Genomic DNA, 57671 nt, shown 5'->3' on the forward strand with positions numbered 1-57671 from the left:
TGTTGACAAGATTCTATTTTTCTTAACTTGACACCAATGGCATCTTGCCCGCCCTAATTATGCAAATTAAAGGTGGAACAGCTTACTACTGACCAAGCACAAAAATTCATAATATAGCGCTTCTCAATTGCATGGAATACAGACCTAACCCCCAGCCCCTTCCCTACTAGCGTTGGGGAGTAAGTTTCAAAGCCTCTCTCCTAAAAGGAGAGAGGTCAGAGTGTATTGCATACAAACGAGAAGTACTATATTAAAAAGAAAGTAGCTGTAAATTGACTACTTCCTAGACTGAATTGCCTTGATTAACTCATAAAAAGGCTGCCAATTATCTTCTTGGGCAATTGCTTCCCAAACAGATTCAATCACAGGTCTTAATAATGCCGTTTTGGGATTATGAACAGCTAGAGTTTGGGCAATTACATTAATGCGATCGCTATCAAAATCATTCAAGATTTTGTGGTATGCTATGCACCAATCATCAAAAATTGCTGATGCACCCGGTACTGGTACAATATCTGAATTATTCATTACAAAACCTGGTTCATCTCGCCATTTAGATGAAAAAGTGCGAGCCATCTCATAAAAGAATTGGTGATAACCAACTTGGCTGGCTTTCAAGAATTCAATCGTGAGATTTAAGAGTTCTTCAGCTTGTGGATGTTGCAACTCCACAAAACCCAATTTTTTCAACATCAAAGAACTGTATTCAGCTTGATAATATTCATCAAACCTAGCTAAACTAGTCTCCATATCGCCTTTATCAATAATCGCCTTTAAAGGTTGCTGGAGCATTTCTAAATTCAGCTTGCAAATAATTGGTTGATTACTGTAACAGTAGCGTCCAGAATAGTCAAAGTATGCAGCTATAAAGTATGGGTCATAAGTAGGGATAAATGCATAAGGCCCATAATCAAAGCTTTCTCCCGTAATCGACATATTGTCAGTATTCAACACTGCATGACAAAAGCCAGCCGCCATCCACTGCGCTACTAGTTGTGCAACCCGTTTAACTAATTCGGCGTAAAACAAGCCATATTTATCTTGTTCAGCATTTAAGTGTTGATAATACTGCTCAATTACATGGTCTAATAACTTCTGAGTTAAATCTGGACGCTGGAAATAGTGCAGTCGCTCAAAAGTGCCAAACCGAATATGAGAACTGCTCATCCTAATCATCACAGATGAACGGGTAGGCGAAGGTTCATCGCCCCGCCAGAGTGGTAAACCTGTTTCAATCATGCTCAGACAGCGCGAAGTACGTACACCCAAGTAGTGCAGTGCTTCCGCAGCCAGAACTTCCCGCACCCCACCTTTGAGCGTGAGCATACCATCGCCACCACGGGAGTAGGGCGTTCTTCCAGAACCTTTAGTGCCAAAATCGTATAATTCGCCATCATTGGCGCGTACTTGTCCGTAGAGAAAGCCTCTACCATCACCCAACTGCCCGTTATATTCACCAAATTGGTAGCCGTGGTAACGCAGTGCTAACAACGGTTTGCGCCCTTGAAATTGGCCAAAGGCTGCGATGAAATCTTCGTCTTTGACTACTTGGGGGTCTAGACCGAAACGGGGTAATAGTTCATCGTTACGCCAACGCAGGAGGTGTTGGGGAAATTCAGCTGCTGCAACCTCATCGTAGTAGTCGCCTCCTAGAGATTCTAAGGCGGTTTCGTAGTTGAGGGAGAGAAAAGGATTGCTAGAATTCTTGTCGTTTGGAGTTTCAGCCAGAGTCATTACGAGCAAAGCTAATTCATTCTTCCTTTAATACTACCTCTGGCTTCAGCATCATCAGCATAGACGCAAAAAGCGATCCATATCAAAATCGGGAGCGCTTCAGGAGGCAGAAGTAAGCCACCTTGAAAAACGTGGAATTGAAGCAAGAACGCTGACTAATTTGTAGTTGTATCAAACTGCCTGATAAAATCATCAGTGAGAAATTTCAGTTTTGTATTTTTTATTACTAGCAAACTTTACATTAAACCATGCTTTATCTACCTGAAATTATTCACTAGATAGAAGAAGAAGTTTAGTAATAAAAAGTATTCTCTTAAAAACAAAACTAAACAATTTTTTTCTAAATGCCAAGTAATTTTTTTACGCCTGTAGAAGAAAGAGAAAAAATCTTTTGTACAGAACTGGTTCAGTGCGGTGTGTTATATGAAAAAGCGGTTACTGCCGCTAAAATTTTAGCTTCTGGTCAGCCAGATGAGCTTTTGTCATCTGAAGACAGAAAAGTTGTCAAAGATGCCTGTGAAAAGTGGTTTGTACAGAATAAGCCCTATAAATGTTGAAGTTTATACACCCATTTTGGGTTAGGCAACTCAGAATAATTAGAACACTGAAGCTAGCTGGCGTAAGTTCGTAGACGCGTGTCAATCGCTCACGAGTAAATTTCTACCTCTGCCATGAGGTATCGGCTCTTGTAAAACCGCTTTCAATCGCCTATTACACAAGTAGTCCCTAAGTGTAACTGCATACCTCGTACCCTCTTTTAAGAGGATGTTTTAAAAGTATTTTTCATCACATCAAAGCTTCAGAAACTTGACCCCCCTAGCCCCCAACACTCACGAGAAAATGGGGGTTTCAAAGCCTCTCTTTGCTTGCCTAACGGCAGGTTGACGCCAACGGGGAGAAAAATGGAAGTGGGGTTTATAGTATACTTTACGACTTTTCAAACATCCTCTAAAATAAATAAAGTTTTGGATATTCAAAAAAAATAAGACTGGCTTAACCGAAGTTTGGATAAAATTCGCCAGTCTTGCAAAATTTAAACTTAATGAAATAAAACTGATTTTTTATTTTTTAATTGGTTGTGATGTTGGTGAAGCAATTTCTCCTGGTTTTGATGTTGGTTGTGATGCCTGTGAAGAGAGAATTTTTTTCACTTGCAGGTTATAAGTTTGCAAAATTGATTGAACTTGTTTCTGTTGATCTTGATTCAAATCCAAAGATTTTAAAACTATTCTGATTCTCTGACGGGATTGCAGTGCTGCCTTAAATTTAGTATCTTGGGACGGGTTTAATAGAGCCTCAATATTCTTGTCTCTTTGCTGGCGAGCCACTTGGATTTGTTGGCGCTGTTGATTTGTGAGTTTGATTGGTTGGTGTGGTACAGCACTAGTTTGAGTTTTTAAGGCTGGTGTAGTGCTGGGATTTGGGCCTGGTGCTGCTAAGACAACTCCGTTTAAGACGGTAGCAAAAGCGAAGATAGTAGAAAAGACAGATAAGCGCTTTATAGAATTAATGAGCATTTTAAAAACTCCTCAACTGTTTAAGAAAATTGGACACATCGGCTAAAGCTAACCTTAGTAACTAAGTTTGTTAGCGAACAAATATTACTATTGCATTTGCCTGTGGAGTTGTTGTGTATTTATGATGAATTTACTATGAATTTGTAGAGATTTACAACTGATATATTAAATTCTTTATCATATAAATATGAGAGTATTGCGAATAGCTGTAAGATGGGTATTACTCAAAAATTACAAATGAGTAATTAAGTGCAATTTTAGAGTTACTTACTTGTATAAAATGACTAAAAAAAATAATAATTATGAATTATAAAGAAATTGCTTTAAAAGCAGTTTTGCTAGAGAAATTAAATAATATTGACAATAGCCGTCAGCTTATTTAAATTTTAGGTTCTTTCCAATAAGGATTTGTAAGACTTGTCAAAATGTGATCTTCCCATTGTCCATTAATTAGCAAATAGTCTCTAGCGTATCCTTCAACAACAAAACCGAGCCTTTTGAGTACATTACCACTGCGCCGATTGTGAGGCATATAGTTAGCCATAACTCGGTGAAAATTTAACTCTTCAAATAGATATTGAGTTGCAGATTTTAAACCCTCTGTCATATATCCTTTACCTTGTTTATTTTCAGCAAGGCTATATCCCACATAGCAAAAATGAGCGGCTCCTCGGACAAAATTACTAAAGTTGACCGTTCCAATAACTACGGTAGGATTTTTTTTGGTAAAAACAAATAGTTTTAACGATTGACCATTGATAAATTCTAGAAAACTATTCTCTATCTGATATTGCCAATATTCTTCAGTGAAAAAACCATCAGCCCAAAGAGGGTAAAATGGAGTGAGATAAGTTTTGTTATCAATAAAGTACTTGAGAATTTGGGGTATATCTTCATGGATCGCTGCTCGCAATAATAGGCGATCGCTTGCAATTATTGGCAGTTCTGATATCATAAATTACTTAATTGGCGGGATCTCTTCCCAGAACAATCTCTAAATTTTGTAAATTCTCTCATAATCTGCGGTTTAGCAGCAGCTAGATTAGCTGTCTGATTATCAGGGCTTACGCAAGTGTCATAGTTTTTTCATAAAGTTTGTTAATAGTCAGGGGTCAATTAACTGATTTTATATAGACTTTGAACTCTTGACCAGCATGACAAAAGATATATCTATACCCAATTCCCAATGCCCAATGCTCAATGCCCAATTCCCAATTCCCTTTACAAAAGATGGGGTGAGTATTTTTGCTCTTAATCTGCCATTCAACCAAAATCTTGATAAGCTGATGTCTAATATCTAGAGCGGAAGGATTGAGAGCCAATGGGTGATAAAGCACAGTCCAGGGTACAACTTCGATAAAATAGCTTTGCCCAAAGGCTGTACCGCAGCAGATTTAAGCAAAAGACAGCTCAAGATTTAACCCAGTCTACAAGAAGGATAGTGATGTGGTGGGAATACGCTACGATTGGCAGGAATTAGAGATTCGGGCGATTTACAATACGCCATTGCTAGAGCTGATTTATCAAGCTGCTAGCGTGCATCGCCAATATCATGACCCAACAAAAATACAAGTTTGCAAACTCATATCTATCAAAACCGGAGGTTGTCCAGAAGATTGTAGCTACTGCGCCCAATCTTCCCGTTATAAAACAGAGGTAAAGGCGCAAGCACTTCTAGAAAAAGAAACAGTAGTTAACATCGCCCAAAAAGCTAAAGAAACTGGTGTTAGTCGCATTTGTATGGGTGCAGCTTGGCGCGAAGTCCGGGATAACTCACAATTTGAGGAAGTCCTGGAAATGGTCAAGGATGTGACTGCAATGGGTTTAGAAGTGTGCTGCACTCTAGGTATGTTGACGGCAAATCAAGCCAAGAAATTGTCAGAAGCAGGACTTTATGCCTACAACCATAACTTAGATACCTCGCAGGAATATTACAGTACAATTATTACCACAAGGACATATAGCGATCGCTTGAATACAATTGAAAATGTCCGGCAGACAAATGTTACTGTCTGTTCTGGCGGTATCCTGGGCTTAGGCGAAACCGTCGATGACCGGGTTGGGATGTTACAAACTTTGGCAAACTTACATCCACATCCAGAATCCGTGCCAATTAATATTCTTTCACAAGTACCGGGCACACCCTTAGAAAATCAGCCTGATGTCCCCATTTGGGATATTGTGCGGATGATTGCCACAGCGAGAATTTTAATGCCAGCTTCCGATGTGCGTCTTAGTGCCGGCAGGGCAAGACTTTCTCAAGTTGAGCAAGCTTTCTGCTTTATGGCAGGAGCCAATTCTATCTTTTCTAGCGACGACAACAAGATGTTGACGGTGACAACTCCCTGTCCAGATTACGATACTGACCGAGAAATGCTGAATTTACTTGGTTTGGGAATGCGTCCGCCTTCCCAAAGACAGGAGAAAGTAGCAAGTTCGGCTGTTGTAGGGTAAATATCTAATTGTGGGATAACCGAAAGGCCCATCCCACAATTAATAATTGGATATTTTTTACTTGAATTCCTTAAGCAGGTGTCAATAAAATCAACTGCTGTTGCAAAAGGCTTCTTACCTCATCCAATCCCAGTTCTACATTTGTCAATATCTCTGCAACTGTGGCATTAGCATCACATCTTTGCATAAACTCAAACTCTGCTACAGATAAATTCACAATTTGGTAATCGTAATTAAAGAAACATTGACTGGGAAATCCTTCAAGACAAGGATTCAGTTCGGGAATCGCTGCTAGTAGAGCGTTATCATCTGACCAGTCGGCTTTGATTAAAGGAGGACGACCGAGGAAAAACTCGTAATGAGTTACTTCTGGGTCTAATAATTCTATCAGGCGATAAAGCTGGCGATCGCTCAATTCTTTTGCCCGTTCCACTAACTCTGGTGCTTTGCCTAAAAGTCTCTCCAAATCCCAAAAGCTCGGATTCGAGAAACCAATAAATTCCAATCCCGAAGCATCAATTAATTCAAACAGCGTCTCAATGTTGTAGTCAATTTCTTGAGGATGAACATACATATCAGCAAAGTATTCATCCTTGTTGTTTTCTAGCGACCAACGTTGTTTATCGTATTTGACAATTCGGTTATTTTCTGGTAAAGAAGCGAATATTTGTCGCCCGACTTGAACACCATCGCGGTAGTCGCCTTTTTTATCGCCTTGAAGAAGTGCGATCGCTTTTTGCATGAGTTGAATTTCCCAGCGCCCCAATTCCCCGTACACAAAAATGTGCATTAAACCGCCTGGGGCTAACTTTTTCGCCAAAGCTTGAATACCGCGAATGGGATCGGGAGTATGATGCAAAACGCCAACACAGTTAATTAAATCAAACTCACCCGGTAACTGTTCCACATCAAACAAACTGAGGTGATGAAATTCAACCCGGTTAGCCCCTGAACGCTGACAACGTTCTTTTGCTACAGCTAAAGCACCAGTACTGAGGTCAATTCCCACAACAGAAGCTTGAGGATTGAGGTGAACCAGGTACTCTGTACCCACACCAGTACCGCAACCTGCATCTAAAATCCGAATATCTTGCCTTTGGGGTTTTTGGCCTGTGCAGAAGTTATGAGCGGCTAGCCAATTCCAGCGCCAGTTGTACCCTGGAGGTGGTTCATCCAACAAAGCTTCCGGCGGAAAGGGGTAGGTATTGTAGAGTTTGGCAACAGCAGCACTAACAGTTTGGGAATCGGACATGATGAGGAATAACGCAGCATTTCTGAGTTTAGCGGATAGTGGATGATTAGGGCAAAGATTACTATTGCTTATTTCCTGCTACTTATCCAATAGCAAAGTCAGTAAATTGGCGTTTATAAGGAGCATGAAATCCTAATACAATATCTTCTTTCGGTACACCAGCAGCAATTAATTCATTAGCGATACCGATTTTTGTACCATCTCTTTGTATCCAAATTTTTTCGCCTTTGATATCAACATGAATGATAACTCCATAAATTCTCCGTTGTTCTTTCCAGCCAAGATTTAAGACTTGATAATGATGGCGTTCCGCGTCAAACAACAATTGAACCTCTGTTCCATTAGCCACATCATTAGCTGAATGGTTATTTAAAATATCTTGAATTATTTGGGAGTAATTTATTCCTTCCATAAAACAATGTCCTGACTTAAGGAATTAAATATTAAAAGTTTAATTTGATATTCTTTTAAAGAATCTTGAATAAATTGACGTGAGAAAAAGTCTTGGTATGTATCTTGGCTAATAGCTAGATATAGAATGCGTTCTGGTTCTTCTTTTTTTAATGCTAGCCGATAATTCAAGGTTTGATCTAAAGCGAGATGAAATTCCGTTACTTCAGATGCACCTATAAAGGATTTAATTTCTACGGCTATTTTTTGACCTTGTTTTTGTGCTGCTAATAGTCTTTCTGCCCCTAAATCCACAAGAAATTCAATATCATCAACTGATACAATTATGAAAAATGAATTACACTAAATCTATCAAGTTTCTAGGGGGTTGATAGTCATCTTGAACACACTAGCTGGGCGCTACGAAATTATTCGACAAATAGGCAGCGGCGGTTTTGGTGTAACATTCCTTGCTAGAGATAACTTACAACCCAGTAAGCCTTTTTGTGTCGTTAAGCAACTGCGTTCTAACCAGTCCAATCCCCATGTTATCGAGTTTTTTGAAAAAGAAGCGGCTATCCTCGAAAGGCTAGGAAACCATCCCCAAATTCCTCAATCACTAGCACACTTTAGCGAAAATCAGAATCTTTACATCGTTCAGGAGTTTATCGAGGGACAAGACCTGAGTAGAGAAATTTTCCCAGGTGAGCAACTGAGTGAAGGTGATGTTACTAAGCTTTTACAGGATGTCTTGGAAATCTTGTCTTTTGTACATAGTCAAGGAGTGATTCACCGTGATATCAAGCCCAAAAATCTGATGCGACGGCAACAGGATGGTAGGATTTTCCTGATTGACTTTGGATCGGTGAAAGAACTTAGTAGTTTGATGCTGAATACTGAAGGTGAAGTAAAACCTAGCGTCGTCGTCGTTGGCACTCCTGGCTATATGCCCAATGAGCAAAGGAATGGCAGGCCTTGTTTAGCTAGCGATGTGTATGCTCTAGGCATAACCATTATTCAAGCTTTGACTGGTGTTTTGCCCTCTGATTTGCCAGAAGACCCTAAAACAGGTGAAATTATTTGGCGAGACCAAGCACAGGTAAGTGACCATCTCGCTGAGGTGTTAATCAAAATGGTGCGCCGTCACTTCAGTTTACGTTATGCCAAAGCAGAAGAGGCGTTGCAAGCTTTAACACTACCGCCAACGATTCTGGTTTCTCCTAAACAACTATACATTCAGGAAGCGAGAGCTAGGGTACTACCAGGTCAGGGTAATTTTTCTGCGTTTGGATTGGGAATACTGGAATCTCTACGGATTGAGTTGGGGTTATTTGAGGATGAAGCTAGGGAAATTCAAGAACAAGTTCTCAAACCCTATCAGGAGTATCAGCGGAAGTTAGAGGAATATAAGAGGCGTTTTATTGATGCAGTGAATCAACAATATCCCTTTAACCCGCAGACTCAAAAGGATTTGCAAGACTATCAACGAAGGTTAGAACTGCGGGATGAAGATATCGCAGCGGTAGACGCACTGGTGCCAGAATTACTAAAACAACAAAAGACATCTCCGAAAACTGTTCCTTCTCCAGGTATTCAAACTCAGACTTTTGAATTCGACACCGCCACCCTAACGCTAAAAAGCTCAGGTCCCTTCGGTATGGGGAAAAAAACCTATGAAATCAACCGTAGTCGCGGAAGCGCCGAGTTTTTTACAGAAGACCTAGATAATGATGTATTTATAGAAATGGTGGCAATTCCTGGTGGTAAATTTTTGATGGGTTCGCTAGACAATGAGCCAGAACGCAGCACTAATGAAAGTCTACAGCACACTGTCACCATTCAACCCTTTTTCATGGGTAAATTTCCAGTCACCCAAGCTCAATGGAAAGCCGTAGCCGCTCTTGGTAAAGTGAATATTGATTTAAACCCCGACCCATCCAATTTTAAAGGAGCGAATCGACCTGTTGAAAAGGTTTCTTGGGATGAAGTAATTGAGTTTTGCGATCGTCTATCTAAAAAGACTGGAAAAACCTATCGCTTACCCAGTGAAGCAGAGTGGGAATATGCTTGTCGTGCAGGCACAACCACCTCGTTTTATTTTGGCAAAACGATTACAACTGATTTGGCAAATTACAACGGCAATTACACTTATGGTTCTGCCCCAAAGGGTGAATATCACCAGCAAACAACAACAGAAGTAGGAAAATTTCCCCCTAACCCCTTTGGTTTATTTGATATGTGTGGTAATGTATGGGAATGGTGTCGGGATCAGTGGCACGAAAATTATAATAATGCACCCACGGACGGCAGTGCTAGGCTAGGTGATAATCGATACCGTGTGTGGCGTGGTAGTTCTTGGGAGGACGAACCTAGGCTTTGCCGCTCGGCGGCTCGCTCCTATGGCACGCGTGGCTATAGGTATCCCAATGCGGGTTTTCGGGTTGTGATAGTGCGGGGCATGACTTAGTAGCCCTTGTTTTTCAGAAGTACTATAAAGCTAATACCTATCAGGTTTGGAGTATGACTTCGGGGACTAATAAAAAAGTAGCGATCATTCGTACAGAACGTGGTCTGGCGATCACGTTCCTTTTTTCTGCTAATGCTACTAATGTGATAAAGTCTTCATACTTAATCCCAATTCATCTTTTTAATTCCTGGAGGTATAGTTCTATTCTTTCTAAGGAACTTGTCATTATTAATATACATAAACCGCGTCTACTTTGAAAACCATAGTTTTTTGGAATTAGTTAAAGCTCATAACTCAAGGCATGAACGAATAATGCACTCTCCTTAAGAACTCCAGGTTTCAAAATGGACGAGTTATAGTTACATTTTTCTGTTTATTTTCCTACAAAATTTATTTTAAAGATAGGTCTACTGTATTTGGTCTTTAGTCTCAATATTACTCTTTATAGTCTAACTCAATCAGAGGTTGAATATACCTCTAATGATTTACAACCAATCAGAGTTTAATTTACGCTGTGAATGGGGACCGCAAGGAGTTGCTGAACTAGCTCCTATCAGTGATGTAATTGTGATAGTTGACGTTCTCTCTTTTTCTACCTGTGTGGAAATTGCCACTAACAACGGCGCGATAATTTTTCCCTACGCATATAAAGATGAATCAGCCATAGATTATGCCAAGTCAGTGCAAGCAGAGTTGGCAAGTCAGAGACAACGTTGGACTACAACAGGATATTCTCTCTCGCCAAAATCGGTGGCTCAGATTCCTGCTGGAACTAAACTAGTTTTACCATCACCTAATGGTTCTTTTCTGACTTTACATACAGGGAATACACCAACTTTGGCTGGCTGCTTACGAAATTGCCAAGCTGTGGCACAGTTTGCTCAAAAGTATGGTGATAAAATTTCTGTGATTCCTGCCGGTGAGAGGTGGAAAGAAGATGGTAGCCTCCGCCCTGCATTTGAAGATTTAATTGGTGCTGGGGCAATTCTTAGTTATTTAAATGGCAGTCTATCACCAGAAGCCGAAGTCGCTGTGACAACATTTCAGGCTTTCCAGCAGGATTTACTAGGGTACTTGAAAAAATGCAGTTCTGGTAAAGAATTGATTGAAAGAGGTTTTGAGTCAGATGTTGAACTATCCGCCGCCTTTAACATCAGTAATTGCGTGCCTTTATTTAAAGATAATGCCTATGTCAACGTAAGTTCGACGAACCTCTCTTTACCTTGAATTAAACTTCAAGTCTGTGCTTCTTCAATTTCAATAGGGACGGTTTTGTGTAGTAAAACCTCTAAGAAATTTTTTGATTGAGTCAATTATAGGGACACTATATGAGCCGTCGAATTCACGTTATCTAAATTGCAAAAACAAGGTTAATTAGGTGCCAAGTTCTAATTATGCATATGCCATATTGATATGCCTTTGACTTGCCAAGTTACTCTTGTGTTTTTCCCAAGCAATGGTTGTGTTGATAATCTCGTCTAAATCATTGTGTTTTGGTTGCCAACCCAGAACCCTATGGATTTTATCAGCACAAGCTGCAACACAGGCAGGATCGCCTGGACGACGTGGTGCAGCAATAACGGGAAAATCTACACCAGAAATAGCCTTGACTCTTTCAATAACTTGTCGCACGCTGTATCCTTGCCCATAACCGCAGTTGAAAATTTGGCTTTCCCCTCCTTTTTCTAAGTAATCTAAAGCATCTAAGTGAGCAGTCGCCAAATCTTCAACATGGATATAGTCTCGAATTGCGGTTCCGTCGGGCGTAGGAAAATCAGTACCAAAAATTCGGACTTCTGGCTTGCGCTTGAGTGCTGCATCACAAGCAGCTCGAATCAAGTGTGTGGCATTCGGTGACATTTGCCCCAATAGTCCACTGGGTTCAGAACCTGCTACATTAAAGTAACGTAAAATTACGTAGTTTAGTGAAGATACTGCTGCATAGTCCTGGATCAGCCACTCACTCATCAACTTTGAACGTCCGTAAGGATTGATGGGCTGTGTAGGATTCGACTCAGTAACAGGATTGTCTTTTACTTCTCCATAGACTGCGGCTGTGCTGGAAAAAATGAACTTGTTAACACCCATAACGCTACAGCAGCGCAGCAAATTTAAGGTGTTGCGGGTGTTGTTGGCGTAGTAGTCGAGGGGATGAGCTACTGATTCTGGAACAATCAGACTAGCGGCAAAGTGTAAGACTGCGCTGAATTTATGCTGGGCAAAAACTTGATAAAGATGCCCACTGTCTACTAAATCGCCAATAATTAGTTTCCCGTGTAGTACCGATGCTGGTGAACTTGTAGAGCAGTTGTCGTAGACTACGACATCATAACCAGCTTCTCCTAGTTGACGAACTACATGGGAGCCAATGTAACCAGCACCGCCAGTTACCAATATTTTATTTTTCATTTCTTTTTCCTTATCTACCTTTACCTAACAAAACAACTCGAATCGTTTTGAAGGCGATCGCTAAATCCAACCAAATGGAATAATTTTTGATGTAGTACAGATCGTATGACAGCTTTTCATAAGCATCTTCTATAGATGCTCCATAGGGATACATAACCTGTGCCCAGCCTGTAATTCCAGGTTTGACCAAATGGCGAACTTCATAGTAGGGAATCGCTTCTTTGAGTTTGACATCAAATTCTGGTCGTTCTGGACGAGGCCCAATCAGACTCATTTCACCCCGTAAGACGTTCCATATTTGAGGTAATTCATCAATACGCAACAAACGTAGCCAGTATCCGACTCTGGTGATTCGTGGATCGCGTTGACTAGCCCACTGCGCCCCCAACTTTTCTGCATCCTGATACATGGAGCGAAATTTATAAACTCTAAATGGTTTACCGTATAACCCACTTCGCTGCTGACTGTACAATACTGGGCCAGGGCTATCTAGCCTAACTAGTAATGCAACCAATAACAGAAGTGGTGCAACTAATACTAGTAAAAAGAGGATCAATATGAGATCGATAACTCGCTTCAGTTTCATACTGAAGTAACCAGGCATGAGGTTAAAACCATCACTAAAAGCCAACCATTTATCTTGTAACAGCGACGAAGGGAGTTTATACCAAAATGTTTCGTAAACATCCGGCAATGTATAAACCGGAATGCCTCGCAACCGCATCTGCATTAACTGTTGTGCTTGTGACTCGGAAAAGTTTATCTGCGCTGTCACTATAACCCCAGACCAGGATTCTTGACTCCATTGCGACAAATCGCTCAGGCTTCCCTGATAACTCAGATTTCTTTTTGGTAAGTCTATAGCTTTTTGGTTTTCCTCTGCTAGAACAGTCAGCTTTCCTAAAGGATTAAGTTCTAGCAATTTTTGTGTAAATTTGATGGCATTATCCCCGCCTCCTAGTATTAACCAACGGCTTTTCAGAGCGTGCGATCGCACCCATCTCACCGCCATTACGCGCAATATTATTGCCCAGATAGTAAAGATTCCTAAGCTAGGTAAGAAGACACTCCGCCACGATATCGGGTTGTATTTGGCAATATCTGACAAGTAAATCAGAGCAGAAATCAAGAAGGCGATCGCAATGCTACAAACAATAATTCGAGCGGGCGCTCTTAAACCTGAAATTTGCCGATCTGGATGGTAAGCATCTGCTAAATAAAATGCTGCAAGTATCATGCAGACAAATACATAAGGCAACGGATTTAGCCAATGTAAGGGTTGATCTAAACGCAACCATTGTGCGATCGCTAAACAAATTAGCAACCCAAAAATATCCCCTAACAAAAGCAATATCGGTAGGCTGCGGACTATATTTGGCAGCCTAGTATTGATAGGTAAACTGACATAACTTGTGGAAGTCATTGGTTTCTATTATTCTTCAGTATCCTGATATCGATTTATTCGTTAAAACCAGCAACCGAGTCAAATAAGGGAATATTAAAGACTAGCCGTATTGTGCCAAAGCATACAAAAATGAGAAATTTTGTATACTCTGTTTGTCAAAGAAATTGGAGATTAGGTATTACAAACTAGGAGGGGAACTATCTGTGCGTCGGTATAGCATATCTGTAGGAGATACATCTTAACTTGCATTGGCTGTACGAACTACACTACGGCTTCAAGGTTGTTCTTTTGACATTTGCATTATGCCATGAGTGTAGTCAATCTGAACTTTATATTTAATTTTTTGATTAGCGTATATTTGCTGTTAAAGTAGCTGTTCATAAAGTAACAAAATAAAGAAAAAGCTTATGCAAGCTGTTGAAATGCTGTTATTAAATTAATACCAAACAAGTAAGTGGGTGAAAAAAAACATAATCATGTTAACCAAGATAAATGAGGCTAAAAGCTTCTTCCCTCTTATATCTTGCCTTCTACCTCCTGCTCGACCTCAACTATAAATATTTATGCTTTTCTACTTAATGAGTTAAAATAAATGCTTTTTAATGTAATTTAAATTTTTAGAAAAAAAATTAAAAACACCTTGACATTCAGATAATATTTCTGGGATAAATCTAAGGAAATCTAATAAAAAGCAAACATTTTAAAAATACGGATATTTTTATTATGATTTTTTATACAAACAATTAGTAATTAATCCTAATTATGTCCAAATAGCTATCTTGGACTACCAAAATTGTGAAGCAAAATTAGTAAAAACAATTTCAGGTATTCGTAACATACTCCATGCCCTCTAACCAAGAAGACCAAAACTCCTTAGATTTGCAGCAATACTCGCTACTTCTGAAAAGGCGTTGGCTAATTATAGCTGTGGTGACTGCCTCTATTTTTGCGCTTTCAGCTTTAAGTGCTATCAAGCAAAAACCAATTTATGAAGCAGAAGGTAAGTTGCTTTTCAGTAAAACTGACCGCGTTTCTTCGCTGACAAATCCCTCGGCACAAGTTGGGGAGTTGAGAAGTGTGACTGAAATCAACAGTCCATTGGATACAGAAGCAGAGGTCATTCGTTCTAATCCAATAGTTGAGAAAACTATTGCTAGTCTCAGGTTGGTAGATAAGCAAGGAACACCCTTGGAAATAGATGAATTTCTCAAACAAGTCAAAATTAAAAGTGTCCGAGGTACAGATATTTTGGCGATTTCGTACAGCAGCAGCAATCCAAAAGAAGCCGCAGATGTTGTGAATTCGCTGATGAGATATTACCTGGAGAACAATATTCGCATTAACCAAGCCCAAGCGACAGTGGCAAAGAAGTTTTTACGCAAGCAATTACCTGAAGTTGAAGCAAGGGTAGCTAGATCGGAAGCAGCTTTGCGTCGATTTAAAGAAGGAAATCGGGTGATTGCTTTAGAGCAAGAAGCAACGAAAGGAGTGGACAAACTCGCAAACTTATCAGACCAGATTACCCAAGCCCAGGCAAATTTAACGGATGCTGAGACTCGCTCAAAACTTCTGCAACGTCAATTGAGATTGAATTCGCAGCAGGCTGTGGATATAGGGAATTTAAGTCAATCAAAAGCTGTGCAGGAAGTGTTAACACAATACCAACAGGTGCAAAACCAGTTAGCAGTAGAAAAGACTCGTTATACAGACAAACATCCGACGATCGCTAATTTGTTAGCAAAAGAAGCAGCCCTCAAAAAGCAGCTAGAGACGCGAATTGTTGAGAATGCAGATAGAGAAAAATCTGTACCAGCCCAGAATTTAGGGATGGGAGAACTCAAGCAGACCTTAGTGGCCCAACTGGTACAGTCGGATGTAGAACGTTCAGCATTAGCTAACCGAATTACGGTTTTGCAGAATGCATACACACTTTCTCAAAGACGATTGAGTGTTTTACCGCAACTGCAAGAAAAACAGGAGCAGTTAGAGCGACAGTTGCAAGTTGCTACATCTACTTATGAAGAACTGCTAAAGCGATCGCAAGAAGTCGATGTAGTAGTAAATCAGAATGTCGGTAATGCCAGGGTAATATCTGCGGCTTTACTTCCTCAAAAAGCTATTCCTTCCAAAATTGCCTTTCAGCTAGCGCTGGGTGGATTTTTGGGAATTTTGCTGGGTGTAGGCGTAGCTTTGATCTTAGAATCTATGGATCGATCCCTGAAAACTCTTGAGCAAGCCCAGCAGTTATTAGGTTATTCTTTACTCGGTACGATTCCTCACTTCGATCGAAAAGCTAAAAACAGTGGGGAAGGTCTAGTCGAACTAGCAGTCAAAGATAATCCATATTCGGGAGCAAGTTCAGCCTTTGAGATGCTTCAGATAAACCTGGATTTTACTATCTCCGATCGACCATTAAAAGTAATTGTCGTAGTTAGTTCAGCTCCGGGTGAAGGCAAATCATTTGTGGCTGCAAATTTGGCAGTAGCTAAAGCACATATGGGGCGTAGAATCCTATTAGTAGATGCGGATATGCGTCACTCTTCCCAACAGGAAATCTGGAAATTATCCAATCCAATCGGACTAAGTAATGTTTTAGTTGGTCAAGCAGAGTTTCGCAACGCCACTCAAGAAGTATTAGTTAACTTGGATCTCTTAACGGCTGGGACAATCCTAGCAAAACCCGCAGCATTGCTACATTCGCAGCGCATGGCTTTGTTAATTCAAGAGGCAGTCAAAGAGTATGATTGTGTGATTATTGATACTCCTGCCTTGAGTTTGTTTGGTGATGCACTCATGCTAGGCAAGATGGCAGATGGGATATTGCTGGTTGTACATCCTGGAGTGCTTGACCGTGCTGTTGCTAAGAGTACGAAAATCATGCTAGAGCAAGCGCGATCGCATGTTTTAGGAATGGTGGTAAATGGGGTTACTGCTGAAAAGGCGTCTGGTTACTATCACTCTAGGGGATCTGACGGTGGAAAAAGGTCTGCTTTGAGTCAGATAAATTTGCCTGGGATAAGAGCTTGATGAAGTTTATTTATTGACTTGATTATAGGTTAATGGGCATAGGGGTATTTTCATGATCGGAAAACAGACAATCGAGCCTCGGCAGAAATTAGTTATTAAGGCAGGGCAAACCGAGCAGCAGTACTGGCAGGATATCTGGAAGTATCGGGAGTTGTTTTACTTCTTGGCTTGGCGAGACATCTTGGTGCGCTATAAGCAAACGGCGATCGGGCTGTCTTGGGCATTGCTGCGACCTTTTTTAACGACAGTTGTGTTTACGGTTGTATTTGGTGTTTTACTCAAGGCTCCGTCGGCGGGTGCGCCTTACCCGATTGTCGTGTTTTCGGCGATGCTGCCTTGGCAGTTCTTTTCCAATGCCTTGAGTGAGTGTAGTAATAGCTTAATTAGTAATTCTAATTTAATTTCTAAGGTTTATTTTCCGCGTTTGATTGTCCCAACGAGTGCAGTGATTGTGAGTTTTGTCGATTTTATGATTTCTGCGATCATCCTGTTGGGATTTATGGCGTGGTATAACTTTGTGCCGGATTGGCGAATTTTAACGCTGCCGTTGTTTATTGCGATCGCATTTGCGGCGGCAATGGGGTCGGGGTTATGGCTGGCGGCATTAAACGTGGAATATCGGGATTTCCGATATATTGTGCCGTTTATTGTGCAGTTTGGACTATATATTTCACCGGTGGGTTTTAGTAGTAGTGTGGTGCCGCAACAGTGGCGACTGCTTTACTCATTAAATCCAATGGTGGGTGTAATTGATGGTTTCCGGTGGGCAATTTTGGGTAAAAATTTTGACATTTATTTACCAGGATTTCTCTTGTCCGTGGGGTTAGTCATCTTAGTACTGATTACCGGGATTTACTATTTCCGCCGGATGGAGCGCAAGTTTGCGGACATTATTTAGGTACAGCGTTTCAGGAGTTGTTAGCAGAGGTTGGAGGATATATGGCAGATACGGTGGTTAAGGTTGAGAACTTAAGTAAGAGCTATGTGTTGAGCCATCAGCAGGAGGGATATCGCTATAAGGCGTTGCGCGATGTGATAGTGGACGGGGCGAAATCGATGGCGAAGACGTTGAACCCCTTTAATCAAAACGCAAAACGCAAAACGCAAAACTCGAATCATGAGGAATTTTGGGCAGTCAAGGATCTGTCGTTTGAGATTAAGCAGGGCGATCGGGTGGGAATTCTTGGGCGGAATGGAGCCGGCAAATCGACATTACTGAAGCTTTTAAGCCGGATCGCGGAACCTACTCATGGCAGTATTGAGATTACGGGACGGGTAGCGAGTTTGCTAGAGGTGGGGACGGGTTTTCATCCTGAGTTGACAGGGCGGGAAAATATTTACCTCAATGGCGCGATTTTGGGCATGAGTCGGGAACAGATCAAACGCAAGTTTGATGAAATTGTTGATTTTGCAGAGATTGAAAAATTTTTAGATACGCCTGTTAAACGCTACTCCTCTGGGATGTATGTACGCCTCGCATTTTCAGTTGCGGCACATTTAGAGCCAGATGTTTTGATTGTGGATGAGGTTTTAGCAGTTGGAGATGCAAATTTTCAGAAAAAATGTCTTGGCAAAATGCAGGAAGTATCCAACGATCAAGCTCGAACAGTTCTATTTGTAAGTCACAATATTGAAGCAATTCAACGACTATGTTCTAAATGTTTGTTACTAAATAAGGGGCAGCTAATTAATTACGGAAATACAAATAGCGTGATAACTCAATATTTATCTAGTAACTATTATTCTTGTCAAGCTTTTCCTAAAAAGTGGATAAATTTAAGCGATGCACATCGAAATGGCAATGGACAAGCTCGTTTTATCGCTGTTCAATATAGTAGTTCAAAAAAAGATATTTCTTTTAATGCTTATTCAAATGGTGAACTTGAATTTCTACTGAAAATTGAATCAGATTCCTCAAGAAATATAGGAAGTCTTGCAGTTGTTGTCTATAACCAGTACGGTATAAAATTAGTAAATGCGGATATTGTATCACTTGGACAAATAATATCCCTTCAGCAGGGAGAAAATCTAGTTAAATTAAACATTGAAAAGCTACATTTAAAATCAGGTACTTATGTCATTGGTCTTTGGCTTTCCGATTCTTCATTCCATACTATCTTTGATTATATTGAGTCGGCATTTGAAATAGAGGTGGTTGAACTTCCATCCGAAGATTTTGGTATAACATGTGACGGTTTAGTAACCTGTAACTTTCAAGTATTATCAGCGCCAATCGCCGATTCAAATCTAAATTTAAAAACCTAGAAATAATTTATTGAGAGACTTTTAGAGGTAGTCTGATGTTTATTCAATACAAAAAAAGACATCACTAGACATCACTTTTGATACAAGATAGATAAGAGAGAAGGCATGGAAAAGCAAAATGTTCTTTATTTCACAAGTTATCCTTTAGACCCTAATAATGGTTGTGGAATGGCACTTTTAAATGATATTTTTCAACTATCTCAGATAGAAGATATCAACCTTTATGTTGCCGTTACTTGTAACGAAAGTAATCACTTACAAACTAAAACACAATTAGAAAATTTAAAAGTTAAATATTACTTAACTACTCGATTAAGTCCTTCTGAAAAAAAAGAAAATGTCTTAAAAGAAATAGTAAAAATATATAAAAGATTAGTGTATAAATTACGCTCGACTTTTAGCTTTCAAAATGTAACGTACTACAATTGGGATCGAGCAAAACATGTTTCTGAATATTTAACTGAACTCTGCGAACAACTCTCGATTAAAGTTGTTATTGTTGAACAGCTATATAGTATTTTATGGTTTAAAAATTTCCTTAAACTTAAACAAAAAAAGATATATCTTGCAACTGATAAAGAAGCAGAATTTTTTAAAGCTCTTGCTCCCTATAATTGGTTCAATTACAAATCTAAATTTAGTATTTTTATTAGTTATTTAAGACTAAAGAACTTTGAGAGAAAAGTCTGTGAATTGGCTGATAAATGTATATTTATGTCCGAAGCAGATATTCCCAATTATTTACTAGCTAATAAAAAAGCATCGATCAATTCACAAATACTTCCGCCTAAACTCGTTGGCTGGCGTTATACAAATTCAAAGACAGTTTTCTTTGCTGGTAATATTAATTTTTATTTCAATTTCTTAGCTGTAAAATGGCTAATTTATGAATTATCTCCGAGATTATTAAAACTAAATAATAAAATAAAAATTGTGATTGCTGGTACAGATTTTAATAATATACCCAAAGATTGGACTATAGAAAGTAACGTTCATATTCCTGGTTTTATTCCTAAAGAACAGCTTGAGGTTTTGTTTCAGACTTCCGATATTTTTATATGTCCTATTGATAATGATTTTTCAGTGAAAATGAAATTAGTTGAATGTATTTCTTATGGAATTCCTTTCTTTGCAACTGAGCCTTGTCTGAAAGCATTACCATATTTATCTGGCTTGCCAATTTTAGATATTAATAGCCCTGACGAAGCAGCAGCTTATATTTGTGATACTTTATCGAGAAAAGAAGTCTTAGAGCAATTAAGTAACCGCATCTTAGAAGATGCTTTTAATTTTGCTAATACTCGAAAAGATTGGTGGACAAAAACTGTTTTAGATATGTAAATATTTAACTTTAAATATTGAGATAATTATCAAAATTTATTTATCTCAATTTAGAAAAATTGTCAAACACTAGTTATTACAGCATAACCAAAATGACTACTTTCCATCAATCAGTTTTAGTTACTGGGGTAGCGGGATTTATTGGTCGTTACGTTGCTCGGTATTTCTCAGAGCAAGGTTGGTCGGTAATAGGCGTTGATAATTCGCCTCCTGAAAATGCTCCCCTTCACAACTTAACAGCCTATCATCGTCTCAAATTACCCGACCCCTCTTTAAATAACTTATTAAAGGAATATTCTCCTAACATTTGCATTCATTGTGCAGGGCGTGCCTCTGTTGGCTTATCGATTATAGAACCCGATGTTGACTTTCAATCTAACACAGCTTTAACTTTTGAAATTTTAAATGCGTTGCGAATTAATGCCCCTAGATGTCGATTTATTTTTCTTTCTAGTGCAGCTATTTATGGAAATCCAGAATCATTACCTATTGGAGAAACTCAACGCTGTAACCCCATTTCTCCTTATGGATTTCATAAGTTACAAAGCGAACAACTATGTTTAGAATTTAGCAAAGTTTATGATTTACCAACTGCAAGTGTACGAATTTTTTCTGCTTATGGCCCGGGTTTACGCCGTCAAGTCCTTTGGGATATTTGCCGACAAGCAATTTATCAACCCATAGTTAAGTTACAAGGAACTGGCAAAGAAAGCCGTGATTTTATTCATGTACTCGACATTGCCAAAGCTTTATTAGTAGTAGCAACTTCTGCACCAATGCAAGGAGAAACATATAATTTTGCAAGTGGAAGAGAAGTTACAATTTCAGAACTAGCGGAGATGGTGTTTAAATCCTTAGACTACAAAGGTAGTGTTGAGTTTGATGGAATGGTTCCTGTTGGAACTCCCATTAATTGGCAAGCTGATGTTACAAAATTAGGAAGTCTAGGAATAACCGATTTTTTATCTTTAGAACGGGGTGTCCGTGTTTATGCAAATTGGAGTTATGCAGAACTGTTAGGTATATAGCTCTTATTAAAAAAAGCCATATTCATTAAAATAATTTTTTCTGATGAACAAAGAACAGTTAAAACTAATCGTCCAAAAGATATTACCATCTCCTACCCACTACTGGCTAAAGTCTCAATATAATAAGGTACGCCTGGGTACTTTGCAAAGCTTAAAACCTATAAATTCAGGTTGGGGTTTTGAGCGAGGAAAACCAATTGACCGCTACTATATTGAGAATTTTTTGGGTCGCTATTCAAATGATATTCATGGGCACGTATTAGAAATTGGAGATAACTATTATACTCAGGAATTTGGAGGCGATCGCGTTACTAAAAGCGATGTATTGCACGTTAAAGATAACCCCAATGCAACAATCATCGCAGACCTAACAGATGCAGAACATATACCATCAAATACATTTGACTGCTTTATACTGGTTCAGACGCTTCAGCTAATTTACGAAGTGCGACTAGCGCTCTTAACAGCCTACAGAATTATGAAACCAGGAGGTGTTGTTCTGGCTACGTTTCCGGGAATCACACCACTTAAAGATGAGGAATGGAACAGTTGCTGGTGTTGGAATTTTACAGCCCTATCTGCACAGCGACTGTTTGAGGAGGTTTTCCCTAAGGAGAATATTCAAGTCGAAACCCACGGAAATGCTTTGGCAGCCACAGCTTTTCTTCAAGGATTGGTAGTTCAAGATATACCCAAGGGAAAGCTAGATTATCATGACCGTAGCTACGAGGTAACTATCACCGTCAGAGCAGTGAAACCTGATATGAGGTGATGGAATGAAAATACCTGGAAGTGACAAATTGAAGCGAACAATTCGACGGTTCCAAAAAAATTTAGCATCCTCTAAGGGGCTGATTTTGATGTACCATCGCGTCGCTGAGGTAGAATTAGACCCCTGGAGTCTGTGCGTAACTCCTCAATACTTTGCCGAGCAACTAGAAGTTTTACAAAAATATTACCAACCCCTTAGCCTTAAGCAATTCGTGCAAGCGCATCGAGATGGCAACATTCCAGAGCGAGCAGTGGTTGTCACCTTTGATGACGGTTATGCAGACAATCTCCATCATGCCAAACCAATACTTGAGCGCTATAGCATTCCAGCCACGGTTTTTGTAAGTACTGGCTACATAGGAAAAGAGCGTGAGTTTTGGTGGGACGAGTTAGAAAGGCTACTTTTGCAACCAGGCACATTACCTGAGAAACTTTCTTTGAATATTAATGGTAGCCTTTGTCAGTGGGAGCTGGGTCAAGCCGCCAATTACACTCAACAAGACTATCAAAGCGATCGCACTTCTAAAGCCTGGGAAGCTAAACCCGGTTCTCGAATGTCTTTCTATTACTCAATTTGGCAAGTATTACTACCTTTACCAGAACGGGAATGTTTAAAAGCTCTAGACGAGTTAGTAATTTGGGCTAATGCCAAATCTACTGTACGCAAGACTCACCGCTCCCTTTTACTGGAAGAGGTGTGTGCTTTGGGGCAAGGAGATTTAGTAGAAATTGGCGCTCACACAGTTACCCATCCATTTCTTTCAGCACAATCAACAGAATTACAAAGGTATGAAATCCAGCAAAGCAAAGCTGCTTTAGAGGAGATGCTCAATCGTCCCATGACAAGTTTTTCCTATCCATTTGGTAATTACACTCCAGAAACGCTTGAACTGGCTCGAACTATTGGATTTGACTGTGCTTGCACTACAACTGAAGACATTGTCTGGCGACAAAGCAAGAGTTTTCAATTGCCTCGCTTCGGGATTGAAAACTGGAATGGGGAAAAATTTGCCAAGCAATTAGCGAGGTGGTTTTATGGTTGAACAGATAAATAAGAAACCATTAGTTTCCTGCATCATCATCTTTTTGAACGCTGTTGAAAATTTCTTTATAGAAGCAATAGAAAGCATTTTCGCTCAAACCTATGACAATTGGGAACTTTCGTTAGCAGATGACGGTTCAGCCGACAAGAGTACAGCCATTGCGTTGCGATATGCCCAACAACACCCTAACAAAGTGCGCTATTTGGAGCATGAAGGTCATCAAAATCGCGGTATGAGTGCAACGCGCAATCTGGGAATTCGCCATGCAAAAGGTGAATATATTGCTTTACTAGATGCAGATGATATCTGGTTGCCACAAAAACTGGAGAAGCAGGTAGCAATATTAGAAGCTCACCCCGAAGCAGGTATGGTTTATGGCTCCACTCTGATGTGGTTTAGCTGGACGGGTAATCCTGAAGATGCGAAGCGCGATCGCCAACGAATTCTAGGTGTAAAACCTGATACCCTACTAAAACCGCCAACACTGCTCAAGTTGTTTTTGAAAGGCAAAGCCGAAACACCAGGCACCTGTAGCGTCCTCATACGTCGCAAACTCGTTCAAGATGTCGGTGGCTTTGAGGAGTCCTTCCGAGGAATGTTTGAAGATCAAGCCTTCTTTGCCAAAGTCTGTGTCAATGCATCTGTCTTTGTAGAAAGTGGCTGTTGGGATAGGTATCGACAACACCCAAAAAGCTCCTGTTATGTTGCACAAGCTTCAGCACAATACAATCCACTCAAACCAAATTCTACCCACTTAACTTTCTTGACTTGGTTAGAGAAATATTTGTGCGAACAAGGATACCAGGATACTGAGATTTTGCAAGGATTAAATAAAGCATTATGGCCTTATCAGCACCCACGAATATTCTACTTGTTGCAATTTTTTCCAGATGTTGCTCAGTCTCTTACGAGGAGTATAAAAAAAATTGTGAAATTCATATTTAGACGTACTTAGCATAAACCTAGCGATCTGTCCAGAACTAATTGACAGATAGTTTTTTACAATGACTTGAAGAAATTATTTAATTACAGAAATAAAAAAACAAATTAACTGAACACCTGAAGTGACGAAAAGCCAATTATTATGAATGAGCTATACCCTTTTCGATCTGTTATTCAACCTGTGCCCGATGGAGAACCACGACCTTTATGGTCAGTGATGATTCCCACCTACAACTGTGCAAACTATCTGCGTGAAACATTAGCAAGCGTTTTAGCGCAAGACCCAGGATCGGAGATAATGCAAATAGAGGTGGTTGATGACCACTCTACCAAGGACGATCCTGAAGCTATTGTTAAAGAATTAGCAGGCGATCGCGTTAGTTTTTATCGCCAGCCAGAGAATGTTGGACACGTTAAGAACTTTACCACCTGCTTAGAGCGATCGCGTGGCAAACTCATCCATCTTTTGCATGGTGACGATTGCGTTCGGGAAGGCTTTTATCGCAAGATGCAACAAACATTTGATACTCAGCCGGAAATAGGAGCCGCTTTCTGTCGTCACATCTTTATGGATGAGACAGGGCACTGGCGACACTTTTCTGAGATATTACAACCTCAAAGCGGCACAATTGATAATTGGTTGGAAAAGATTATAGTTAAACAATATATTCAAACTCCCTCTATTGTCGTTCGCCGACAAGTATATGAAAAGTTAGGTAGTTTTGACCATCGGTTTTGTTTTTATTATGAAGACTGGGAAATGTGGGTGCGAATTGCCGCACAATACCCTGTATGGTACGAAGTTGAGCCACTAGCTATTTATCGGCTACATTCTGTATCTAATACTGGACAAACTGTGCGTACAGGCAAAAACATGCAAGAGGTACGCCGTGGATTGGAAATTGCACAGTCTTATTTGCCTGCTTATCTACCACAATCAACAGTCGATCGCCTGATCGATGCCAATAAAAAACACTCGGCAATCTGTGCTCTCAGAACAGCCCAAAATATGCTGATGATTGGCGATTTGTCTGCTGCGATCGCCCAAATTCAAGAGGCATTTCAATGCAGTATTTCACCAAAGGTGATAGCATACTTTATTTACTTTGCTACCCAAGCTGGATTGAAACGTTCCCTGTGATTTTATCGAAGTTAAATAAACTAAATAATACCAATTGTGGAAGGTAATGAGATAGTCACTCCAGCCATTAAAATCCTTCCAGACTTGTTTATTGTTTGGCGACTTTAAAACTTACGCACTGTACAAACGCATCATCTCTTGTATCAACTTTCAGGAAGAAAGGTATTGTCAAAATGCAAACTCCAGTTGCGTTCATCATTTTCAATCGCCCAGATAGAACCGCAAAAGTGTTTGAGGCTATTCGCCAAGCGCGTCCACCGATGCTTTTAGTTGCAGCGGATGGGCCTCGTGTAAATCGAGCTGGAGAGTCCGAAAAATGTGCTGAAACGCGATCGATTATCGATCGCGTAGACTGGCCCTGCGAAGTCTTAACCAATTATTCTGACATCAATATGGGAATGAAGCAGCGAGAAGCGACTGCTTTTTCTTGGGTATTTGACATCGTTGAAGAAGCTATTCTTTTGGAAGACGACTGTTTACCTCATCCGACATTTTTTCCCTATTGCGAAGAATTATTGAGGTATTACCGTCATGATGAGCGGGTTATGACAATTTCTGGAGATAATACCCCCTTGGGCAATCCTAGAAATCGGCAGACTCAGGATAGCTATTACTTTTCAATTTATGCCCGAACATGGGGATGGGCAACCTGGCGTAGGGCATGGCAACATTACGATCTAGAAATGAAAAAGTGGTCAACCATTCGTGACGAGGGTTGGCTGCAAGACATTCTCAAAGATTCCAGAGAAGTCCAATTTTGGCAAAACCAATTTCAATCTACCTATGATGGTTTTGACACTTGGGACTATCAATGGATGCTCTGTTCCTGGTTACAAAATGCCTTGAGCATTATCCCCACAGTTAATTTGATTAGCAATCTGGGATTCGATCTGGATGGAACCAATACAACAGATCGAGGAGATCCACGCTCCAATGTTCCGACACAAGCCGTGCAATTTCCATTACAACATCCGCCCTTCACGATCCCAGATCGCCAAGCCGATCGCTTCACAAGAGAAAATGTTTATATGCCAAGTCTCTTGAAACGTGTCCAGAGAAAGCTCAGAAAAACATTCAAAAATTTCAAATAATTTGTCGATCTATTAATGTTTAACCATTGAATCTACTTATGCAAATTATTCATACTAGTTATTCTGATTTATCTGGAGGTGCTGCTCGTGCAGCTTACCGGATTCATCGTTGTTTGTTACAGGCAAAAATAGACTCTCGAATGCAAGTTTTGTCAAAAATTTCTGACGATCCAACAGTTAGAGGTAATTCATTAAAAATCGGAAGAATAACAACAGAAATTCGCACAGGTATTGGTTTATTAGCCAAAAAAACCATCAAAAGTTGCGATCCAACGCGTTATTCGGCTGGACTTCTTCCTTCTAATTGGGTAAAATCTTTCCATGCCTCTGATGCAGATGTGATAAATCTTCATTGGGTAGGTGCAGAGACTTTATCCATTAGTGAAATTGGTCAGATTCGTAAACCGATAGTGTGGACGTTTCACGATATGTGGGCATTTTGTGGAGCAGAGCACTATACAAACGATGGACTTAATGCTCGCTGGCGTGAGGGTTATCGAGCAGACAATCGTCCACAAGACGAGTCTGGTTTCGATTTAAATCGTTGGACTTGGGAACGCAAGCAACGTAACTGGAAATATCCTTTCCATATTGTGTGTCCTAGTAACTGGCTAGCAGATTGCGTTCGCAATAGTGCATTGATGGCAGATTGTCCCGTCTCAGTCATCCCATATCCCTTAGATTTAGATAGCTTTCGCCCGATTGAAAAAACATTAGCACGACAGCTTTTGAATTTACCTCAACAGCGATCGTTAATTTTATTTGGTGCCTTGGGCGGAACTAACGATCCTCGCAAAGGTATTGATTTATTATTACAAGCTACCAGTTTTCTGGAAAATCAAAAGTCAAAAGATATAGAAATTGAAATAGTAATTTTTGGGCAGTCACGTCCGCCACAAGTTCCTAAATTGGGTTTCCCACTTCGATATACAGGACATCTTGCTGATGATATTTCTCTCGCTCTACTCTATTCTGCTGCTGATGTCTTTGTTGCACCTTCTAGACAAGATAACTTACCGAATACAGTTGTTGAGGCAATAGCTTGTGGTACTCCTACTGTTGCTTTCAAAATTGGAGGAATGCCTGATTTAATTCAGCATAAAGTGTCAGGCTATTTGGCACAACCATACGAAGCAGAAGATTTAGCAACAGGAATTCAATGGGTTCTACAACAACAAAAGGAAAGTAAATCTCTTAGTTTAGCAGCCCGTCGTCATGCAGAATATATGTTTGACCCAGTTCGGATCGCACAGCAGTACGTTGCGGTTTATAAGGAAGCAATGAATATACAAAAAAAGTGAGTGAGTAACTATATGGGGCTTGTTGAAAAAGCCCCACTGTGGATTTAGAATTTACGCAGCTTGATAAATACTAGCTTCGTAACAGAGTCTCATCAAATTCGTTTAGCAACCTCCCAGAGAAAGTGTAAGGGTTTTGAGTCTATAGAGGTGATAATGTTGCACTTCTAATATCTAAAAATTATGCTTCTTAAATTCATCCCAGAAAAAAATAAAATCCATTCAATACATAAAGTTTTTTCTTTGTTTGGCAATTTAAAAAATTTTATTTTGATATTTGGTCTAGCTATTTGGGCTATTATTCCGTTATTAGGTGTAGTTTTTATACTTGTATATTGCCAAATTAACGTTTCCCAAAATAAAATAGTAGGAAGCCAAAAACGTATACTTAATATATTTCCAATCTTACTAGTTTTATTTACAATTACTACATATATAGCTAGCTTTGAGCCATTTCAAGATACAATTGTATATCTTGATATTTATTCTTCGCTTCAGAAAGAAATAGGGTTGACTATTCCAGATATCGAACTAGAACCAGTCTCTTTCATTTTGCCTAAATATTTGAGTATATTAATAGGGCCTAGTCAACTGAGTTTTTTATTCCTTCAATCTTTGACCATGAATACGGCTTTCACCGTTTTCGCCATACTATTTATGCCCGAATTTTATCCATTAATCATATTAATTAATGTAACGACTCAAGGATACTATTTTCAACTATTTTGGATGAGACAAATTTATTCATGGATATTTATAATACCTGCTATTTATGTTGATAATTTTGTTATTGCTTGTCTTTGTATATATGTCGGTTATTGGACACACAAATCTTCTTTAATGTATACTTTTGGCATATTACCTGGACTATTCAAGTATAAATTTATTAATGCATTAAATCCATTCAAATCATTTTCTAAATATTTGAATAATAGATTTAGTATTATTATTTGTTTTAGCTCGATACTTTTATTTTCATCAGTAATAATGAAATCACTGCTAGATTTGACAAGTTCATTGTCATCTTTTGATGGTTCTGTATCTCAGAGAATCGATATTTATGGCGGTGGCGGTGATGACTACAGTTTTGGAGATAAAATTAAAAATCAAATACGTCCTATTCTTGATTATATTATTATCTCTATATTTATCTTGAGAACCGATCTAAGTAAAATAAATAGAGTATATAGCAAAACAAATAGAAGATATATAAGATGGATTACAACATTCTTTTTGCTTTTCTTACTTTATTTTGGGTCTTTAACATATGGATTTAATTTGAGAATTACCAGTATCTTTTTTTGCATACCTGGTTTTTTTTATATTATCGCTCTTTCTTCAGACAAACTTGATGGTGCCTATAGCTATGATACTTTGATATTTATATTGGCAATTGTTTTCAGGATGATTTACTTTTTTGTTAGTATCACACTTCCTCAAAGCTACCTAACTTTTTGGAATGGTGAACCGCTAACTACACCAATCAGTGAATATTTTTACCTTTTTTATCAGTTTTTATTAAACCTAATTAATCATAACTAATATGAATAATTGCCAAGTATCGATAGTGACGATATCCAAAAATAATTACCAAGGATTGCAAAAAACCTTACAATCAGTCAAAGAACAAGACTATCAAATAATAGAGCATATTATTATTGACGGAGATTCTGATGATGGAAGTAAAGAGTTTTTAGATTCATATACCCATTCTAAAAATTATATTTATTTGTCAGAACTAGATAATGGGATATCTAGCGCATTTAATAAAGGGTTACAAAAAAGTAATGGGGATTTAATTTTCTTCTTAAACTCTGGAGATGTATTCTTTTCCAAAACAGTGATTTCTGAAGTTGTGCAAAGCTATATGCAACATAAATGGAAATGTGCTATTGGTGTCACCGTCACTACAAGTTTTGCTGGAGAAACCATATTTTATCGTCCGCCGCAACTTTCATCGAAATTTCTAAAATACTTTATGTTTTTACCACACCAGGGGTTTTTCTGTGAAACTTCTCTACATAAGAATTACAAATACAATGAATCTCTAAAAATTTCTATGGATTACGAGTTATTTTTACGAATGCTTAAAAATATAACAATCTTTTATTTACCTACAGTAATATCAATACGCGAACCTGGAGGTATTTCTAGCCAAACTCAAAAGAGAATTAGTGAACATTCACAAATACGTTTGATTTACGCTAATAAAATATATGAAAAGTTGATAATTAGCATTTTAAATACATTGATTCTACTTAAGAACTATCTCAAAATTGATTCACCTTTTGCATCAAAAAAACAGTAAATCAAAGATTATATTAGCGAATCTTTACTAAGACTTCAGTCATCTCAAATATTTTTTAAACAACCGCGTTTTTATCCATTTGTGAATTATGCATATAATATATCTTTTTAGACCGAAAAATCCTAGAGTGCATCATTGCTCAGAATCTTTTTACAAAGCAATGACACTAAATACTGATTCTGATATAGCTAGTTATTCTGTAAAATACTTGTATTCCGTCACTTTACGAGAGGTTTGGTCATTAATCAAACAGTTCGTGAGCATAAATAAGGAAGAAGAAATATCAGTATTTTTCTTTTTAATTCAGTTAGATTATTTAGTGTTAGCTTTAATTTTAAAAACTATTAGTAAATTTTTAAATAAGAAATTAAAAGTTTTTTATTTAATGCATGAGCCTAAATTTGAAAAAGGAAGAATTAACCCTTTAAAAGCAGATATTGTATTTTTATATCATTTAATTTTTGGCTATATAGGAGATAAAATATTATTGCCTAGCAATGAGGCAGTTTTGAAAGCAAAAGACTTCGTTAATAATGATAAGCTTTACAAGTTAAACTTATCATTTATTTCTATACCAGAAAATATTTTACACAATAATTTAGCACAACTAAAGTATAGTTGGGATAAGGAAAAAACTTTTTTATTGCTAGGTCGAGCAGATAGAGATAAAAACCCTCAAGGATTTTTATCTCTAGCAAGTATAATTAACACAGATTACCCAAAACAAGCGAGATTTATTCGGGGTGGAAGTGAGAGGAACATACAAGTAAATTACGACGAAAAACTAATAATTAGATTTCCTGGCTTCATTTCAAATAGTGCTAAAAGTTTCCTACTTGGTTTAAGCCACTTTGTTGTGATTCCCTACTCATTCTCAACTCAAAGTGGTGTGGTGACAGAGGCTTTGAGTTATGGAAAGCTTTTAATTATTAATGATATTCCTACTTTCTCATATTTAAAAGGTCTAAGTTTTGTCTTTTTTACTGATTTTAATGACAAAAGTTCAATGTCAAAATGTATCCATGATGTATTTAGTATGGACATAAATGATTATGAAAAACGCTATTGGGAAGCAATAAGATACTTCCAAGAAAATCATTCAGAAGCTTATCTTTCAAAAACCTTGCAAGAAATTTTATAAACATATTTTTGTTTTTGAAATATACAGAGGTGAAATACATCCATGTCGAATACAGTACTTACAGTTTCTAGCAACATACAAGCAAGCATTACAGTGGGTATTCCTTTTTACCAAGGTAGCAATATTGCACATCTTCGTGCTGCTATTGACTCTATTTTATGGCAAAGCGTACCAGCAAAGGAAATTCATTTAATTCAGGATGGTTTGGTTTCAAAAACTTTGGAGGAAACTGTTAATGAATATACTGCAACTTATCCTCATATAAAACACCTCTTAATTTCTCAAAACATGGGTTTAGCTCATGCACTTAATATCTCTATATTAAACTCTTCATCTACATACTACGCAAGAATGGACTCTGATGACATTGCACATCCAGAGCGATTAAGTAAACAAATAGATTTTTTAGAAAATAACTTAGATATTGACATCTTAGGTACTTGGGCTTATGTCTTTGAAGATGAATTTCCAAGAGAAAATTGCTCAATTAGGATAATGCCTGTATGTAATCAGGAGATACATGCACTGTTTCATTATCAAAATCCGTTGATACATCCATCTGTGATGTTTAGAAGTAGCGTTTTTGCTAAAACAGGGCTTTATAACATGGAATTTCGTTCTGAATGTGATTTAGAATTGTGGGCAAGAGCATTGAAATTGAGAGTAGGTATTTCAAATTTATCTGAACCTTTACTTTATTATAGAAATACAGGCGTTATAAGTAGAAGGTCTGCGGCTTTAGGACAGCAAATTAAAGCACGATATCAATACAATACTCTTTCACTAAAATTAAATATTCTCAAAGTCATGTCTTTACTATTTCGCATTCTTCCTTATCAAATGCAAGTTTGGGGATACAAAAAGTTTAAAAAAGAGAGCAATTTTAATCAAAATGCTGGCGAATTTTTAGTTAAATATAAATCGAATATTTCTAATTAATTATATTCAAACTATAGGTATTAATTATTATTATAAAAATTGGTTGAATATCATATCTATTTAATTTTTATAAAAAATATTTATCATACTGTATCTCTCAGTTGAACAACGCAATTAAACATAAGATAAACTTAACTATGCCACATAGCTCAAACTTCTTCATCCCTACTTCTCAGAGTTAAGAGATACGGAATAAGAAGTTTGAAAAATTTAGATGTCTTATATTTAATTACTAAGCTTATTAACTTATCTTACTTGATACAACTTTACTTCATAAGCATTTAAACGAGTGCTGAAACTTGCATTAGGAAATAGGTTATTAATAGTTTTTTCATTAAAAGTAACTATTTTACCAGCTAAACTCTGAGTCAGTTTTATTACAAAATTTATTTGAGTCGAAGTATGATTAACAGCTATAATTAAATATTTTGTAGTATTAGGAATAGGAAATAATTTAACTTCTATATTTGGGTTGTTTACTTGTACTGGATTACTTAAATCTTCTCCTCTAACGATTGCAGGAATGTAATCTCGGAATTCTTTAATAGTAGGATACAAAACTGACTCATTCCAGGAAGGTGAAGAGAGATAGTGTATCCAAAATAGCAGCCCATCAGCCCCTGTAAGGACTGATAAATAAAACATATAGCGAAATTCTAACTTTGTTGGTAATCGAAGATCGGTCTGATTTCCTCTATAAGCTTGTATTACGTTCCAAAATTTTTTGTTTTTAACATCAGCAAGGGAAATGACTTCGTAGAGTGCTTTTCGGTAAAATGATACCCATTGGAATTCTACAACTCCATCTTTGCAAGGATAACAATCCCACATCAGTATATCCATTGCATCGCTATAAGGTTCAATTTTTTCTATTTTGTGAAAAACTAATGCCACTGGCTTTGATTTATCTTCTTCCTTAATAGCTTTGTATACCTTTTTTAACAAATTTGGAGAAATTGGTCTAGGTTTTTTTATTTCTGGTTCATCATAAAGATACCAAGCATAAACGGAAGGATGGTTTTTATAAGTACGAATAAAGTCTTTCACTCCAGAAATATTTTCTGATTCGACTAAAATACGAGGAATCTCAAGCAGGATTTTTATTGGTGTTTTTTTAGAAGCATCCAAAAATGCCTGGATTTTTGCTTTGCTCTCTTTTTCAACATAGGGCATTAATAAGTCAATTCCTTTAGAAGATGCTTTGATTGGTACATCAATATTATTGATATTGTCATACCAACCTAAGAAAAACGGTAAACTTCGTTTCCGATTAGTTAAATATTTTTTGGGATTTAAACTTACAAGTATGCTGCTAGTACTAGCTACTAAAAAACCAGGAATTAAAGCTATAAATTTACGTCGCGTTATCATTATCAAATATTAAATTTAAGAACAAGCTTAATTAAACATCACATTGATTGGTTTGGCAATATTTGGTATTATCTATGAATCATTGCAACTTATTCAAGGACATTTGAGTACCTACCTCATACCTTAGTAGCGATGTAAGCAAACGTTTGTCCGCGATAAAACTGGTCACGTCCACCTTTGGTGATATATGCTGGTTCTCTGAAAATCATTGGCAATATTTAGAATTATAAATATTTTGTAACAGTTTCACTGCGTTAGCATTTTTTGTAGTGAATTTGAAGCGATCGCTACCACTAACAGTTATGCTTTCTTTAGTCACTGTCCCTTTTTAAGAAGTGACATTAATATAAAAGTATCACTTTATACTTTTATATTTGTATCGTTGTAGTGGTGGGCTTCACTGTTGTATACCAGAGTTGGTATTTGAGGTCTAGTCTTTGCTCGGTTGATAACAGTGCTGATGTTTTCTCTGGAAGCGCATTTGCCGAAGTGACAGCGAAAATAATTGCGATCGCAGATAGGGTAGCATTGAATCAATAGTTAAATTTACAACTTTTGTTCTTAGCATTTACCCTTAATCTTAATACTGACTATTTCCAGATTAAACTACCACAAATTAAGAATTATTTACCCTATAGTGTCAGTTTTAACATGCTTTTACCAGTAGCAAAAACAACTTAACATCGACGAATAACCACTGTCTAGTGACTAAGTGCAACCTTTAATTAATGCATAGCTAATTCTTTGCGTGCCTCTGCGTTTCCCTCTGTGCCCCTACCCTGCAAAAAGGCGAAGTGCTTATGCGTTTAAATAAAAAAGAAATCAGCAGACAGTTCCCAACCTACTACTTAGTTACAAAACTTAGACTTAATCTCAGACAAACTGGAGTATACACTTTTAAGACTGGAGACATTTAAGATACAGGTTCTACATACTTCTTAATAAATCCGCCTTGAGAACGCAAAACGTTCTAATCTAAAAGCTAAGTGGGTTAATTTACTGGCAGTTTTGCAGGTAATACTTTCAAGCTTATAAAGCATAGACACGCCGATGTGTCAAGCCTCAAAACAATCCAGACTTAACATATAAACGCTTATAATGGGAGTTTTACAAATCCGATGAGTGTTAAGGCGAGTGGTGGAAGCTCGGTTGCGCGTCCGCAACTATATCAAACCCTACCTGTATCCACAATTACCCAAGCGGAGCAGCAAGACCGTTTCTTGGGAAATGGTGAACTAAATGAACTGGCAAGCTATTTTGCATCTGGTGCAAAGCGTCTAGAAATTTCTCAGACGTTGACGGACAATGCCGAGATTATTGTGTCTCGAGCTGCTAACCGGATTTTTGTTGGTGGTTCGCCAATGGCTTTTTTAGAAAAGCCCAGAGCAGTAGAAATAGTACCGGTTAGTGCTGTTAGCGGTGCTAATGTTCAACAAGGGATGCAACTGGGAACTGTAACCTACGTTGAAAGTCGTGGTGGGTTCCTAGAAAATTTACGATCAATATTTAACTCATCCCCCAGCGGCCCGACACCTCCAGGTTTCAGACCAATTAACATTGCTCGATATGGCCCAAGCAACATGGCCAAGAGCTTGCGGGATTTATCCTGGTTCTTGCGCTACGCTACTTATGCGATCGTTGCTGGCGATCCCAACATCATAGCGGTGAATACAAGGGGTTTGCGGGAAATCATTGAAAATGCCTGCTCTGGAGAAGCTACGCTAGTAGCTTTACAAGAAATCAAAGCTGGGGCACTTTCATTTTTCCGCAACGATGCTGAGGGTACAGAAATTGTGTCTCAGTACATGGATGTTTTGTTAACAGAATTCAAAGCAGCCACACCTTCAAATAAACTGCGCCAACGCCCTTCTAGCGACCAGCAAGGGTTAGAATTGCCGCAAATCTACTTCAATGCCTCAGAACGTCGTCCCAAGTTTGTGATGAAGACTGGGTTATCCAGTAGTGAAAAAAATGAGGTAGTTAAAGCGGCCTATCGACAAATCTTTGAGCGCGACATTACCCGTGCTTATAGTTTGTCCATATCTGACCTAGAATCCAAGGTGAAGAATGGCGACATCTCTATGAAAGAGTTTGTCCGTCGTTTAGCTAAATCTCCCCTTTACCAAAAACAGTTTTACCAGCCTTTTATTAACAGCCGAGTCATCGAACTAGCTTTCCGTCACATTCTCGGACGGGGCCCAAGTAGCCGAGAAGAAGTACAAAAATACTTCTCGATTATTTCTAACGGTGGTCTACCAGCTTTGGTAGATGCCTTAGTAGATTCTGCTGAATACGGCGACTATTTTGGTGAAGAAACAGTACCCTACCTGCGGGGTCTGGGTCAAGAAGCACAAGAATGTCGCAACTGGGGGCCGCAGCAAGACCTGTTTAACTACAGTGCGCCTTTCCGCAAGATACCTCAGTTCCTCACCACATTTGCGGCTTACGAGCAACCGCTACCAGATCAACATCCTTACGGTTCTGGTAACGACCCCTTGGAAATTCAGTTTGGGGCGATTTTCCCGAAAGAAACTCGCAACCCCAGTACCAGTCCGGCTCCTTTTAGCAAGGATACCAAACGCATCCTGATTCACCAAGGAGCAGGGATTAATAACCAAAATAGTAATCCCAGAGCGCGGGGTGAAGCTCCTGGTACCCTTGGTCCCAAGGTGTTCAAATTAGACCAACTGCCTGGTACTAGAGGTAAAAAGGCTCCCAAAAGTTCTAGTGTCAGATACTCCGAAAGCTCCACACAAGCAGTAATTAGAGCTGCTTACCTGCAAGTTTTTGGTCGCGATGTCTACGAAGGTCAGCGCCCGAAGGTATTAGAAATCAAGCTGGAAAACGGTGACATCTCGGTACGGGAATTTATCCGTGCTTTGGCTAAGTCGGATGTCTTCCGCAATCTGTACTGGTCATCGCTGTATGTTTGTAAAGCGATCGAGTATATTCACCGCCGCTTGTTAGGTCGTCCGACTTATGGTCGTCAAGAAATCAACAAGTACTTTGATATCGCTTCTAAACAAGGCTTTTACGCGGTGGTTGATGCCATTATTAACAGCGTAGAATACAGCGAAGCCTTTGGTGAAGATACGATTCCTTACGAACGGTATCTGACTCCTGGTGGTGTAGCAGGGCGACAATTACGTGTTGGTAGCATTCGTGATGATATTGCCGCAAAAATCCAGAAGGAGGTAACACCAAGCTTTGTGACACTGGGTACAGTGACAGAAAAGCGGTCAGAACCAGATATTCAGTTCCGCATTAACCAAGGTGTTAGCAAGCAACGGGAACAAACCAAAATCTTCAAATTGGTGGCGAATACTACTGACAAGGTTGCAGTCAAAACTTTGATCAGCGCTGCCTATCGTCAGATTTTTGAGCGGGATATTGCACCATACATCGCCAAAAACGAATTTACCAAATGGGAAAGCAAGTTGGGGAATGGCGAAATTAGCGTGAAGGAATTTATTGAAGGTTTGGGTTACTCTAACCTCTACCTGAAAGAGTTCTACACACCTTACCCCAACACCAAAGTGATTGAGTTAGGAACCAAACACTTCTTGGGACGTGCGCCACTAGACCAAGCAGAAATCCGCAAGTATAACCAAATTTTGGCTACTCAAGGTATTCGTGCCTTTATTGGTGCTTTGGTAGATAGTGTGGAATATAACCAGGTGTTTGGTGAAGATACGGTTCCTTACCGCCGCTTCCCGACCCTGCCAGCGGCAAACTTCCCAAATACAGAGAAGCTTTACAACCAGCTGACCAAGCAAAACGATGACGTGGTTGTACCCAGCTTTAAGCCAGTACAAGCCCGTGTCGGAGTTAGTAACGATACACCGCTTTTGGTACAGGCGATCGCAGATATCGCAGCCCAAACAAATGGTCAGCCATCCTTTGCTGAACTGGGCCGTTCTTACAACGATGCTAGCGGACAAACCGTGGAACAAGGTGTGCGTAAACATGCACGCATTTACCGTCTAACAGAAAACACCAACCAAGACGAAAAACAACAGGCAATCAACGCCATTTATCGTCAAGTCTTGGATGTATTTAGCGGTGAGGTGCCCGATAATTTCCGTCGCACTGACCTAGATAGCAAACTCCAAAATGGTGAAATTTCCGTGCGGGAGTTTGTGCGTGAACTAGCTAGTTCCCAAATCTATCGCCAGCGCTTCTTATCACCTTATCCTCATACCAAGACCATTGAGTTCCTCTTCCGTCATCTGTTGGGGCGTACACCCGCAACTCAGGAAGAAATTGGCCAATATAACAAGCTGCTAGTCGATAGTGGTTTGTCAGCCGCTGTAGAAGCAATAGTCGAAAGTCCAGAATATAACCGCTACTTCGGTGAAGATGTTGTGCCTTACAACCGCTTCCCATCTCTGCCAGCAGGTAACTACCTCGGCAGTGTTGCGGTTGATTAAGAAGTAGGGAATAGGGAATAGGGAATAGGGTACAGATTATTTACTGTTCCCTGTCCCCTGTAACCTTTCCCCTGTCCCCTTCTTAACCTTTCGTAATACCGCTCTCAGATTGCAGTTAAAACAGTAAATTCTGAAAAGCAATATTACAAAGTATTAAGAGCAGTCATAAATGCTCAACAGAATGCCGGAAAATGTTTTGCGGAAGGTAACTGAGTTTGAAAGCTTGTGTACTTGTGTTGACTCAAGCAAACTCGTAATTTATTAGCCGTAGCAGTTGTAAAACTGTTGTGTCTAAAAGGACGAGAAAACAAACTCGGTAAACCAAACTCAAAGTCGCACCAGTTTAATCAAATCCTGGTTTCATTAGTATTGGAGGAATCCATTAATGAGTATCGTCACGAAAGCTATCGTGAATGCTGATGCAGAAGCTCGCTACCTCAGCCCTGGTGAGTTAGATCGGATCAAGTCCTTTGTTACAAGTGGTGAGCGCCGGGTGCGGATTGCTCAAGTTTTATCAGAAAATCGCGAACGGCTTGTTAAGCAAGCTGGCGATCAACTGTTCCAAAAGCGTCCTGATGTTGTGTCTCCTGGTGGTAACGCTTACGGTCAAGAATTGACTGCTACTTGCCTGCGTGACCTAGATTATTACCTCCGCCTCGTTACCTACGGTATCGTTGCTGGTGATGTCACCCCCATCGAAGAAATTGGTGTTATTGGTGCCCGTGAACTGTACAAGTCCTTGGGAACTCCTATTGATGGTGTTGCTGAAGGTATCCGCGGGCTGAAGAATGGCTCTGCGTCACTGCTCTCTGGTGATGACGCTAGTGAAGCTGCTGGCTACTTCGACTACCTAGTTGGTGCCCTTCTAGGATAGGGTAAAGCTGTTTACCTACTTAAACAGAAGTATTGCAATACGGTTGGAAATAAGGAATTAACAACATGGCTCAAGACGCAATTACCGCTGTCATTAACTCCGCAGACGTTCAAGGTAAATATCTAGACTCTTCTGCTTTAGAGAAGCTAAAAGGCTACTTCTCCACTGGCGAACTGCGGGTACGTGCTGCTAGCACCATCAGCGCTAACGCTGCTGCGATCGTCAAAGAAGCTGTAGCAAAATCTTTGCTATACTCTGACATCACCCGTCCCGGCGGCAACATGTACACCACCCGCCGCTACGCTGCTTGCATCCGTGATTTGGACTATTACCTCCGCTATGCCACCTACGCTATGTTGGCTGGCGATCCTTCCATCCTAGATGAGCGTGTGCTCAATGGCTTGAAGGAAACCTACAACTCCTTGGGCGTTCCCGTCGGTGCTACCGTGCAAGCTATCCAAGCAATCAAAGAAGTAACCGCCAGTTTGGTAGGTTCTGATGCTGGTAAGGAAATGGGCGTTTACTTAGACTATATCTCCTCTGGCTTAAGCTAAGAACTAGTTTGCGCTTAAGAATTTAGGTGCGGCTTTATTAAGGTCTGGAAATCAACCGTGAGTGCTAGAACGTTATATTGCTTATCTTGGTAAATTATCAGTGATGAGTGTTGGTGGTCTAGTATTGATGTTTGATTTCCAGCCTTTGAATGATTAAAAGATTTGCACTCAAGATTTTGAGATAAAAAAGTTTTCACAAGGTATACAGGAGATTTTCAAAATATGTCCCGTTTGTTTAAAATTACTGCTCTAGTTCCCAGCCAAACCCGAATTCGGACTCAACGCGAACTGCAAAATACTTACTTTACTAAGTTAGTTCCTTATGAAAACTGGTTCCGCGAACAGCAACGTATTCAAAAAGCAGGTGGCACAATTATCAAGGTGGAACTAGCAACTGGCAAGCAAGGCGCTAATACTGGCTTGTCGTAATTCTGTAAATAGAATATTATTTTAGGGAATTGGTAAGAGGTCGAGAAAGACCTCTTTTTTATGGCTCGGATTTTATGCAAATCAATAATTAAACATATTTAAAAGACGATACCCGCGAGTATAAAGTGGAACTGGAGCGTCAGCATTCTGTCTATTCTTAGCCTGTTCAATAGTTTCATCAAGCACAATTAGGTTTCTTTTCCAACCTTTAGCCAATTTTCCAGCGATCGCTCTTAACTATAGAACCCTAAATTTTAAGTATAAAATACTACTTTTATAGCGCAAAGTAGAAATGGCAATTTGTCAGAAATTATTGAACTAGTGGTGTATTGAAGTTAACAACTCTAATATTTATGGTTGTAAAGCCTACTTATGAGTTATAAGTTATGATTTATGAGTTTTATTTTTAACTCCTAATTTCTAACTTTTTACCTGTACCGATCGTGAATCTACGCCACCTGATTCCAATTTTTGATAGTTCAGTCTCCAACTGGGCATTAGAAGCGCGGTTCTTGCGCTGGTTAACCTTGATTTGGCTGTTCGTCGGCTTGATCATGCTATTTTCAGCATCATATCCTGTCGCTGATGCCCGTCAGAATGATGGTTTGTATTACTTTAAACGTCAACTGCTTTGGGTCTTAGTTTCCTTAATTGGATTCAATATTGTTGTTAATTCACCGTTGCAGAAAATTTTGGGACTATCCCATTGGTTTTTGTTGCTATTTTTGGGGTTAATTTTTGTCACACTGATCCCAGGATTGGGAAGAAAAGCTTTTGATGCAGCGCGTTGGATTGCGATCGGGCCAATTCCGATTCAACCTTCAGAACTAATTAAACCCTTTTTAGTGTTGCAAAGTGCGCGGCTTTTTGGTCAATGGGAACGAATTAGTTGGCGGGTTCGTTTCGCTTGGTTGGGCGTTTTTGGTTTGGTACTTTTAGGAATTCTTGCCCAGCCTAACTTGAGTACAACGGCACTTTGCGGCATGACCATCTGGCTAATTGCTTTAGCAGCTGGCTTACCTTACAAGTACCTGGGAGGAACAGCAATTGGTGGAGTAATGTTGGCGCTACTCAGTATTAGTATTAAAGAGTATCAGCGTAAACGGGTAATGTCATTCCTCAATCCTTGGGCGGATGCTACAGGAGATGGCTACCAGTTGGTGCAAAGTCTACTAGCTGTGGGTTCTGGTAAAACTTGGGGAGCTGGATATGGGCTTTCTCAACAAAAGCTGTTTTATTTACCAATTCAAGATACCGATTTTATTTTTGCGGTGTTTGCTGAAGAGTTTGGCTTTGTTGGCAGTATGGTGTTGTTGGTACTTTTAGCTACATTCGCTACTCTCGGATTAGTTGTGGCGCTGAAGGCTAAAAATATAGTACATCGATTGGTAGCGATCGGTGTGACGACTTTGATGGTGGGACAATCATTGCTCCACATCGGTGTTGCTACAGGTTCTCTACCGACTACTGGCTTACCTTTACCGATGTTTAGTTATGGTGGTAATTCTATGATTGCCAGTTTAATAGCTGCTGGGTTGTTGATTCGGGTAGCACGTGAGAGTAATGAAGCTGAGGTAGTACCGTTGCGAAAACCTCAACTTGAAAATGGGCGCAGACGCCGAGCTTTTCATAAAACCAGGAATTGAGCTAGCAAATGCCCAAAAAGTTACCTCTGAGGTAAGGGAGTCTTAAATGGACTATTGCTAGGTGGCAGAGTAGGTGGAATTGGGTTAAAGCTAGGTATAGGAGTAGGCACTACTTTTTTGAGGACTGTGATTGCAAATCCTCTTTGCTGGGGTTGTTGCTTACCAGATATATCATTGACTAGCAGTCCGATTTGAGCGGGGAAGGCTTGATTTACTAAAAACTTCGTTGAACCAACTGCTGGAACGTCATTGCCGTATGGTAGAAGTTTAACCTGAATATTTTCTCCCTCTACTCTCCAACTCAGAATAGCAGATGTTCCTTCATTGAGAACCAAATTTGGTTGTTCGCTACCGTTAATTTTGAAATAGACAATCTTAAATGGTTTGGGTAATATTGGAATTTTTGATTCAGCTTTTTTAGAACTAATTTTGTCGCTTCCATTGTTAGAAACAGTTTTGATTTCAAATGCAAAACTTCCCACTTTATTTGCTAATAAAGGAATATTTTTACATTGCAATTGTTGATTTTGTTGTATACATAGTTTTTTAAGTTTAGGGTCTGTAATATTGCCTTGATTAAATTTGTAAGTAACTGGTTTACCATAAGATGTACCATCATCTGCATTGCCAACAACCTGTAGTTGTGACAGCAATAATGGACGTGCAATTGTCCAACTAAAAAGAATATTTTCACCTTTTGTGTACTGTGGCTTATCTAGCTGAAAATTAACTACTGATGCAATTGGTTTTTCTGCAATTTCTACTTGGGTACTTTGCGCTGCTACTTGGTTATTTCGGGAAAATATTTGTATGCCATTGTGATAAAAAGCTTGTAATTCAAAAGTGTAATTACCTTTTGTTTTTACTCCAGTTTTGACGTTGCTACAAATTAATTCTTGTTTATTTTGTACCTGACAAGCAGGGATTTCATTAGCACTTACTTTACCCAGTGTTTCAGGAATACCATTGCTAAAGTCATAAGTAATCGGCTGAATAGGTTGGGAACCTTTAGCCGTCAAAACTAACTTTTTTAACTGTTTATATTGATGAATTTCCCAGTTTAAAGCTACCTCATCACCTTCAGTAATTTGAGAGTCATTTGCACTAAAATTTTCTAATCTCAAAGGATCGGGGTTTAAAATTCGCCAAATGATAAATCCTATCCCTCCCAATAACCCCAAAATTGCCAAAACTAACAGAAGAAATTGCCACCAAGGGCGGGGTTTCCATACCAAAGTTCCTTGAGGTAGTGTGTTCGGTAGAGGTAAATTTTGTTGGTCTTTGATATTGAGTTGAAAGTTGATCGCTAGCCCTGCACCAAACCACGGTCGTCGCCACCAAGGTTTGGGTTTGACCGTCAAATTAGCCACAGTACTTCTATTAGGTAATAATCTGACTTCAGTAGGATCAAATTTGTAAGTATATAGTTCTTCTTCGTCTCGACTTTTTAAGTTTAATATTAGTTCGCGGACAATATTGCCCTGGTTAGCTAGTGATAATTCGTACTTGCCAAGACTACGGCTAACTTGTCCCAAGATGGTATTAAGTTCTATATCTAAGCGATAATTTGTCGGAATTTGGATATACACCAAATCCAGCAGTACTAAATCTGGAGAGTTTTCTGAATACAAGCGGATTGTCGGCGAATAGCTTCCCGCAAGGGTATCTCCAGGTGGGTGAAATTTCAACAATATTTGACCTTGCGTACCAGGATTGAGTTCTAATGCAGTCACGTCAGACACTAATCCTGGCCCCTCAAATCCAGTCGCAGGATAATTAATTGTGAACCAGTCATCGTCTAAATCTGGACAACTCAAGCGGAATCTGTCTACGAGATAAGAGCGATTGTCAACTATTACCTCCACTTGCAAAGGCTCACTAGGATTGAAAATTAACGGTTTGTTGGGGTTGGTGTTAGGTCTGATGGAAAATGTTGGGTCGTTCACCCGAATTGCAGTCTGTTCTTTTAGCAGAACCTTAATTTGGTTTGCGAAAGTTATGGGAGTATCTTGTGGATAATGTAGAGGAGAATCTACGACTAGTGTATAGTCATAGGTTCCTGGGAGAGCATTTGCGGCGATTTGAAACTCAAATCTGACTTCGTCGCTATTTTGCCCTGGAGCTAATGCTAAACTTTCTCTAGGAGAACTAGACCAGCCGGTTAAATTTTGAAATACTTCGTCAAAAATAAAATATAAGTCAATAACCGCACTTTGATTTCCCTGATTGATTACAACAATATAAAGTTCAATGGTATCTCCTGGCATCCCAAATTGAATTCCAGGTGGGTTGATAATAACTTGCAGTGGATTGAATTTAGCTTGCATGTCATTGATTCCCTTATTTGATGCGGTGTAATTTGACCTGAAAATCTTCACCACCACTCACAATCATGGTTCCTTGATTGGTTTTCAAGTCGATACTATTGATTTTTTTAGAGCTTTGGTAAATTGTTTTACCTTCTGCTGCTCTTGTTTTGTCAAGCTTATGTTCGGGAGTTAAGTACCAAACTACGACTCGTCCATCATCGCCACCACTTACTAAGAGACTCCCATCGTCACTAAATGCTAGAGTCCGCACAGATGTTTTTGATGCTGACCAACGGTCTAGTTGTAAACAATTAAGTTCATTTACTTTTTCTAGCGGATTCGGATTTTTGAGAGTTTGACACTGATTTAAATCCCAAATGGTAATAAATCCCGCAGAATCAGAAGTTGCGAGGATTTTTCCTGTTGAGTCAGGAACAAAAGCTAATCCCCAAATATAATCTTCAGGCCCAACTAATGGGTCTAGTTTTTCTAGATTTTGCACCGATAAACTTGGGAATTGTTTATTAGATTGAGTTTGATTCCACTGCCACAATATAAAACGCTTAAAGTTTCCAGCAATTACTAGAGTTTTTGCATCTGGGCTGAGATTTAATGCCCGGACTTGGAAACCTGAGAGTTTCAATCTACTTTGTACGTCAATAACTTGCGGTTCTGGCAGAAAATCGCTGTTAGGCGCTGGTCTTGACCATAGTCTGACTTTACCACTGCCATACCCACTGAATAAGTTAAGTGAGTTTGAGGTGAAAGCTAGGTCAAAAACGCGATCGCCTTTTGCTTTAGGATCTTTAAGGTCTTGAAGTTGGCTAATCTTTGTACCTGAAGGAACATCTCTGAGTTCAATTACACCATTATCTAAACCAACAGCAGCGCGATTATTTTGTAATGGCATGAAGCGCAAGACTTCTACAGCGTCATCGGTAATGGCCATCAAGCCTTTAGGCTGTTGTGCTTGGTCGCAAGCAAGGGGCTGCCCAGCGTATCTTACAGTATCATCGGGGTCTAAACTATCAGCACCAATTCTCCAAAATCTTAAGGTGCAATCATCTGACCCACTGACCACAGATAAACCAATGCCACTAAAGCGCACTGAGTTGACAGAACGGGTATGCATTACTCCTTTTGGTTGCAAGATTAATGCGAGGAGTGCGGCTAATAGTGCGATCGCAGCCAATTGTAGCCATAAAGGTATAATTGGCAGAGTCTCTACTTCTAATGTCTGCGTGGCTGGGTCTGTACTGCCTAAACGTTGATCGGATAATTCCGATTTAGCCTCTAATAATAGAGTTTTGCCGATTCCAATCCAAGGACGTTTTGTTTTAACATCAAGGATGACTTTACTTGTCTCTCCTAGATGCAGATTAGCGGTTTCAGGAAGCTTTTTAAAACTACATTTTCGCCAATCTCTACCCTGCATTTGTACATTAATTTGCTGATTGAGATTGCTAGCGTTTTTAAATAGTAATTCAAAGGAAGCTGTATCAGATTTCCAGTCAGGCAACCATGCCGATTTATTGGGGATTTTCAGGTGTTTTTCGGTGGTAGTAAAGTCTATAAAACCCACTGGCAACACTTCAACGTTGCCTCCAGCATTAGTTGGATAACCATTATTGCTAACAGCTTCAATAGTAAAAGGGTAATTTTGACTGGGCGCTTGCACTACAGAAGGAGGTTGGCATTGGAATGTAGCTTCTGCTAAACCACCCGGATCTAAAGGTAATCGGCGTTCTGCACTGCCAGCCAGCCAAGACGGATCGACGCCTGCAAAACGCAGCATTACCTCAGTTGGTTGTTGCCCCAAGTTCCGCACCCGTACTGGTATATCGACAGAATTGCGGGGATAAACTTGGAACTCTCGTACAGGTAATTCTACACTTAAATGTGTTGGTCTGTTGTCTCGCTCGATTTTCAGGCGTAGCACAAGTCTGGACTGTTGTGCTAATTGCGGTGAAAAAATGTTTACCATCAGGTTGACAGTACCAACAAATCCCGGCATGGGTGTATTGAATACGAATACTTGGAAGATGGTACTACTGCCCGGTGGCTTGGCTGCCGCTACCTCTGGTTCGAGTCTATACCAGCGATATCCTGTGTTGCGGATTTCTCCTGCCGCAGTAATTTCTATCTGAAAATTGACGAAGCGATCGCTGTCATTATTAACAGTTACCTCAAATGATACAGGAGTATCACCTGGACGAAAGATTAGGTTTTGAGTAGAAAGGCTGGCATTAATAACACTTTTTTCCATGCTATTACTTATAATATTTTTTTATATTCTGCATGACTAGCGCTATTAAAAAATTAATGTCTCGTGAAAACGTGACAATAGCTTTTTTTCTTTGATTATTGAAATTTATATACTATTAAATATTGTGTAATAAATTGGCCAATTTATAAAAGTCATTTTCAAAGGCGATCGCTAATACATATACAGCAGAATTCAGAATTCAGGAGTAATATCATGTCCGCATAATTAGTTATGCTAACCACAGTCATTACACCCCACCCCCAACCCCTCCCCGCTTGCAGGGAGGGGAGACAAGGCGTAGCTTTGGCGGGGTGGGGTTCTTCGGGTTTAATAAGCAATCAAGCGGACATGATATAAAACACGCTTTATACCTGGGTAACAGATTTAGCTTGCTTGTGTACCTCACCAACTTGAAATCTGCTGTATGACCCAAAAACCTTGTAGAGACATAGCACTGCTACGTCTCTACAAGGGTTTCGGATAACGCATATTTAATTTCTGGATATGACTTTCTCAGCAACGCCTGAACTCAAATTAAAATCGCTGCCCAATTCCCAGATGCACTTTGCTTTCTCCCTGGTCGTTAATGCCATAGTCAGCCCGAATTAAGCCTAGTGGTGAATTTAATCGCACTCCCGCCCCATAACCAAAACCATAACCTGGTTTATCCCGTACACCTGCCGGATCTCCTAATACAGTATCACCAGAACCTAAATCTGAGGCGAAGTCGGCAAACAACACACCGCCTACGATTGGTAAGACGGGAAAACGATATTCTGCCGAAGCCAATACATAACTGCGACCACTACCAACTTCGCCAGAATCGTAACCGCGTACCGAGTTGGAACCACCCAAGTTAAAACTTTCGTAGGGCGGTAAATTCCCAAGGACGGTACCGGCTTGGACATTCACCGCAAATACTTGTGGCTGTTTGCTGTTAAATAACTGCACTGGTAAATATTGGCTGTAGTTAGCTTTGAGGCGATTGAGGGAAATATTACCTTCGCCGATGGGTATAGATTGTTCTGTACTCAGACTTAGAACGGAACCTTGAGTTGGATTGAGGGGATTATCTCGTTTATCTTTGGTGGCGGTGAAGGATACGGTAGTTAGGTCGTCAATACCAGTTCCACTCGCAGAGAGGGGATTGCCCTGAACGTCAGTTGGGGTAATATTACCTTGGCGATCGCGAATACTAGTTCGGGTATAGTTTAATCCTAATGAGGTATTCCAATCGTCAATTGGTCGCTGCAAGCTGACACCACCGCCAATTTGACCTTCTCGCACTTTATCGCCGTTAGCTAGCTTAATCTTGTCATCAAAGGTTTCCGAAAGTTCCTGACTACGAAAACCATTTACAGTGTAGCCCAAGCGATCGGGGTTAGTTATTCGATAGGGGCTAATAAATTTGGTATTAAATTGTAAGTCTCGGCTACTTACCCCAACATTCACACCTAAAGTATCATTAACACCACCGACATTCTGATCTTGATAGCTGATTGTACCTACCAATCCTTGATCGGCATTGTAACTCCCACCCAAATTAACACCACGCGCCCCAGTTTCTTTGAGTTGGTAAACTAAATCAAGTTTTGTTGCATCACCTTCTAAAGCAACATTCACAGTTTCAAATAAACCAGTCCGATATAGTTGTTGAATGTCTTGTTTAACGACATTTTCTTGGAAAATTTGACCGGGTTTCAACTTGAGTTGTTGTTGTAAGAAATCTGCTTTGGTGCGTCCTCCGACGGGATTTCCCTTGCTATCAAGGGTTTTACCCTCATCGTTGACAAAGCGAAATTTGATATCACTCACCAAACCTTCAGCGACATTCACAGTGAGAATGCCTTGAGAACTGGGTTTAATTGATAGCACCCGCGCTAAGTTATAACCATTGTCGGCGTACCACTTGTTAATTTGTGCTACTGCTTGTTGCAATCCACTGGGACTAATAGTGGTTCCAATCTGAGATTGCAAACGTTGTTGAGCGACTTGATAGGTAAGTACTTTAGCACCAGATAATTGCAGCGATCGCACAATCACTGGTTGAACTTGGTATACTACATTCAATCCAGCCTGAGTGCTAAAGCTATTCACACTGACACTACTAAATAAACCTGTATTTAAAATTGCTGTTACATCTCTTTGCAGCTGGCTTTGACTGGTTTCTCCACCCACCTGGGTTTTTATTACCTGGCCAATGATTTGCTGTAATTCTTGATTGGCTCCCACCACCCGTACATCTGTAGCTCTGACTACCAAATCGCTTTCAGTAGCAGGAGTTTTGGGGGATGAAGGGGAAAAAGAGGGAGTGGGAAGAAGCGTTACTGATGAATTTCCCTTGTCTGTTGATTTTAAGACTACTGGGGAATTTTTGTTTGCACCTGTTTGCACGGCGACAGGATTTTGAGAAAATTGTTGTGCAACTATAGTTTCTGGGGAAGCAATTGTCTCTACCCGTGCGGGAGTGTCTTCAATTATCGGTACCACCAAGTTACCAGCTTTTGGAGTTGGAGTAACGGTTTTAGCAGGTGCAGCCGTTGCTTGCTGAGTAATATTGCCAGTAGCTAATGTAGCTAATGTAAAAATTGCAGTAGCAGAAACTCGCATAATATTTAACCTAATTAACTGGGAGTTATACTAATTTTGGATTTTAGATTTTAGATTTTTGATTAAAAGTATTGACCAAAAGGCTGTTCTAGAAATTTCAAACAATTACATTCCTATCCAAAATTGGTATTAGTTGTAGGGAAGTAAAGGAATAGGGAAATACTAACTTCCAGCTTCCTTGTCGATTTCTCTATTTATACCTCTTACCCAAACAGACAGTTAATTTTGATATTTTGTTTCTTATGAGTAATCTATCTCGGTCATCTTTAGCTTCTAACTCCCAATCCGCAACTTCTCCTTTGCGGTTACTTGTATTAAGTAATGGTCATGGGGAAGACATGATTGCAGTTCGGATTTTGCAAGAACTCCAACAACAACCAAACCCACCAGAGATATTTGCTTTGCCTCTGGTGGGTGAAGGACGTGCTTATGAACAGTTGGATATCCCCTTTATCGGTTCAGTCCTGAATATGCCTTCTGGCGGCTTTATTTATATGGATGGCCGCGAATTAGCGCGGGATGTACGCGGTGGTTTATTGCAACTTACCCTCAGCCAAATTAAAGCTATTCGCCGTTGGGTAAGTTCCCAAAAAAAATTAGGTAATAGAAGAGCGATTTTAGCAGTAGGAGATATTTTGCCGCTGTTGTTTGCAACATTTAGTGGCGCTAATTATGCTTTTGTCGGTACGGCAAAATCTGAATATTATGTGCGAGATGAAGCTGGATTATTACCACGAAAATCTAAAGACGCGGGTTGGGAAAACTTTTCTGGTTCAGTTTACCATCCTTGGGAACGTTGGTTAATGAGTCGTCGTCGTTGTAAAGCTGTGTTCCTGAGAGATGCGCTGACCACAGAAACATTAAAACAATGGCCAATTCCAGCTTTCTATTTGGGTAATCCGATGATGGATGGTCTAGAATCGAGGTTTTCACGCCAACAATTTTATAGTCAGAATATCCAACAGCAAGAGACAGTTCGACCTTTTGTAGTGACTCTTCTTCCTGGTTCTCGTCCGCCAGAAGCATACACTAACTGGGAAACAATTATGATTGCTGTATCTGCATTGATGACAAGTTTTCAACAGCGAGATTCAATCTTTTATAGTTCTAACAAAGTAGTGTTTTTAGGTGCGATCGCTCCTGGTTTAGACTCTAATATTTTATCCCAAAGTGTGCAATCCCAAGGCTGGCGCGCTGAATCAGCATCTCCTATCAAACTAAGCGATCCAAATGTCTTGACATTTAAACAAAGAAATGCTTATCTGCTATTAACACAACAAGCTTATAATGATTGCTTGCATTTGGGAGATTTAGCGATCGCAATGGCAGGTACAGCCACAGAACAGTTTATCGGTTTAGGCAAACCTGCGATCGCAATTCCCGGTAATGGCCCACAATACAACCTTGGCTTTGCTAAATCTCAAAGTCGTCTACTGGGATCGTCTTTGATTTTAATCGATCGACCAGCAGATGTAGCGAAGGTTGTACAATCCCTATTCAAAAACCCTGATAATTTGCAAATTATTGCAGAAAATGGTGGGCGACGCATGGGTAAACCGGGAGCAGCACTACGTATTGCTAATTGCTTGCGGGAAAAATTGGGATAATGGGCAGTGGGTATGGGGCATTGTGGCAGGTTATTCTCCTTATCCCCTTTGTCCCCTCATCTCCCTTGTCCCTAATTCCTCACGCCACCAACCCCGAACGTAAGGCCCTCACAGCAGCTTGGGTACGGTCATCAGCACATAGTTTATTTAGAATATTACGAACATGGGTTTTTACAGTACCAACTGTAATGTAAAGTTTCTCGGCAATTTGACCATTACTACACCCAGCTACAATCAACTCTAGGATTTCCAGTTCCCGTTGAGTCAGAGGGTATGTTTCCAAAACTTGCTCGTATTCTGTCGCCAGCGCTTCAATTTTTACAGTCTTCGGCTTGTCAGAACCTTGACTTTCTCCAGGAATACCTTGGCGCATCTTCCGCAATACCACGTTGGCAATTGCCGGATCGATCCAAGAGTTACCGCCGTGAGTTGCTTGAATTGCCTCAGTTAATTTACTGATGCTGGTTTCTTTCATATAATAAGAATCAGCGCCAGCTGCAAAAGCTGCAAGTACAGCATCCTCTGTATGATCCATTGTCAAGATGAGAATCTTTGTAGTAGATTGCCCATTTTCAGCCTGGGAGCGTTTGAATTTACGAGTGAGTTCGATGCCATCCATGTCAGGCAAGCCGATATCTACTACCGCTACATCTGGCTTTGCCGTTTCTAAAAGTTTTAACCCTTGAGTAGCATTTGCCGCTTCCCCAATTACTTTCAATGCACTATGAGACTGTAATGCTGCTCGTAGCCCCATTCGCGTTAAGTCATGATCTTCAATTAAAATAATACTAATTTCATTCATTGCTACACTCACTCTTGCGCTGTTTGCATCTTTCAAAATATTGCCTTTTGTAACTATTATCTATTATTTTCCCAAACTCAAGATAGATGATATTTCAACCTGTCTGCATCCACCGATAGAAATAACAAGTAGCCAAAATTTTTACATTTAGATAGAGGACAAATCTAGCTGGAGATATATAGATACTTACACAAAAAGTATGAAATATTGAAACGAATGCCAAATTGCTGTTCCTTGCTGATAATTCAGCTTTGAATTGTCATGTTGCATCCGTTAATTACTATTATTTTGGAGCAAACTTTAAAAAAAGCTTACGAAAATGAAAAAATTACACCGTGTGAAAGTTGCTTTACGAGAAAGTAAAAGATGGTTGGGAACAATTTTTAATCAAACCTTTGGATTCATCCGATTGATAGAGCCAATAGAGATCCTCATAGAAGGAAGGGAATCAGCCAGCGTTAAAATTTTCTGAAATCATAAACAACAAAGTAATTCGTAGTCCTTTTTAACGAACTTATCCGTCTGACTTTTCACAGGATATAATACAAGCCGCTCTGTGCGAACCTCTCCCCTTTTAGGTTTTGAATTTTTGCCTAACTTTTGTCGGGAACCTTTCTTCGGAATTAAACTTTGGTAATTTTGCGAACATCTATAAGTTCAATATACCTGGATAAATACTAACACAGATGTGGCGATCGCTAAGAAAATTGTCGAAATTTCAGGAGGTAGGATTACTTCAGATTCACAAATAGGTATAGATAGTACTTTTTTATTTATTTAGTCTAACTAACCTGATAGTAAAACTGTTCAAGCTTATGGTACATGATAATGGGATGCAACTCTCACCAATGACTGACGACGGTGGCTTCCTCACTCATCTACAATTGTTTTAAGCTTGGTAAAGTATTTTATTTTACTTTATATCAGTGGTGTCTGGTTGTTAATTACTAATTTTTTGCAGGACATTGGTCATTTGTTAGGAGTTTAGTTACCATCTGGGAAATTAACCAGATTGAATATCCAACAGACTCAATTCAACGCAAGGAAAGACTCGAAACGAGCGACATACTACTAACGGAGGATAACGAAGTTAATGTGATGAATATCAAGCAGGTATTAAAGTGGATCCTATGCAAAATACCTTAATCAATCAAATTACAGGTTTTAGATGAAGGGAAATTTTATATTCTTTAGTTGGATAATCTAAAAAGATAAAAGATAAATATTATACATCAACCTATGTTTGGCGGCGAAAGTTAAAACCGATGGAAGAGACGCTGAAAATTTTGGTTGTAGACGATGACGAAGTAGACCGGATAGCAATCTGTTCTGCCCTGACTAAAGCAGGTGTTCAGATAGAACTGTCTGAAGTAGGCAATGGTAATGAAGCATTCTCTGTCTTAAGCATTACTACTTACGATTGTGTTTTCCTCGACTATCGTTTACCAGATCGGGACGCACTAACCTTGATTCAACAGCTACGTTCTTCAGAAATTAAAGTTCCTTTAGTAGTTTTAACTGGTCAAGGAGATGAACAAATTACTCTCGAATTATTGAAAGCTGGTGCTACAGACTATCTCTCTAAGTCTAGAATATCCCCAGAAAGTTTGTCGCAAGTTTTACGGAGTGCGATTCGGATTTATCAAGCACAAATGCAGGTCGATTTGGCAAACCAGCACCTTAGAGAAACTCATGAACAACTCATTTGTAAGAACCAAGAATTGGAGAGACAACAGCAACAGATTCAAATGCAAAACTTCAAGTTATTGGAGGCATCACGTCTAAAATCACTTTTTTTGGCAACTATTTCCCACGAACTTAGAACGCCGATGAATGCGATTATTGGTTTTTCACAAATACTCTTGCGTCCTAAATTCGGTCAACTAACGCACCAGCAAGCAGATATGGTTGAGCGCATTTTGAATAATGGGAAGCATTTACTGATGCTACTCAATGAAGTTCTCGACTTTTCCAAGCTGGAGGGAGGAGGATTAGATTTAAAGGCAGAAAGATTTGATATATCAAAGGTAATCAATCTCGTTGTCAGTGAAATGCGTTCCCTAGCTGATGCTAAAAATCTTTCATTGTTAGTACAAACCGATTTGCAAAATCCTTTGATATTTAACGATCCAGTTCGTGTCAAACAGATTTTGATTAACTTGCTTTCCAACGCCATTAAATTCACAGAGTCTGGTGAAATCTGGGTTGAGGTTAAGGAACTACCTGGAAACCGAGTAGTAATTATCGTTCAAGATACAGGTATAGGCATAGCTCCCAGAGATTTTAAACATATTTTTGAAGCATTTCGGCAAGTAGATCAAACTATCACTCGCAAATATCCAGGTACAGGTCTGGGTTTGGCAATTATAGATTCGCTAGTGCGAATGATGGGCGGTAAAATATTTCTTGAGAGTAAATTGGGGGTGGGTTCAATGTTTAAAATTGAATTGCCACGTCAAATTACATTACCGACTGTAGCCGCAAATGCTCCAGCTTCACAGTTAGATAACGATGATTTTTTTTCTCCTGCGCCAAATCCTCATCAGTCATCTTCTCAAGCCAGAAAAGCACCAATAGAATATCCTAAATTTAAAAATTACTTCCAGAAAAACTGATACAAATTTATAAATCATGTCTGTAGTTGAAAATAATAAAATTTATCGGATATTAGCAGTTGACGACACTCAAGATAATCTGATTTTGGTTCAAGCCATTTTAGAAAGTGAGGGGTATGAAATTGATTTGGCTTCAGATGGAATAAAAGCTTTACGGAAAATTGAGCAATCTCCACCCGATCTGATTCTGTTAGATGTAATGATGCCGGGGATAGATGGCTATGAAGTCACACGTCGGATTCGGAATAACCCTGCAATTTCTTATATTCCAATTCTATTAATTACTGCCTTTCATCAATCCAGCGTTGTCGAAGGTTTGGATGCTGGAGCTGACGATTTTATTCGTAAACCATTTGATACTGATGAACTACTAGCAAGGGTGCGATCGCTATTACGTCTCAAGCACAGTCTGGACGAACAACAAAAAATGGCCCGCCAACGGGAAGATTTTGTTTCCCGTCTGACTCATGATTTACGAACTCCCCTAGTAGCCGCCGATCGCATGTTGAATTTGTTTGAAATGGAAACATTCTGCAAAATTTCGCCGGAAATGAAACAAGCGATCGCAGTCATGATTCGCAGTAACCAAAATCTGATGGAAATGGTCAACACCCTATTAGAAGTGTATCGCTTCGAGGCGGGTAAAAAAACCTTGAATTGGGAGGAATGCGATTTATGTGAAATATCTCAAGAAGTAGTCAGCGAACTAAGTCCTCTAACTAATGAAAAAGGCTTGACTCTGGAAATTGATACCCATCAATTAGATCCACTGAGTCCAAACGCTGCTATTATCATGGGCGATCGTTTGGAATTACGGCGAGTGTTAAACAACCTGATTGCAAATGCCATCAAATTTACAGATACAGGAGGCATAACAATCCGCATTTATGAAACATCATCTAATCCAGGAGATCCAGATTCGGTAATACTTGAGGTAGAAGATACAGGATATGGAATTGCGCCAGAAGATCGGGCAACAATTTTCGAGCGATTTCGCCAAGGCAGAAATAAACGTTCGGGTAGTGGCTTAGGACTACATCTATCCCATCGCATTATAGAAGGGCACGCAGGAACTATCAAGGTCGCTTCTGAAGTAGGGAGAGGTAGTTTATTTACTGTGCAACTACCTAAAAATACTTAAGTTATTCTCCTTCACCACCGATTATTTTGCGGATATCTCCCAAGAAATTACATTTATAACAGAAGGCAGGAGGCAGGAGGCAGAAGGCAGAAGGTAAAACTATTGCTATTTCTAGCATTCACGCTTGTCATTATGTCCTAACCTAACCTATGTGACTACCGCTATAATTTTGGATGTATTTTGATGCACCCAGCAAAAATAAAATTAGCTTAAATTATTTAGTTTAAATTATATAGATTAATTACAGCAGCATTTGAAGGTTAATCCAATCAAAATATTGCCAGATAACTTGCCTCTTCCAATATTTGTATACTCCCAACGGTAGATGTATTGCGCGACTAAAATAACTAAATCTACTTTTGTATCATTCTATAGATAGTAGAAATAACTATTTTACAAAGTTATTATTCAACCTATTAATGCCTGAAAAACGTGTATGCACCCTGGAATCATAACCCAGGGTCTTTTTTATAAAAACCTAGATAATCATCGTTTTTTCATCATTGACTACTGTCCATGTCCACCCTATTAAGAGTTGAGGGTGGACATGGACAGCAGTTAAAAAGGATTATAAAGTAAACTAAAATACAGACCGTTTTCTTGTAATGTTCTCTCATTTGAGTTAACAGATACCAAAGGAATACCCCAGTCAAGACGAACGGTGAAGCGATCGCCCTGTGCCCAACGCAACCCCAGACCAACAGCAGCTAAAGTATTATGGTCGGGATTATCTTTACCAGAACTGTTCCAGCCAACACCAAAATCCACAAAGGGGATAACCTGTAAGATGCTATTTATCTGAGGTAAGCGCAGAATCGGTACTTGAACTTCCGCAGAAACAAAAGTACCATTATCCGTCAGCAGATAATCTTGACGGTAGCCGCGAATGCTATCCTGCCCACCTAAGCCAAATTGCTCTATAGGCAAAAGTGTTGTAGATGCAAGTTGCGTATTTAAACGTAATAATAGTAAGGTTTCAGGAGCTAAAAGGCGGGCCCACTGTGCTTGCCCTTGCCAAGCAAAAAAACGGCTATCAGGAGCATCTTGATTAACCGTGGCATTCAACACATCTATGCCCAAACTGAATTGAGAGCGTAGGGCGATGACTTCCCGGCTGTTACGACTCGTCCATTCTTGAAAAACTCGCAACGCAGATACCCTAGTGCGTCCCTCATTATCAGCGCCAGGTGAAAGTAAAGAGGGGGGAGCTGGTGGGTTCTCTCTCTGTAGTATCCACGAGATATCACTTTCGCGTCGGGAAGCTGTTAACCCCAGAGCGAATTCTTGTGTAGGAGTTTGGATTATTGGCTGGCGGAATGTCAGTTCGTAGTAGCGAGAAGCCGATTCGATATCTAGGAAGTCGAAAGGAGGCTCAATGACATTACTTGACGTAGTGCCATAGTTAAAGGTAAGCGTTCCGTTGCGGGGATTGAGAGGCAACGTGTAGCTAGCATCAAAGGAATTGCTACCATCGGTATTAGTGTAGCCTACACTCAGACCATCTCCCAATCCGAGTAAGTTGGCTTCATTCAATCTTAACCCGCGTCGGAAACTGCCAACACTGGGCGATCGCCCATTATCAAGAACTATTTGACCGCTAAAGGTTTTTGCCTCACTGATTTTAACTTCTAAAAGACTCGTACCCGTTTGCGATCCTGCTGAGAGTTCAGCAGTCACGTTTTTAATCAAAGGATTAAGTTGCAAAAGTTGCAGGGCTTCTAATAAACGCTGGCGATTCAGAGGTGGTGATGTCGCGATTGCTAGTCGGCTACGGACATAATTCGGATTCAGCCGCCGAGTCCCAGTTACCTGAATATCTTCTAATTTACCTTCGACCACCTGAATTTTAAGAACACCAGATTGGATTGTTTGAGGTGGAATATAAGCACCAGAAGTAATGTAACCATTTTTGACATATAGCTCGGTGATTTTAGAACGTGCTTGATACACTTGGGTCAGTGAGATCGGTCGTTTGGTAAATTCAGCAGTGGCTTTGGCTAATTCTTGGGCACTGAAAACTGTGCTACCAACGACTTCAAAGCGTTCAACAACAATAGTTTGAGGAAAGTTGCCAGGGAGTGGTGTATCAGGTGTAGGAGTTGGGGCAGAGGGTGGAAGTAGTTCTGCTGGTGGGGGGAGTGGCTGTGGCACTTCCGGTGAGGGAAGTGGTGAAGGTGTTGTGGGTGGTTGGATATCCTGTGGTGGTGGAATTTGTTGTGATAGGATGAAATCACCACTTGGTAATTGTGTAGTATCAACAGCCTGAGCTTGCAGTGGACTTAAAAATGTACTGCTAAGTAATAGAAACATACTCAGCGGTAAGCAGGACACTATAAGATTCTGAGGGTATTTATCAATCATCGCACTGGACTATTTTTGTCAGTAACTATGGGATTATACGGGGACTGCTTCAGATGTGAATCTTACTTCATCTTTTGTCGTTAAAGTTGATGTCTTGAGCAAATCGCAATTTAAAAGCTAAATCATCTGGTGATTGCAGACTTAAAAGTATTAATGAGATATCTGGTGAAATTAAATTAATTATGCGTTGCCCAAAATCCTTGGTAAGCAAAATTTATGTAGTCAAAGGCTTTCCGTACCACTACGTGGAAGCAAACTATGCGTAGTATCTCCGTGCTTTTTTTACAGTTTAAATCTGATACCAAATTTCTGATGAGAGTGTGCTGCAATCAGTAGACGTCTTGCAAAAGTAACTTTTGCCTTGAAGTTGGGGAAAGGTGAAAGGTTAAAGGGTAAGGGAAAATTCCATCCTTTCCCCTTTACCCCCAAGAGTGCAAAAGTGCTTTTTGCAAGAGCTCTACTCCATACCACTTTCCTTAAACATTCCCATCAATTTACGTTTACGAGCGTGAGTTTGCATCAAGTTTTCCCGATAGCTTAACCAGTCAGCTTTCTTCCCAGATTTCAGGTAGGCATTACGCGCCTTTTTCAACCATTCAACCGCGTAATAATAGTATTCGGCTTTACCTGCATCCATAATTTTTTCGGCACGGCGACGAGCATTAGCAATTACCCAACCAGGATTATGAGGAA

General features: G+C 39.6%; 41 protein-coding genes and 1 pseudogene (1 of these 42 running past the window's edge). 27 read left to right on the top strand and 15 right to left on the bottom strand.

The window, feature by feature from the left end; translation table 11 throughout:
* Positions 1-276 precede the first annotated feature (276 nt).
* Positions 277-1734: a protein adenylyltransferase SelO gene (locus RMZ42_RS14605; protein WP_322672071.1), complete on the bottom strand. Its 1458-nt coding sequence runs from the start codon at positions 1732-1734 to the stop codon at positions 277-279.
* A gap of 344 nt (positions 1735-2078) precedes the next feature.
* On the opposite strand from RMZ42_RS14605, the gene RMZ42_RS14610 reads away from it, so the two are divergent.
* Entirely contained in the window at positions 2079-2291 is a 213-nt protein-coding gene (locus RMZ42_RS14610) for a hypothetical protein (RefSeq protein WP_322672072.1), read from the top strand.
* Between the two features lie 504 nt (positions 2292-2795).
* Here the strand turns inward: RMZ42_RS14610 and RMZ42_RS14615 are convergent.
* Entirely contained in the window at positions 2796-3251 is a 456-nt protein-coding gene (locus RMZ42_RS14615; RefSeq protein ID WP_322672073.1) for a hypothetical protein, read from the bottom strand.
* Positions 3252-3630: 379 nt separating this feature from the next.
* Positions 3631-4206 carry a GNAT family N-acetyltransferase gene (locus RMZ42_RS14620; protein WP_322672074.1) on the bottom strand — a complete coding sequence of 192 codons (576 nt, stop codon included), beginning with the start codon at positions 4204-4206 and terminating at the stop codon, positions 3631-3633.
* A gap of 491 nt (positions 4207-4697) precedes the next feature.
* On the opposite strand from RMZ42_RS14620, the gene bioB reads away from it, so the two are divergent.
* Positions 4698-5705, top strand: a complete 1008-nt coding sequence (gene bioB / locus RMZ42_RS14625; protein ID WP_322672075.1) for a biotin synthase BioB — start codon at positions 4698-4700, stop codon at positions 5703-5705.
* Between the two features lie 70 nt (positions 5706-5775).
* Here the strand turns inward: bioB and RMZ42_RS14630 are convergent, their stop codons facing one another.
* From RMZ42_RS14630 to RMZ42_RS14640, 3 genes are all read right to left on the bottom strand, one after another.
* Positions 5776-6957 carry a class I SAM-dependent methyltransferase gene (locus RMZ42_RS14630; RefSeq protein ID WP_322672076.1) on the bottom strand — a complete coding sequence of 394 codons (1182 nt, stop codon included), beginning with the start codon at positions 6955-6957 and terminating at the stop codon, positions 5776-5778.
* Between the two features lie 82 nt (positions 6958-7039).
* Positions 7040-7369 (bottom strand): XisI protein, encoded by a 330-nt coding sequence (locus RMZ42_RS14635; protein ID WP_322672077.1) that lies wholly within the window; start codon positions 7367-7369, stop codon positions 7040-7042.
* Positions 7357-7695: an element excision factor XisH family protein gene (locus RMZ42_RS14640; protein WP_322672181.1), complete on the bottom strand. Its 339-nt coding sequence runs from the start codon at positions 7693-7695 to the stop codon at positions 7357-7359. Before RMZ42_RS14640 ends, RMZ42_RS14635 begins: the two co-directional genes overlap by 13 nt.
* A gap of 52 nt (positions 7696-7747) precedes the next feature.
* Here RMZ42_RS14640 and RMZ42_RS14645 point away from each other — a divergent pair, with 52 nt between their 5' ends.
* Both RMZ42_RS14645 and RMZ42_RS14650 read left to right on the top strand, forming a co-directional pair.
* Positions 7748-9814, top strand: a complete 2067-nt coding sequence (locus RMZ42_RS14645; protein WP_322672078.1) for a bifunctional serine/threonine-protein kinase/formylglycine-generating enzyme family protein — start codon at positions 7748-7750, stop codon at positions 9812-9814.
* 480 nt (positions 9815-10294) lie between these two features.
* Positions 10295-11041, top strand: a complete 747-nt coding sequence (locus tag RMZ42_RS14650; RefSeq protein ID WP_322672079.1) for a 2-phosphosulfolactate phosphatase — start codon at positions 10295-10297, stop codon at positions 11039-11041.
* A gap of 165 nt (positions 11042-11206) precedes the next feature.
* On the opposite strand, the gene galE is transcribed toward RMZ42_RS14650, so the two are convergent.
* On the bottom strand, positions 11207-12223 hold the full coding sequence (gene galE, locus RMZ42_RS14655) for a UDP-glucose 4-epimerase GalE (RefSeq protein WP_289794838.1): 1017 nt from the start codon (positions 12221-12223) through the stop codon (positions 11207-11209).
* A 10-nt stretch (positions 12224-12233) separates the two neighbouring features.
* Positions 12234-13646 carry a sugar transferase gene (locus RMZ42_RS14660; RefSeq protein WP_322672080.1) on the bottom strand — a complete coding sequence of 471 codons (1413 nt, stop codon included), beginning with the start codon at positions 13644-13646 and terminating at the stop codon, positions 12234-12236.
* Positions 13647-14471: 825 nt separating this feature from the next.
* On the opposite strand from RMZ42_RS14660, the gene RMZ42_RS14665 reads away from it, so the two are divergent.
* The 15 genes from RMZ42_RS14665 (at position 14472) to RMZ42_RS14735 (ending at position 31963) form a co-directional block, all read left to right on the top strand.
* The gene (locus tag RMZ42_RS14665) at positions 14472-16655 is read left to right on the top strand and encodes a GumC family protein (protein WP_322672081.1); all 2184 of its coding nucleotides are present in this window, start codon (positions 14472-14474) and stop codon (positions 16653-16655) included.
* Between the two features lie 52 nt (positions 16656-16707).
* Entirely contained in the window at positions 16708-17553 is an 846-nt protein-coding gene (locus RMZ42_RS14670) for an ABC transporter permease (protein WP_322672082.1), read from the top strand.
* Between the two features lie 41 nt (positions 17554-17594).
* Positions 17595-18920: an ABC transporter ATP-binding protein gene (locus RMZ42_RS14675; protein WP_322672083.1), complete on the top strand. Its 1326-nt coding sequence runs from the start codon at positions 17595-17597 to the stop codon at positions 18918-18920.
* 105 nt (positions 18921-19025) lie between these two features.
* Positions 19026-20261, top strand: coding sequence for a glycosyltransferase family 4 protein (locus RMZ42_RS14680; protein ID WP_322672084.1), 1236 nt, complete (start codon positions 19026-19028; stop codon positions 20259-20261).
* 92 nt (positions 20262-20353) lie between these two features.
* Positions 20354-21289 (top strand): SDR family oxidoreductase, encoded by a 936-nt coding sequence (locus RMZ42_RS14685; protein ID WP_322672085.1) that lies wholly within the window; start codon positions 20354-20356, stop codon positions 21287-21289.
* Between the two features lie 43 nt (positions 21290-21332).
* Positions 21333-22061 (top strand): methyltransferase domain-containing protein, encoded by a 729-nt coding sequence (locus RMZ42_RS14690; protein ID WP_322672086.1) that lies wholly within the window; start codon positions 21333-21335, stop codon positions 22059-22061.
* A 4-nt stretch (positions 22062-22065) separates the two neighbouring features.
* Complete coding sequence (locus tag RMZ42_RS14695; RefSeq protein WP_322672087.1) at positions 22066-23103, top strand: polysaccharide deacetylase family protein; 1038 nt, start codon at positions 22066-22068, stop codon at positions 23101-23103.
* Positions 23096-24058: a glycosyltransferase family A protein gene (locus tag RMZ42_RS14700; protein WP_322672088.1), complete on the top strand. Its 963-nt coding sequence runs from the start codon at positions 23096-23098 to the stop codon at positions 24056-24058. The genes RMZ42_RS14695 and RMZ42_RS14700 overlap by 8 nt, the downstream gene beginning before the upstream one ends.
* A gap of 129 nt (positions 24059-24187) precedes the next feature.
* Positions 24188-25186 (top strand): glycosyltransferase family 2 protein, encoded by a 999-nt coding sequence (locus RMZ42_RS14705; protein ID WP_322672089.1) that lies wholly within the window; start codon positions 24188-24190, stop codon positions 25184-25186.
* Between the two features lie 173 nt (positions 25187-25359).
* Complete coding sequence (locus RMZ42_RS14710) at positions 25360-26277, top strand: glycosyltransferase family 2 protein (protein WP_322672090.1); 918 nt, start codon at positions 25360-25362, stop codon at positions 26275-26277.
* A gap of 38 nt (positions 26278-26315) precedes the next feature.
* Positions 26316-27578 (top strand): glycosyltransferase family 4 protein, encoded by a 1263-nt coding sequence (locus RMZ42_RS14715; protein ID WP_322672091.1) that lies wholly within the window; start codon positions 26316-26318, stop codon positions 27576-27578.
* Between the two features lie 180 nt (positions 27579-27758).
* Complete coding sequence (locus RMZ42_RS14720; RefSeq protein WP_322672092.1) at positions 27759-29117, top strand: hypothetical protein; 1359 nt, start codon at positions 27759-27761, stop codon at positions 29115-29117.
* A 25-nt stretch (positions 29118-29142) separates the two neighbouring features.
* Positions 29143-29883, top strand: coding sequence for a glycosyltransferase family 2 protein (locus RMZ42_RS14725; RefSeq protein ID WP_322672093.1), 741 nt, complete (start codon positions 29143-29145; stop codon positions 29881-29883).
* A 160-nt stretch (positions 29884-30043) separates the two neighbouring features.
* Complete coding sequence (locus RMZ42_RS14730) at positions 30044-31024, top strand: glycosyltransferase (RefSeq protein WP_322672094.1); 981 nt, start codon at positions 30044-30046, stop codon at positions 31022-31024.
* Between the two features lie 42 nt (positions 31025-31066).
* On the top strand, positions 31067-31963 hold the full coding sequence (locus tag RMZ42_RS14735; protein ID WP_322672095.1) for a glycosyltransferase: 897 nt from the start codon (positions 31067-31069) through the stop codon (positions 31961-31963).
* 246 nt (positions 31964-32209) lie between these two features.
* On the opposite strand, the gene RMZ42_RS14740 is transcribed toward RMZ42_RS14735, so the two are convergent.
* Positions 32210-33334: a glycoside hydrolase family 2 TIM barrel-domain containing protein gene (locus RMZ42_RS14740; protein WP_322672096.1), complete on the bottom strand. Its 1125-nt coding sequence runs from the start codon at positions 33332-33334 to the stop codon at positions 32210-32212.
* 1118 nt (positions 33335-34452) lie between these two features.
* Between RMZ42_RS14740 and RMZ42_RS14745 the strand changes: the two are divergent.
* The 5 genes and pseudogenes from RMZ42_RS14745 to RMZ42_RS14765 all read left to right on the top strand — a co-directional run.
* A pseudogene (locus RMZ42_RS14745) lies at positions 34453-37752 on the top strand (phycobilisome rod-core linker polypeptide); the annotation flags it as partial.
* Positions 37753-38149: 397 nt separating this feature from the next.
* Positions 38150-38638 (top strand): allophycocyanin subunit alpha, encoded by a 489-nt coding sequence (gene apcA / locus RMZ42_RS14750; protein ID WP_322672097.1) that lies wholly within the window; start codon positions 38150-38152, stop codon positions 38636-38638.
* Between the two features lie 65 nt (positions 38639-38703).
* Positions 38704-39192, top strand: coding sequence for an allophycocyanin subunit beta (gene apcB / locus RMZ42_RS14755; RefSeq protein ID WP_104908010.1), 489 nt, complete (start codon positions 38704-38706; stop codon positions 39190-39192).
* A 222-nt stretch (positions 39193-39414) separates the two neighbouring features.
* On the top strand, positions 39415-39621 hold the full coding sequence (locus RMZ42_RS14760) for a phycobilisome linker polypeptide (protein ID WP_094349821.1): 207 nt from the start codon (positions 39415-39417) through the stop codon (positions 39619-39621).
* 443 nt (positions 39622-40064) lie between these two features.
* Positions 40065-41267, top strand: coding sequence for an FtsW/RodA/SpoVE family cell cycle protein (locus tag RMZ42_RS14765; protein WP_322672098.1), 1203 nt, complete (start codon positions 40065-40067; stop codon positions 41265-41267).
* Between the two features lie 20 nt (positions 41268-41287).
* Here the strand turns inward: RMZ42_RS14765 and RMZ42_RS14770 are convergent, their stop codons facing one another.
* The 3 genes from RMZ42_RS14770 to RMZ42_RS14780 all read right to left on the bottom strand — a co-directional run bounded on the left by RMZ42_RS14770 (position 41288) and on the right by RMZ42_RS14780 (position 48452).
* A complete protein-coding gene (locus RMZ42_RS14770; RefSeq protein ID WP_322672099.1) occupies positions 41288-43594 on the bottom strand; it encodes a hypothetical protein in 2307 nt (768 codons plus the stop codon).
* Positions 43595-43607: 13 nt separating this feature from the next.
* Entirely contained in the window at positions 43608-45842 is a 2235-nt protein-coding gene (locus RMZ42_RS14775) for a hypothetical protein (RefSeq protein WP_322672100.1), read from the bottom strand.
* Between the two features lie 534 nt (positions 45843-46376).
* Positions 46377-48452: an outer membrane protein assembly factor gene (locus RMZ42_RS14780; RefSeq protein ID WP_322672101.1), complete on the bottom strand. Its 2076-nt coding sequence runs from the start codon at positions 48450-48452 to the stop codon at positions 46377-46379.
* A 242-nt stretch (positions 48453-48694) separates the two neighbouring features.
* On the opposite strand from RMZ42_RS14780, the gene RMZ42_RS14785 reads away from it, so the two are divergent.
* On the top strand, positions 48695-50059 hold the full coding sequence (locus RMZ42_RS14785) for a lipid-A-disaccharide synthase-related protein (RefSeq protein ID WP_322672102.1): 1365 nt from the start codon (positions 48695-48697) through the stop codon (positions 50057-50059).
* A gap of 79 nt (positions 50060-50138) precedes the next feature.
* Here the strand turns inward: RMZ42_RS14785 and RMZ42_RS14790 are convergent, their stop codons facing one another.
* Positions 50139-50861, bottom strand: coding sequence for a response regulator transcription factor (locus RMZ42_RS14790; protein ID WP_104908003.1), 723 nt, complete (start codon positions 50859-50861; stop codon positions 50139-50141).
* Between the two features lie 1265 nt (positions 50862-52126).
* On the opposite strand from RMZ42_RS14790, the gene RMZ42_RS14795 reads away from it, so the two are divergent.
* Both RMZ42_RS14795 and RMZ42_RS14800 read left to right on the top strand, forming a co-directional pair.
* Complete coding sequence (locus tag RMZ42_RS14795) at positions 52127-53476, top strand: ATP-binding protein (RefSeq protein ID WP_322672103.1); 1350 nt, start codon at positions 52127-52129, stop codon at positions 53474-53476.
* A 16-nt stretch (positions 53477-53492) separates the two neighbouring features.
* Positions 53493-54617 (top strand): hybrid sensor histidine kinase/response regulator, encoded by a 1125-nt coding sequence (locus tag RMZ42_RS14800; protein WP_322672104.1) that lies wholly within the window; start codon positions 53493-53495, stop codon positions 54615-54617.
* Positions 54618-55175: 558 nt separating this feature from the next.
* On the opposite strand, the gene RMZ42_RS14805 is transcribed toward RMZ42_RS14800, so the two are convergent.
* Positions 55176-56927, bottom strand: coding sequence for a ShlB/FhaC/HecB family hemolysin secretion/activation protein (locus tag RMZ42_RS14805; RefSeq protein WP_416211814.1), 1752 nt, complete (start codon positions 56925-56927; stop codon positions 55176-55178).
* A 508-nt stretch (positions 56928-57435) separates the two neighbouring features.
* Positions 57436-57671: the final stretch of an SWIM zinc finger family protein gene (locus RMZ42_RS14810; RefSeq protein ID WP_322672182.1), read on the bottom strand. 1540 nt of this gene lie beyond the right edge of the window; the window shows 236 of its 1776 coding nt (coding positions 1541-1776); its start codon lies beyond the right edge, outside the window; its stop codon occupies positions 57436-57438.

Origin of the sequence: Nostoc sp. DedQUE05 (assembly GCF_034530955.1) — a bacterium.
Taxonomy (GTDB): Bacteria; Cyanobacteriota; Cyanobacteriia; order Cyanobacteriales; family Nostocaceae; genus Nostoc.

Bases quoted from the DNA above. Each gene is read 5' to 3' on its own strand.
- galE (WP_289794838.1), bottom strand. From the start codon at position 12,223: ATGAAAAATAAAATATTGGTAACTGGCGGTGCTGGTTACATTGGCTCC.
- RMZ42_RS14805 (WP_416211814.1), bottom strand. From the start codon at position 56,927: ATGTTTCTATTACTTAGCAGTACATTTTTAAGTCCACTGCAAGCTCAG.
- RMZ42_RS14705 (WP_322672089.1), top strand. From the start codon at position 24,188: ATGAATGAGCTATACCCTTTTCGATCTGTTATTCAACCTGTGCCCGAT.
- RMZ42_RS14775 (WP_322672100.1), bottom strand. From the start codon at position 45,842: ATGGAAAAAAGTGTTATTAATGCCAGCCTTTCTACTCAAAACCTAATC.
- RMZ42_RS14660 (WP_322672080.1), bottom strand. From the start codon at position 13,646: ATGACTTCCACAAGTTATGTCAGTTTACCTATCAATACTAGGCTGCCA.
- RMZ42_RS14605 (WP_322672071.1), bottom strand. From the start codon at position 1,734: ATGACTCTGGCTGAAACTCCAAACGACAAGAATTCTAGCAATCCTTTT.
- RMZ42_RS14690 (WP_322672086.1), top strand. From the start codon at position 21,333: ATGAACAAAGAACAGTTAAAACTAATCGTCCAAAAGATATTACCATCT.
- RMZ42_RS14635 (WP_322672077.1), bottom strand. From the start codon at position 7,369: ATGGAAGGAATAAATTACTCCCAAATAATTCAAGATATTTTAAATAAC.
- apcA (WP_322672097.1), top strand. From the start codon at position 38,150: ATGAGTATCGTCACGAAAGCTATCGTGAATGCTGATGCAGAAGCTCGC.
- RMZ42_RS14715 (WP_322672091.1), top strand. From the start codon at position 26,316: ATGCAAATTATTCATACTAGTTATTCTGATTTATCTGGAGGTGCTGCT.
- RMZ42_RS14740 (WP_322672096.1), bottom strand. From the start codon at position 33,334: ATGATAACGCGACGTAAATTTATAGCTTTAATTCCTGGTTTTTTAGTA.
- RMZ42_RS14780 (WP_322672101.1), bottom strand. From the start codon at position 48,452: ATGCGAGTTTCTGCTACTGCAATTTTTACATTAGCTACATTAGCTACT.
- RMZ42_RS14730 (WP_322672094.1), top strand. From the start codon at position 30,044: ATGACACTAAATACTGATTCTGATATAGCTAGTTATTCTGTAAAATAC.
- RMZ42_RS14720 (WP_322672092.1), top strand. From the start codon at position 27,759: ATGCTTCTTAAATTCATCCCAGAAAAAAATAAAATCCATTCAATACAT.
- RMZ42_RS14695 (WP_322672087.1), top strand. From the start codon at position 22,066: ATGAAAATACCTGGAAGTGACAAATTGAAGCGAACAATTCGACGGTTC.
- RMZ42_RS14800 (WP_322672104.1), top strand. From the start codon at position 53,493: ATGTCTGTAGTTGAAAATAATAAAATTTATCGGATATTAGCAGTTGAC.
- RMZ42_RS14795 (WP_322672103.1), top strand. From the start codon at position 52,127: ATGGAAGAGACGCTGAAAATTTTGGTTGTAGACGATGACGAAGTAGAC.
- RMZ42_RS14650 (WP_322672079.1), top strand. From the start codon at position 10,295: ATGATTTACAACCAATCAGAGTTTAATTTACGCTGTGAATGGGGACCG.
- RMZ42_RS14670 (WP_322672082.1), top strand. From the start codon at position 16,708: ATGATCGGAAAACAGACAATCGAGCCTCGGCAGAAATTAGTTATTAAG.
- RMZ42_RS14710 (WP_322672090.1), top strand. From the start codon at position 25,360: ATGCAAACTCCAGTTGCGTTCATCATTTTCAATCGCCCAGATAGAACC.
- RMZ42_RS14685 (WP_322672085.1), top strand. From the start codon at position 20,354: ATGACTACTTTCCATCAATCAGTTTTAGTTACTGGGGTAGCGGGATTT.
- RMZ42_RS14785 (WP_322672102.1), top strand. From the start codon at position 48,695: ATGAGTAATCTATCTCGGTCATCTTTAGCTTCTAACTCCCAATCCGCA.
- RMZ42_RS14700 (WP_322672088.1), top strand. From the start codon at position 23,096: ATGGTTGAACAGATAAATAAGAAACCATTAGTTTCCTGCATCATCATC.
- RMZ42_RS14770 (WP_322672099.1), bottom strand. From the start codon at position 43,594: ATGCAAGCTAAATTCAATCCACTGCAAGTTATTATCAACCCACCTGGA.
- RMZ42_RS14760 (WP_094349821.1), top strand. From the start codon at position 39,415: ATGTCCCGTTTGTTTAAAATTACTGCTCTAGTTCCCAGCCAAACCCGA.
- apcB (WP_104908010.1), top strand. From the start codon at position 38,704: ATGGCTCAAGACGCAATTACCGCTGTCATTAACTCCGCAGACGTTCAA.
- RMZ42_RS14675 (WP_322672083.1), top strand. From the start codon at position 17,595: ATGGCAGATACGGTGGTTAAGGTTGAGAACTTAAGTAAGAGCTATGTG.
- RMZ42_RS14630 (WP_322672076.1), bottom strand. From the start codon at position 6,957: ATGTCCGATTCCCAAACTGTTAGTGCTGCTGTTGCCAAACTCTACAAT.
- RMZ42_RS14665 (WP_322672081.1), top strand. From the start codon at position 14,472: ATGCCCTCTAACCAAGAAGACCAAAACTCCTTAGATTTGCAGCAATAC.
- RMZ42_RS14610 (WP_322672072.1), top strand. From the start codon at position 2,079: ATGCCAAGTAATTTTTTTACGCCTGTAGAAGAAAGAGAAAAAATCTTT.
- RMZ42_RS14790 (WP_104908003.1), bottom strand. From the start codon at position 50,861: ATGAATGAAATTAGTATTATTTTAATTGAAGATCATGACTTAACGCGA.
- RMZ42_RS14680 (WP_322672084.1), top strand. From the start codon at position 19,026: ATGGAAAAGCAAAATGTTCTTTATTTCACAAGTTATCCTTTAGACCCT.
- RMZ42_RS14615 (WP_322672073.1), bottom strand. From the start codon at position 3,251: ATGCTCATTAATTCTATAAAGCGCTTATCTGTCTTTTCTACTATCTTC.
- RMZ42_RS14735 (WP_322672095.1), top strand. From the start codon at position 31,067: ATGTCGAATACAGTACTTACAGTTTCTAGCAACATACAAGCAAGCATT.
- RMZ42_RS14620 (WP_322672074.1), bottom strand. From the start codon at position 4,206: ATGATATCAGAACTGCCAATAATTGCAAGCGATCGCCTATTATTGCGA.